Here is a 56834-nt window from a genome sequence, read left to right as displayed (position 1 = left end):
CTGGGCCAGGCGGGCGGCGTCGGCGGCGCTGCCTTCACCGGCCAGGCGCGCGGCCGGATTGCCGGACGCGAACACCAGCGAGAAGCTGATCAGCGAGACGAACACCACCAGCAGCGCGGACACCACCAGGCGGCGAAACAGGAATGCAATCATGGGGCTTACCTATGACGGAGTGCGCCGCAGCGGCCGGCGTTCCCGCCCGCTCGGGCTGGGGAACGCAGCCGCGCCGGCGGGGCCGGTCAGTTCCAGCGGGCCTTGTAGAAACGCGGGAACTCGTCGCCGTCGACCGAGAAATTCAGGTCCTTGGACTGCACGGCGTTGAGCGAGTGGTTCCACAGCGGCACCCAGTAGGCCTGTTCGGCCACGATCTTCTGGGCGGCGGCGTAGTTCTTGGCGCGCAACTCGCGGTCCACGGAGGTGTCGGCGGTTTCCAGGTACTTGATGACTTCCGGATTGCGCGCCTGGTCGTCCGGGCCGCCGCGGAAGAAGTTGCTGGTCGACAGCGCCGCGTCGGCGATGCCGTAGGAACCCCAGTTGGACGACAGCATGGCGATCTTGCCTTCGCGCCAGTTGGTCATGGCGGTGCCGTATTGCTGCTCGACCAGGTTCAGCTTGATGCCGGCCTGCGCCATCTGCGCGGCGGCGGCGTCCAGGATGGCGCGCGGCGGGGCCGAGATCACCAGGTCCAGGGTCACGCCGTTGGGGTAGCCGGCCTGGGCCAGCAGCTGCTTGGCGCGGGCCGGGTCGAACTTGTAGGACTGCACGTCGGCGGCGCAACCGAACTGCGCCGGGTTGCAGGCCGCGTTGATCACCTTGGAGGCGCCGCCCACCAGGGCTTTGCGGATGGCTTCGCGGTCGATGGCGTAATTGATGGCCTGGCGCACTTCCTGCTTGGCCAGCGGCGACTTGCCGTCGTCCGCGCGCGGGTTCAGCGAGATATAGCTGATGCGCATGATGCTGCTGCTCTTGACCGTGACGGCCGGCTGCTTTTCCATGCGCTTGGCCACGTCCGGCGGCACGCGCCAGATCCAGTCCAGGCCGCCGGACAGCATCTCCGCGTATTGGGTATTGGCGTCCGGCAGCACGCGCACCACCAGCTTCTGCACGGCGGGCTTGGGGCCGAAGTAGTCCTCGAAGCGCTCGTACACGTAGCGGCTGCCGGGCTGGCTTTCCACCAGGCGGTAGGGACCGGTGCCGATGGGCTTGGCGCCCATGTCGGACTGGTTGGCCTCGTAGTACTTGCGCGGATAGATCGGCAGGTTCTCCGACAGCATCTCCAGCGCCAGCGGGTAGGGCGTCTTCATCTTGATGCGGACCGTGTCGTCGGAAGCCTTCTCGGCCTTGGCAATCCAGGCGACCTGATTCTGGAAGCGTGCCTTGTAGCCTTCGGAGGACACCAGGTTCAGCGTGTACAGCACGTCGTCGATGGTCAGCAACGAGCCGTCATGGAACTTCACGTCCTTGCGGATCGGCAGTTCGATGGTGGTGTCGTCCACGAACTTGTAGCCGGTGGCGATGGCCGGGCCGAATTCGCCCGTGTCCTGGTTTTTCTGCAGCAGACCCGAGAAGACCATGCGCGCCAGCGCCAGGCCGGGACGGTCCGATTCCTTGTAGGCGTCCAGCGTGGCGGGCGCCGCGTCGAAGGCGATGTTGAGGGAGTTGTCAGCCTTGTTGGCCTGGGCGGCATGGGCGCCAAGCGCCAATAGCGCCGCGCTCAAAAGCTTCACGGTACGGGTCAGCTGCATGTTTTCACCTTGATGTGTTTTAGGTATGGGACTTACGGGTACTGAGGGTGCTGCGGAACTGCTGTTTGCGTATCGGCGGGCAAGCCGCTCCCCTTGCCGCAGGCGGCGCGTTCTGCGCCGGCGGTGCTTGCACGGGTCGGTAGGGAAAGGGGCCTGGGCGTCAGGCCGGGATTCAGGCGTTCATCAAATCATCGGATCCCAGCGCTGCCGAAGTCTTCCCGCAGGCGGGCCAGGATGCCGACCAGATGGTCGTGCATGGCGTGGCGCGCGCGGATGGGATCGCGGTCGGAAATGGCCGCGAGGATGCGTTCGTGTTCCTGCTGGGCTTCGCTCCACACCTTGGTGGTCACGAAGTGCTCTTCAAGACGGTTGAATACCGGGCTGAGCGTGCTCAGGTGCCAGATATGGGAAATTGCCGCCGCCAGCGCCGCGTTGCCGCAGGCGGCGCCGATCGCGCTGTGGAAGGCGCGGTCGTGCACGCTGGGGGATTCGGTCAGGGACATGCCTTCGTGCGCCGCGCGGATCGCCGCGATCTGGGCCGGCGATGCCTTCTGTGCCGCCAGGGCCGCGCACTCGGGTTCCAGCAGCAGGCGGGTTTCCAGCAGGTCGAAGGGGCCGATGTCGGTCGCTTCGACGCCGTTGGCGGCTGCCGGCGCTTGTTGCGGCGACTGGTACTGGCCGTCTTCGCGCGCCTGGTTCACGAATACGCCCGTGCCCACCCGGACCTCCACATAACCTTCGATTTCCAGCGCGATCAGCGCTTCGCGCACCGAGGCGCGGCTGACCTGCAACTGCTCGGCCAGCTCGCGCTCGGCCGGCAGCCGCCCGCCCGCGGGGAAGTCGCCCGCCTTGATGCGCGCGGCGATCTGGTCGGCAATCATGCGGTAGAGGCGGGTGGAGGCGACGGCCTGGAGAGAGGTCATTGTTGCGTTCGGGTGGATGGTCGGGATGTAGAGGGTAATGGGTCTGCCCGGGCTTGTCTTGCATGGCGCCCCCGGGGAATCTCCGGGAGGGTCTGGATATCTGGTGGCCCAGTGGTCAGGCCACTGGACGAAATGTACCGGAGGCGCTCCGGCTTGTGAACCGGGCTTTTCCATTTTTAGGGAAAACCACTAGCGCGGCATTCGCGCCGCGCCAGCGGGCTTGCGGCCGGCGTCCGCGGCGGGACGCCGGCGCGGTGCGCGATCAGGCGGCAGCCAGTCCGCCGAAGAAGCGCGCGGCGTTCGACTCCAGGCCTTCGATGTAGTAGCCGCCTTCCTGCACGATCAGGGTGGGCAGCGCAAGGCCGCCGACTTCCCGGCCCAGGCGTTCAAAGCCGTTTTCGCTGACCGCGACCATGGCCTGCGGGTCCTTCTCGAAGATGTCGAAGCCCAGCGACAGCACCAGGGCGTCGGGCTGGAACAGTTCGATGGCGCGGCGCGCCTGGGCCAGCTTGTCGAAGAACACCGATTCCGGAGACCCATGCGGCATGGGCAGGTTGATGTTGTAGCCGTAGCCCGCGCCGGCGCCGCGCTCGTCTTCGTAGCCGGCGACGACAGGGTAGAAGTTCTCGGGATCGCCGTGGATGGACACGTACAGCACGTCGCTGCGCTCGTAGAAGATCTCCTGGATGCCCTGGCCGTGGTGCATGTCGGTGTCCAGGATCGCCACGCGCGGAAAGCGCGAGGTCAGGCGCTGTGCGGCGATGGCGGCATTGTTCAGGTAGCAGAAGCCGCCGGCCGCGTCGCGCCGGGCATGGTGGCCGGGCGGGCGGCAGATGGCGTAGGCGTGGCGCTCGCCCGCCAACAGCGCATCGGCGCCGGCGATGGCGCATTGCGCCGACCAGTAGGCCGAGTGCCAGGTGTGCTGGCCGACCGGGCAGCTGCCGTCGGCCAGGTAGCGCGCGGCCTGGGCCAGCACGCCGCGCAGGGCGTTGGGTTCGCGCACGAAGACGTTGGAGACGACCTCGTCGCCCCAATCGTCGGGCAGTTGCTTCCAGGCGGCGTGCGCTCCTTGCAGAAAGCGCAGGTAGTCCAGCGTGTGCACCGCCGAAATCGCGCCCGCGCCCTGGTCGGGCGGCGCCTGCACCTCAAAGCCCTGCTTGCGCGCGGCCTCGGCCAACGCGTCCAGGCGCGAGGGCACTTCCTGGGGCGTGCGCATCTTGCCGCGTGAGAAATAGGTCTGCGGATGGTGCAGTTTCTGGTCGTCGTGGAAGTATGCCTTCATGCGGGATGACACCTGGTTGCGGGTTGACGCCACGCCGGCCGGGGCTGTCGTCTCCCGGGCAGGCGGCCAAGACGACGTTATACGTGGCTGCGGCCCGCAGGACAATCGGCAACACCCTGCATTCAGCGCAAGGCGGCGCGCGCGGCGGTCTCCAGGCTGAGCAGATGTTCCTCGAGTTTCTGGCGGTCCTGCGCCGAGGCATACTGTCCCATATGCATGCAGAGGTCGGCCACGGCGGTCTTGCCTATCATGGAAAAGGCGCCCCGGATCGAGTGGCATTGTTCGCGCACGCTTTTGAAGTCCGCGCGCGTCAGCGCTTCGCGGATCGCCGCCAGCGAGGCGCCCAGGCTGGAGTCCAGCGCGGCCAGCACGGCGGGTTCCGGCGGCAGCGTCGCCGGGTCGGTGAAGGCAAGGGATTCGTCGCCTAGCCGGGCCTGCGGAATGTGTTCGCGTATCGTGCGTTGCAGCGCCCGTAGCGACAAGGGCTTGAGCAATATCGCGTCAAAGTCCGCGGCGCTGCTGTGCAGTTCGTCGGGTTCCACGTGCGCCGTCACTGCCACGACAGGGAGTGCGGGGCCGCGCGCTCGCAGGAACTGCGCCAGGGCGTAGCCGTTGATCTCCGGCATGGAGATATCCGTCAGCACCATGTCGTAGCGGCGCATTCTGACCCAGCGCATCGCGGCCGCCGCGCCTTCGGCGGCATCGGCGGCGATGCCCAGAGCGGCAAGCTGGTCCAGGATCAGCTCGCGGTTGGCGGGGTGGTCGTCCACCACCAGCACGCGGATGTCGCGCGCCAGTCCGCAAGACGCGGCCGTGGCGGGCGGGCCGACCGGGCCGGCGGACAGTGGCGCCGCGTCAGCCGTTTGTGGGCAGGCTTGCAGCGGCAATGCCACGCTGAAGACGCTGCCTCTTCCGACTGAGCAGGCGACGGACAGCGTCCCGTCCATCATTTCGACCAGCTTCTTGCTGATCGGCAATCCCAATCCGGTGCCGCCGTAACGGCGGCTGATCGACCCGTCGGTCTGCGCATACAGGGTGAACACGCGGGCCGCCTGCTCGGTCGTCATGCCGATTCCGGTGTCGCGCACGCGCAGCTGCACGCCGGTTCCGCCGGCCAGGCCACGGCCAGGCGTCGCGGTGATTTCCACTTCGCCGGCCTCGGTGAATTTGACGGCATTGCCCACCAGGTTCACCAGGACCTGGCGTATGCGGGTCGGGTCGCCAGCATAGGACTGCGCCAGCCCGCTGTGGGGCTTGAACGACAGCCGCAGCCCCTTGGCGCGGGCGGCGGGTTCGAACATGGCTACGACCTGGGCGGCGATCTGCGCCAGATCGAACGGTATGCGCTCGATCGTCATCTGCCCGGACTCCATCCGCGACACGTCCAGGATGTCATTGATCAGATCGACCAGCGCGCGCGAGGCCTCGCGCACGGTGCGCAGGCGCCCGCCCTGGCCCACGGCGTTCGGATCCCGGTCCAGCAGTTCCAGATGGCCCAGCACCAGGTTCAAGGGCGTGCGGATTTCGTGGCTCATGGTCGCCAGGAACACGGACTTGGCGCGCGCCGCATCGATGGCGGCGATCCTCGCGTCATCGCGCCGCCTCTCGATGTCCTTGCGCGCCGTCGCGTCCGAGAAACTGCACAGCAGCACGTCGTCGCCGTGGTAGCGCGTCTTGACGATATTGACCAGCAGTTCGCACTCGCGGCCGTCGTCCAGCTTCAGGGTGACTTCTCGGTCGCGCTGGACCCAGGCGTCGCGGTCGCCGCGGGCATGACAGTCGCGCAGCAAGCCGTGCAGCGACACGCCGGCCGCGGCCCGGGCGGCGTAGCGCTCCATCATCGCGTTCTGCAGCAGCGCCTCGCCGCTCGCGCACGAGACCAGGCCCACGCCGAACTGCGCCGATGCGATGATGGAGCGATTCATGTGCTCGCTTTCGAACACGTGCTGCGAGCGGCGGTACACAGGGACCAGCGCCTTGCGGTGGAACCACAGCAACAGTGCCCAGAGCGTGCTGAGCAGCAGGATGGTCACGGTCAGGTACAACGCCAGGCTGGGCAGGAGCGCGGCGACGACGGTGCGCCAGGAGTAGGCGTACACCAGGGTCCAGCCGGTGTCCAGCAGCGGGCCGCTGACGTTGAAGACGCCATGCTGGTAGCGCGTCTGCGGCTCCGTTGCAGCGGGCTTCCAGGAGCCGGACGCCAGCGCCGTGCGCACCGGTCCATCCGAGTGAGCGATGGGCCGCCCGTGGTCGGTCTCAAGCAGGATGCGGCCGTCGCCATCCACCAGCGCCACGGCGGTGCCGTCCGGGATCGCGTCCAGGCGCGCGGCCAAGGCGCCGACCGGATAGTCGCTCACGAAGATCATGAACGGCTGCAGGCCGTCGAATGCGGGTTCGACCAGCTTGATCACGTTCTGCCCGGTCAACGGGTTGACCGCCGGCGCTTGCCACAGGATGCGGCGCGTAGAGGCCCATAGCGCGGCCGCGTCCGGATCCTTCAAGACGGCCAGGTCATAGGACAGGCGGCTGATGAGGCCAGCAGTGTCCGAGGCGCCGACGCGCTCCAGCAGTTGCGGAAAATCCAGGCGCGGCGCGGGCATCAAGGCCAGGAAGCGCAGGTCGGGGCTGTATCCATATGCCATCAGCGGCGACTTTCTTTCCTGTTGGCTGGCGGTCGCCGTATAGGCCTGCAGTTCCAGCATGCCGAGGTAACGGGCGTGTTCGTCGGCGGACGATGCCGCGGCGGTGTCGGCCACCGCCAGAATGGGCGTAAGCCCGGCGCTGGCCTGCAAGCGGACCCGGCCATGGCCGGCGCGCAACGCGGCTTCATTTTCAGGCGTGGGGGCGGGCCGCGCCTGCCATAGCAGTTCGGCATTGATGACGCCGCGCCGCATGGCGGTCTGCTTGCCTTCGAGATCCAGGCTCACGAGAGACTGGTGCGCGGCGAGTTCCGTGTGCAGCCTGGCGATGGCGGCATGCGCCGCGTTGTACAGGACCAGACAGGCCGCAAGCACGATCAGAACGGACAGCACCATGCCGCCGCCGAACAGCATCACGGAGTGATAGCGGGCGAGGAGGCTGAGTTCCCGGTCGTGTTGCATCCCCGCGCTGAGCAGGTCTTGCGTATCGCCAAGGCTGGCCATGGCGGTGGAGTTAGGCATATCGGTCTTTCGGTATGGGTCGCGCGCGTGGACGTGTGGCGCGCTTGATGCAGACGCGAAGAATCCCATGAAAACCCGGCTTGCAATCCGTTTTCAGGGCTATATTTGCATTTGTTTTGCAGTATTCAGACTAGCCCTATATCCAAGCCCAATGAACTAGGACTGGGCTTATGAATTCGGCATGGGGCAGGACTGGGGGCAGGCTGCGGACCGCCACGCCCATCCAGCGCCGGCATGCGCGGCCTGGTCCGGGCTCGCGACGGCCGGCGGCCCTTGTCGGGACTGCAAGCAAGAATTTGCGGCGCCCCTGCCGCAATTGTTGAGGAGTTGACATGAGGCATCCTGCGAGGGTTTCTGTTCGTATGGTCATGGCAGGCGTGTTGGCGGCGGGTGTGATACCCATGGCGGCTCATGCCGCATCGGGAACCATCACGTTCACAGGGGGAGTGTCCGCAGCTTCGTTTACGCGCGATCTGCGGCAGGCGCCGGACGGAGCGGCTCTGCAGTTCCAGGGCGCCCGGGTCGAACGCAGCAGCGCGACCGTGAGCCTGCGGAACCTGGATTCGGCGTCGTACGGCTTGGCTTGCCCGGGCGTGCGCATGCAGCCGGACGCGGCCTGTCATCTGCCAGCGGGCGGCGGCGCGCTGGCGCTGACAGCGAGCCGGTCGCATCCTGCCGCGGGGCCGGCCAGGGCCATCGTCACGCTGGCCTACGACTAGCCTCGGCCGCGAAGACTTATCTATCGGGCCGGCCAATGAGCGCCGGCCCGGGACCTTGCGCAAAGGCTCCTTTTCAGAAGAACAGTCCCTAGAGACTCGGGCATGGACGAATTCAAGATCAAGGTGATGCTGGCGGACGACCATCCCGGCATGGTGGCGGGCGTGCAGCACGCGCTGGCCGAGGTGGCTACGATTTCGCTGGTGGGCGCGGCGGCCAATTCCACCGAACTGGTCGCGCTGCTGGATCGCGTTCCTTGCGATGTGGTGGTGTCCGACTACTCCATGCCCGCCGGCGATTTCGGCGATGGGGCTTCGCTGTTCGGCTTGCTGCAGCGGCGTTATCCGCAGCTGAAGCTGGTGGTGCTGACCATGCTGGACAATGCCGCGGTCATGCACACGCTGGTGACGCTGGGCATAGGCGGCATTGTCAGCAAGTCCGACGCGCTGGCGCATCTGATCCCGGCCATCCACGCCGCCCACACCGGCGGGAAGTACTACTCGCCCAGCGCCAACAAGGTGATCCAGGGCATAGACTGGAACCGGCGCGGGCGCAATGCCGAAAGCGTGCTGAGCCAGCGCGAATCAGAGGTCGTGCGGCTGTATGCCTCGGGCCTCACCATCAACGAAATCGCCGAGCGCCTGCACCGCAGCAAGAAGACCATCAGCACCCAGAAAGCCAAGGCCATGGAAAAGCTCGGCATCGAGCGCGAGGTCGACCTGTTCCGGTATGCAATGGAGAACGGCCTGACCGCCACGCTGGCCGAGGAATCCGCGCCGGCGGGGCAACAGCAGGATTCAGGCACGCCGGGCTGAGGCCCGGGCGCGCATGGGCTTACGCCGACGCGGCTTCCTGGGTTGCGCCGGCTGGGCCGGAGGAAGGGCTGGCGCTGATCAGTCCCGATTCGATCCCGTAACGCAGCAGTTCGATGTCGCGCTCCAATCCCAGCTTGAGCATGGCTGTGCCTTTCTGCGTGCTGATGGTCTTCTTGCTGCGGTGCAGGCGCTCGGCGATTTCATTGATCGTCAGGCCGGACACGAACAGGCGCACCACTTCCAGCTCGCGCCGGGTCAGCATGTGGATGCCGTAGTCGCCGCGGTCCAGGGCGTTTGCCAGCTCGGAGATCCGCGGCGAAAGATAGCGGCCGTTGGCGTGGGCGCCATGTATCGCCGGCAATAGATGATTCAGCGAATCGGACTTGCTGAGGACGGCGGGGATGCCGAGGTTCAAAAGCGAATGCACGATGCCCGGGCTTTCCAGCATGGTCAGCACCACGATCTTCAGGGCGGGGTAGCGCTGGCGGATCAAGCCGAACAGCGTGATGCCGTCGCCGAACCGTCCGCCGGGCATGGAGTAGTCGGAGATCAGGACTTCGCACGGATGCCGGCCCAGCATCTCCATCAGTTCTGAGGAGTCGCGGGCCGCGCCGATCACGGATACGGTGCTGCTGGTAGCCAGCGTGTGCTGCACGCCGGCGCGTACGGCGGGATGGTCGTCGGCGACCATGACGCGTAGATTGAGTGGCTTCATCATGGAACAGGGTAGGAGCAAAGCTGGCGTGGCCGCCAGGCGCGTCGAGGCGGCGCAGCACAGACTTTATGGGCGCGCGCGCTGGCGGATAAGCAGCCAGGTCCGATTGCGGGCCCGTTCGGGATAGGACTAAGCCTATTTTTCCGGGTCGCGGGGTTTGCGCCTTGTCAACGCCGCCTCTGCCAGGGGTTCGAAGGCATCCAGGGCGTTGGCCAGGGCTTCGGTGCGCCGGCTGCGAGCCAGCTCTTCCATTTGCGCGCACAGGTCGGCGAGCGCCGTCTCGTGAATCATGGCGCAGGCTCCGCGCAAGGAGTGCAGATGCGCGCCCGCCTCGGTCTCCTGGGAATCATTGCCGGCGCGGATCGCGGCGAGTTCCTTGCGGATGGCCGCGAGCGATTGCCGCAATGACAGGACCAGGGCCTCATGCACGCGTGCGGGCAGCGGGCCTTGCGCGATTTCGTCCCGGGCGCGCGGGCCGGCGGCAGGCGCTGCGCCTGGACGCAGCAGGCGCCGGATCGCCGCGTCCAGCTTGCCCAGCAGCAGCGGCTTGACCAGCACCGCGTCAATGCCCGCATCGCGGCATTGCTGGTGTTCCTGCGCGCCGACGTGGGCGGTGTAGGCGATGATGGGCACCTGCGCGCCCTGCGCGCGCAAGCAGCGAGCCACGGCGTAGCCGTCCATGCCTGGCATGTTCACGTCCGTGATCACCAGGTCGTAGGCTTGCTCCATGTAGCGTCCGAGGGCGGCGCTGCCGTCCGCGGCGAGGTCTGTCTGGTAGCCCAGCGTTTCGAGCTGCATCTTCATCAGTTCCCGATTGGCGGGATTGTCGTCCGCCACCAGGATGCGGGCGGTGATGGGCTGGTCCTGATGCCAGGCCGCGGCGTCATCGGCGGCAGGGGCTTCCTGGACTTCAGCGGGCGCGGCGCGCAGGGGCAGGGTCACGAGGAACGTGCTGCCTTGCTGTGGCGCGCTGGTGACGGCAATGCCGCCGCGCATCAGCGCCGCCAACCGGCCGCACAGCGCCAGGCCTAGCCCGGTGCCGCCATAGCGCCGGGCGATGGAGGAATCCGCCTGGGTGAACGGCCGGAACAGCGTGGCCTGCTGCGCCGGCGTCATGCCGATGCCCGTGTCGCTGACGCCGATCACGATCGGCGTGTCGGGGGCGTTGTCATCCTGGCGGTAGACCTCAAGGAGCACATCGCCGCGGGAGGTGAATTTGATGGCATTGCCGACCAGGTTGAACATGATTTGGCGGATGCGCGTCGGGTCGCCCAGATAGCGCGGCGCCAGGCCGTCGTCGATGCTGCAGTCCAACTCCAGCCCCTTGGCCTGCGCGGCCGGCGTGAAGACGGCGATGACCTGGCGGGCCACCTCGGCCAAGTCGAACGGAATGGACTCCACGCTCATCTGGCCGGACTCGACCTTGGAGAAATCCAGGATGTCGTTGATGATGTCCAGCAAGGTCGCCGAGGACGAGGTGACGGCGCGCAGGCGCTCGCTCTGCGGCGCCGAGAGGCCGGAGCGCTCCAGCAGTTCGAGATTGCCCAGGATGGCGTTGAGCGGCGTGCGGATCTCATGGCTCATGGTGGCCAGGAAGGCGGACTTTGCCTGGTTCGCCGTGTCTGCCGCGACGCGGGCCTCTTCCAGTTTTTGCTCGAGCTGCTTGCGGGCGGTGATGTCGGTGAAGTTGCAGAGCAATACCTCCACGCCCTGATATTTGGTGCGCACCGCGCTTACCAGCAGATCGCTGCGGCTGCCGTCGGCGCGCGGGTAGGCGAGTTCCAGGCCGGCGTGCCAGCCGGCCGCTTCCGAAGCGTCGTGATACTGGGCGAGCAGGCGCGAATGCAGGGGCGGGCCGCCGGGCGCGCCGCTGGCGGCGTAGTCCTGCATGACCTCGTTCTGCAGCAGCACTTCGCCGGTGTTCAGCGACAGCAGGGCGAGCCCCGAGGGCGCGGTGGCGACCATGGTGCGGTTCAGGTTTTCGCTTTCGAAGATGCGTTGGGAGCGGGCATAGCCGGGCTTGAAGACCTTGCGGTCGAGCAACAGCAGCACGCCCCAGACGAACGCCACCATCAGCAGCGTCGCGACCGCATAGCTCGCCAGCCGCGGCCACAGGTCGGCGACGATGGTGCGCCAGGAAAATGCATAGATCAGGTTCCAGCCGGATTCCGAGACCTGTTCGCCCAGGATGAAGAGGCCATCGCGATAGCGCAGATCCGCCGGCGCGGACGGAGCCGACCGCGCCGCGTCCAGGATCCGGGCGGCGAGCTGCGGATCCTGCGCGTCCATGTCCGTCGGCAGGAGCTGGCGTCCGTCCTTGTCGACGATCAGGGCCGCTTCTTCGTAGCGCGTTGTCGTCAGATAGGCGTTCAGGGCATCGGCAGGGTAGATCGCGACGAAAATGGCGAATATCCGGCCCTCGCTGCTGGCTGCCTGGTACAGCCGCAGGGACAGCTTGCGCGTCAGCGGGTCGATGGCCGGCGGCAGCCAGCGAGGTCCGCCCGCCGCCATCAGGCGTTGCCGGACCTCGGGCGAGTCCAGGTCGCCCAGATCCGGGGCGATCGTCCGGATCAGTTCCGGGACGTCTTTCGCGCCCACCAGCGTGAGCGGGTCCACGGTCTCGGACATGGGACCCACGCCGAGGAAGCTGCGATCGGGGCTGTAGAAGAAGCCGCTGACCGAGAGCGCCTTGGCATAGGCCGCGGCCGAATAGCTGATCTCGTCGGTCAGATGCAGGTAGGGTAGATAGGCCGCCGCGGGCCGGCCGGGTTCGATGTCGGCCAAGGCCACCACCGGCGGGAAGTTGGGATTGCGCTGGAACTCCATGCGTCCTTGCTGCCGCGCGAAGGCTTGCACCAGCTCGGGCGCGGCCTCCGACGCGCGCCCGGGCCAGGCGTATTCCTCGTGGGACAGACCGATGCGGAAGGCTCCCTCGCGCACGCCCAGCGCCGTCTGCAGCAGCGCCTTGCGCACCACAAAGCCGGCGTAGCGTTCCGCGACGTAATCCCTGGCCTGCGAGAACACCATGACGCCGGCGACGGCCAGCAGCACCAGGGTGGTCACGGCGCCGCCCACGTACAGCAGGGCGCGCTGGTAGCGGTTCAGGATGCTGATGGCGCTGCGTGATGGCCGGCCGGCGGTGTCGGACTCTCGGACGTCTTGGGGGTGCGCGGCCATGCTGGGTTCGGCTCCGCCGGGATGGGTGACGCCATGATAGAGCCAATCAGGCCAAAAACGGAAAATAGGACTCGGCTGATTTCCGTTCCCGGCCGCGGGTGGAACAATGAATTCGTCGGCAGTTCGCTGCCTGGCCTCCCGCCTGCAGGCGCCTTGCCGCAGCGCCATGGGCCCGCCGTTCATGAGGAACATCATGCTCAAATCCGCCCTGGTTGTCGATCAAGACGAACTCCAACGCTCCGCGCTGACGCGGATGCTGGGCAAGATCGGCGTGCCCGAGGTGGCGGTGGCGCACGACGGCGCGTCGGCCGTGGCGGCGATCCGGCAGCGGCAGTGGGATCTGGTCATCGTCGACCTCGACATGACGGACCGCACCGGGCTGCAGATGATCGACGCGCTGGCCGAGGCCGGCGGCTGCGGCGGCATCGCGATCGCCAGCAGCCATCCGTCCCGGATCCTGCAGGCCGCGGCGGCCTACGCCAGGAATCGCGGCCTGCCCATCATTGCCGCGCTGGGCAAGCCGCTGGAAGCGGCCTGCCTGATTGCAATGATCGAATCCCTGGCCCGGACGGCGCTGGCCGATGGCGCGGCGACGCTGCGCGCCGCGGCGCAGAGCAGCAGCGTGGCGCTGGCCGGGCTGGACGCCGAACGCCTGCGCCGCGCCCTGGCGCAGCGCGAGATCACCGCATACTTCCAGCCGCAGCATTGCGTCTCGACGGGCGAGCTGCGCGGCGCCGAAATGCTGGCCCGCTGGGTCGCCGACGACGGCACGATGATTCCTCCGGCCGCGTTCCTGCCGGCTTTCGAGTCAGCCGGCTTGCTCGGATCGCTGACCGACTACATGCTGGCGCGCGCCTTCGAGGCCCTGCGCGAACTCGGCAACCGGCCCGATTGCGTCATCAGCATCAACGTGCCGGCGACCGTTGCAAGCTCCATCTGCTGGGCGCAGGACGTGGCCGACCGCGCCGAGTTCGCCGGCGTGGATCCGAGCCGCATCGTCATCGAGATCACCGAGGACGGGGGCGCCCGCTCCAATGGGGCGCTGGCGGGGGCCGTCACGCAACTGCGCCTGCGCGGCTTCAGTTGCGCGATCGATGACTTCGGCACCGGCGATTCCTCGCTCGACCGGCTGCTGTGCGCGCCTTTCGACGAACTGAAGATAGATCGCGACCTGATCTCCCGTGCGGGCCGCCATCGACACGCCCAGGACGTCCTGGCCTGCACCGTGGAGATGGCGCGGTCGCTGGACATGACGGTGGTGGCCGAAGGCATCGAAACCCAGGAGGAATACGACATGGTGTGCGCATTGGGGGCGCAGGTCACGCAAGGGTACTTCCATGGCAGGCCGATGCCGCTGGGCGCATTCAGCCAGTACGCGCTCAGCCAGGGCGTGATCGGACATGGAATCCTGCGGATGTACGCACGCGCCTGAAGCCGGCGCGCACCGTACATCGCGGGCTAGTCGCGGATCGCGATCAGGCTCCGGTCAGCACCACCAGTACCGCCAGGCACAGCAGCAGTCCGAACGCCGCCAGCGCATAGGGCAACAGCTGCACATACACGCCGCGCTCTTCGCCGCGCCCATGCGCCAGGCCGGCCGCGATCGACATTCGCACGGGTGAAAAAATTCCCATCGACGTGCCCGACACATGCAGCAGCGCTGCCGCGGCCGGCACGCTCAGGCCCGCATTCAAGGCCAGCGACAGCTGCGCGGGCATGAACAGGCTGTTGGGCGCATTGCCGCTGTTGGCCAGGATGCCGAACACGCCGGCCAGCAGCGGCGTGATCAATAGGGTCCAGTCCTGCAGGCCGGCGAACAGGCCGTCGGCATACGCTTGCGAGATGCCGGCGCCGGCCAGGACTTCGGCCATCATGGCGAACAGGAACACGGAGTAAACCGCGTGCCGTCCCGTGGTCCAGGCCGCGCGCGCCTGTGCCGCGAGCAGGCCGCGCTGGCGGCAGAAGGCGGCCATGAGCACGGCGCCCGCGATCAGCCAGCTGCCGGCATGCAGCAGCGGCATCCAACCGGGCAGGTCCGGGAATGGCTTGAACGCAGCCAGTCCGGCCAGGCCGCCGTTCAGCCCTGGCAGCAAGCGCGTGGCCACCAGCCACGCAATCATCAGGATATAGGGCAGCGCCTTGCGCGCCGCTGCCATCATCCGGGGCCGGTCCGGCCGGCGGTCCAGCAGGAAGCGCAGCACGATGAGCGGGCCGTAGGCCGACAGCAGCGCGGTTTCCGGCCCCAGCAGCGCCGTCGCGGCGCTCAGGGCGCCCAGGCTCGCGATCATCCAGACGGCTTCGCGCACATGCTCCGCGGGTTCGGCCCGCAAGCCCGCGCGCCTGGCGGTGCGCCAATACAGCAGCATCCACAATACCGTCAGCAAGGCGACCGGCACCATGCCGTACAGCGCCAGTTGCGACGCCGGGACGCGCGCGTAGGCCGAAGCCAGCAGCGTGCCGCTGCCCATGGCGCCCCAGGGGATCAGGGTCTGGCTCAGCAGCGCGAACACCATGGTTTCGCGTGGCTTCAAATCCAAAGGCCGGATCAGCAGCACCGTACCCAGCATGCCCACGCCGAAGCCGGTGGCCGATTCGGCGAAAGGGCCGACCAGGAAACAGGCAAAGAACAGCAGCCGGCGGCGCGCCAGGGGATGGGCCAATGCGGCTTTGGCGCCGTCCGCCGCCGCGTGCGGCGCGCGTCCTTGCGCCGCCATGTTCCAGAACAGCAGCCCGCCCAGAATGTACGGCGTGATGATCCAGCCTATCCAGAGGCCGCGTTCCAGCGCCAGCCCGAGCTGCCCGGCGCCGAAGGATGCTGGCGCCGCATACAGGGCGATGGGCACGGCAGCCAGCAGGCCTAGCACGGCGGCGGCGGTGGTGGTCAGGCGTCCGCTGGCGATGGCGCCGATGACGGCCAGGGCGGGTAACGACCACAGTAGGTACATCATGGATTGAGCGTCGGCATGGCGGGGTCCGGGACTGGCATGGCGCGTAGCAGTGTATGCCGAGAGGCCGGCGGCGGCGGGTCATGCCTGCCCGATCGCAGGGTCTTTTGGAAGTTGCGGCGACCGTACGCTGCGTCCTGCGTTCGGAACTCAAGACGATGACAAAATGCCGCAACCTGCGGCGGCAGGTTCAGCAGTCCAGTCTGGCGTGGGGCCAGCGCTGCTGCGCCACCAGTTCGCGCGTCAACGAGGGCAACGCCGCCTTCGTGACCGGGGATGTCGCGCCGGAGGGCGTGCCGGGCGCGAATTCGAAGGGCTTCCAGGTCGGGATCAGCCATTCGTTCTGAGCGCGTTGCGGTGCGGCCCCGCGCTCAGGGCGGGGCCGTTTCCTTTATCGGACCGCCTTGGCCGGCGGCGCCGGCAACACCCCGGCGTCATGCACCGGCTTGCCGCCCAGCAGCGTGAGCACCGAATTGATGGCGTGGATCTGGTCCGCCGGCATCGTCAGGTAGGGCTGGTCCAGCACTGCCAGGTCGGCCAGCTTGCCAGCGTTCAGTTGACCGCGGTCGTCTTCGTCGAACGCCAGCCAGGCGGCCTGGCGGGTGTAGAGCGCCAGCGCTTCCTCCCGCGTGAGCAAGGCGCCGGGCTCGCGCAGCACCGTGGCGCCGATGGCGCGCCCCTGCACGTGGTACTCCACCGCCTGCCAGACCCCGGCCACGCCGATGCGGGTGGAATCGGTGCCGCCCGCGACCGGCAGGCCCAGGTCCAGCGCCGTGCGCACTGGCGGCGAATGCTGCTCCGTTCCCTTGGGATTGGCCGCGCGTATCGCCTCGCCCTCGAAGTACGGACCCATCTGCACCGTGTAGGCCAGCCCCAGGCGCGCCATGCGTTCCAGCGTGCGGCGCGAGCCGGTGTTCAGGTGCGCGATCGACCAGCGCAGCGGACGCAGGTCGTGGTCGCGGCCGACTTCCTCGAACACATCGAGAATCGCGCTGGCGGCATCGTCGGTGTAGGCGTGGATCTCCAGCGGGATGCGGCGTTCGGCCGCGTAGCGGGCGATGCGGGCGAGTTCCTGGCGCGCTTCGGCCGGCGGCTTGAATCCCGGTCCCATGCGCACGCCGTCGTTCATGGCGGACACCAAGTTTTCGCCCAATCCCAGGAACGCGAGCTTGCCGTCGTCATGGCGCGGCGGGCGGAAGGCCATGATGTCGCGGAACCATTGCGCCTCGCCGCCTGCGCGCAGGGCCGAGATCCGGTAGCCCGCACGCACGGTGAGTTCGCCGCGGTCGCGCAGCGCGTAGAGCGGTTCGTAGGCTTCAGCGGCGCCGGCCGATGGATCGATGAAGCCGGTCAACCCGCGCGCGTTCATGGCGCGCAGAAAGGCTTGCAGTCCGGCGGGACGGTCGGCGGTATGGCTGAGGCGGGCGAACAGCGCGTTGAACGGGCCGATGCCGCCCAGCAGCCTGCCGGTGGCGCGGCCTTGCGCGTCGCGCTCGACCGTGATGCCGTGCAGTTCCGGCGGCTGCGGGGCGTCCAGGCCCAGGGCTTCGATGCCGCGGCTGTTGAGCAGGGCGTAGTCGTACAGGTATTGGACATAGGCGGGATGCCCGGGAACCGCCTGGTCCAGGTCGGCGCGCGTGGGCGCGCGGCGCTCGAGGAATTGCCGCGGATGCCAGGATCCGACCACCGCGACCCAATGGTCGCGCGGGCGTTGCGCGGCGTCGCGCGCCAGCCGGCCCAGCGCGTCCGCCAGGCTGGGCGCGTCATACCAGTAGGTTTCGAACGCATAGGTCTGGCCGCCGCGGATGGCGTGGATATGGGTGTCGATGAGGCCGGGTATCACCGTGCGGCCTTGCAGATCCAATTGGCGCGTGGCCGGTCCGACGTGTTGCTCGACATCGCCATCCCCGCCCACCGCGACGATGCGTTCGCCCTGGATCGCGAGTGCCGTGGCGCGCGGCGCGGCGGGGTTCATGGTGATGATCTGGCCGTTGCGCAGCACCAGGTCGGCGTCGCGGCTGTGGGCGGCGCAGGGCAGCGCGGCTGCCAACGCGAGGACGAGCGCCGTGGTTCTTTTCATGTGTAGTCTCCGGTCGTCAAGGATGTTCAGTAGCGCCATAGCGCTTCCAGGCCAAAGAAATGGACGGTTTCGGCGCGGCCGGTATCGCGGATGAAGCTTCCAGGCCGGAACACCGAGTAGGCCGCTTCGAAACTCAGGTGGCGCGACACTTCCCAGCCCAGCACCACGTCGGCCTGCGTGCCGATGTAGCGCGAGCGGCTGGCGCCGGCCGGGCGCAGCAGATTGCCGGACACGCCGTACACGCCGTCCTGCAGGCTCTGACGCCAATAGAAGACCGCCGCGGTGCCCAGCGTCCAGCCGGAGCCCAGGTCCAGCGTGAGCGAGGGATGCAGATTGATGAGGTTGGAAGGGCCGATCAGGCCCGCTTCGCCGAAGTACTTGCCCTTGGGGAAGAAGACGGCAAAGGTCTGGAGCTTGGGATCGTCGGGATTGCGGTCGCCGCTGATGATGTTGGCCTTCAGCCCCAGGCGCGGCTGCAGCGGCGCGCCGCGGAAGGTGTAGCTCACATCGCTGGCGAGCGACCAGGCCCGCGCCGGCGCGCCGGCGAAGCTGCCGTATTGGTAGACCGCTTCCAGGTCCCAGCGCCAGGAGGCGCGCTTGCCGAAGTAGCGTGCGCCCAGCGCATTGCGGGTTTCAGGACCGCTGCCCTGGTTGTAGCTGGCCGAGTCGCTGGACAAGGACAGCAGGTAGGCATCCAGGCCGGTGTCGGCCAGGCCGCCGGGCGCGGACCAGGTGCCGTAAAGGCCGCCGAGCCTGCGCTGCGGGTCGGCGCGGTCGCTGAAATCGTCGGGATCGTTGCGCACCGGGCGCACCAGGAAGCCGTCCACGCGCAGCCCCTGGCCTGCCCAGCTGAGCGCGCCGCCGTCGAACGAGCGCAACACGTTGGGGCCGTAGCGCGCGGAGATCAGCCGTTCGCTGCCGTAGGCCATGACCTGGCGGCCCGCGCGCGCAGTCCAGGTTCCGGCATCGCCGGCAAGGGAGATGTCGACGAAAGCCTGCAGCACGTCGCTGCCGGTGTCGTCGGGCGGCCCGATGGAGCCGGCGTCGCGCTCGGCATGGGTCAGGTTCAACTGGCCGAAGGCGCGCACCTGCCGGCCCAGCCGCAGGTCGGCATAGGGCAGGAAACGGTAGAGCTGGTAGCCCTCGTCGGGCACGGTCGCGTCGCCGAATTCGTTGTTGCGGTAGCGTTCATAGCGGGCGCGCAGCTCGGCGCCCAGGGTCAGCGCGGAGGAGTCGCCCAGCCGGATCCACTTGCCGGTTTCGCCCCAGGCGCCGGTGCGTTGGGCGGGGTCGGCCAGGTAGCTGTAGTCCTCGGTATAACGCCAGGGATCGATGGGCGGCAGCGCGGGTTCGGCGGCCTGCGCGGCGCCGAATGCCAGCGCGGCCAGCGGAAGGATTGCGAATCGGTGGAAGTTCAAGTTGCCTGGGCCGCAGCCGGCGCATGCGGGCGTCGACAGCGGTAAAAGAAACCAGGCGGCAAGATAAAGTAAGGACAATGGCGTCGGTAGTCGCCATTTTTCGTCCTGGCTGTCCTGAAAACGGAACGCTGGGGCTTAGTCCTCCTGCAACTTCCCGAAGCGCTCCGCCAGATAATCCACCAAGGCCCTGACCGACGACAGCAGGCCGCGCCGGGATGGGAACACCGCGTGTATCAGCTCGCGGCGCGGCGCCCAATCCGGCAGCAGCCGGACCAGCTGTCCCGCCTGCAACTGTTCCCGCACCATCATGGTCGGCAGCTGCACCACGCCCACGCCGGCCACCGCCGCGTTGCGCAGCGCGATCATGTCGGTGGTGATCATCCTGGGGGCGAGCGAGACCGTGGCCTGCTGGCCGTCCTGCTTGTATAGCTCCAGACGATAGGTCTGGTTGGGCGAGCCCAGCGCCAGGCTGGGCCATGCGCCCAAGTCGTCCGGAGTCGTGGGTTGGCCGCATTCGGCCGTCAGGGCCGGGCTGGCCACCAGGCTCTGGCCGCGGTCGGACAGCACGCGCATGACCAGCTCGCTGTCTTCCAGCGGAGGCGGGCGCACGCGGATCGCCACGTCCACGGCTTCACCCAGCACATCGACCCGGCGGTTGGTGGCTTCGAGTTGTATGACCACGCGCGGGTACTTGATCATGAAATCGGCGAGCATGCCGCCCACATGGGTATGCAGCAGGGCGATCGGGCAGGTCAGCTTGACCACGCCGCGCGGTTCGACCTGGGCCGCGTCTATCACTTCCTGCGCGGCTTCCGCTTCGGCCAGCATGGCCTTGCAGCGCTCGTAGTAGGTCTGGCCGATGTCCGTGACCATGAAGTGCCGGGTGGAGCGCTGGATCAGCCGCACGCCCAGGCGCTCTTCCAGCAGGGCCAGCCTGCGGCTGAGGCGGGACTTGGGCATGCCGAGCGCGCGTCCGGCGGGTGCAAAGCCCTGGTGCTCGACGGTCTGCACGAAATAGAAGAGGTCGTTGAGATCCTGCATGGCATCCCTTTTGGTTCAAAAAATAGAACGCTGAAAGCAAAAAATGGGTCTTCCGCTAATTTTGTTCCATTTTTAATATTTGTGCAGCCATAAGGCTTCTGATTCGGCCACAAGCCGTCGACCTTCCAAATTAGGAGTACACCATGTCCGCACCCGCCAACTTCAACGGCCAACGTCCTGTCATCGACGCCGACGACGCCGTCATGCTGCTGATCGACCACCAGAGCGGCCTGTTCCAGACCGTGGGCGACATGCCCATGCCGGAACTGCGCGCCCGCGCAGGCGCCTTGGCGTCGATGGCCACGCTGGCCAAGATGCCCGTCATCACCACGGCTTCCGTGCCGCAAGGCCCGAACGGTCCGCTGATTCCGGAGATCCACGCCAACGCCCCGCATGCGCAATACATTGCGCGCAAGGGCGAGATCAACGCCTGGGATAATCCCGAGTTCGTTGCCGCCGTGAAGGCCACCGGCCGCAAGACGCTCATCATTGCCGGCACCATCACCAGCGTGTGCATGGCGTTCCCCGCCATCAGCGCGGTCGCCGACGGCTACAAGGTGTTTGCGGTGATCGACGCCTCCGGCACGTACACCAAGATGGCCCAGGAAATCACGCTGGCGCGCGTGGTGCAGGCCGGCGTGGTGCCGATGGACACCGCGGCCGTGGCCTCGGAGCTGCAGAAGACCTGGAACCGCGAAGACGCCATCCAGTGGGCCGAGGTCTATACCAAGGTGTTCCCGGCCTACCAGTTGCTGATCGAAAGCTACTCCAAGGCGCAGGAAGTGGTGAAGAACAACGAAGTGCTGGATTCGCAGCGCTGATGCGTTTGCGCCTCGGCGGCCTGATCCGGCCGCAAGCCGCCCGGATCAGGCCGCCACGCCATGCCGCTCTGCGATGCGCAGCAGCAAGGCTTCCAGTTCCTGAAGGATGGGCCGGTGGTCGTCCACCCGCCTGACCAGGGCCGAGGGCATGGCGGGCAGGTCTATCTCCACGAAGGCGATCTCTGGCGTCGCGTAGTAACTGGCGGCGCGCTTGGTCAGCATCAGCAGGCCCACACGCGTGTTCACCGCCGCAATGCCTTCGCGGATCGTGCGCACCACCGGGCCGTCGCCGATGGGCTTGCCCTTGGGCGTATGGCGCGGAAAGTGATAGTCCTGCCATTCCTGGTTGACCGATCCCGGCACCATGCGCACCAGCCGTTCCTCGGCCAGCAGCTCGGGGTCCAGCAGGGTCGCCGCGGCAAACGGATGATCCAGCGGGACGCACAGCATGCGCTGGTCCCGCAGCACGATGGGCCCATGGCACAGGCCGTCCGCGCCCAGCGGCAAACGGCAGAACGCGATGTCGACCGAGCCGTCCGCGACCGCCGCGTAGTGGGTGACATAGGTCAGTTCCACGAACTCCAGTTCCACGTTGGGATGCGCCGCCTTGAACTCCGAGACCAGCGGACGGTATAGCTCGTAGAAGCCGCCGCCCAGGAAACCGATGCGCAGATGGCGCGGCTTGCCCGCGGCCTGGCGCTTGCAGTCGTCCAGCGCGGCTTTCAGCATGACCACGGCGGGTCCCGCGCCCAGTTGCAGGGTTACGCCCAGCGGCGTCAGCGCCACCCGGCGGCTGCTGCGCTCGAACAAGGGGGCGCCCAGCGTCTTTTCCAGCGCCTTGACCGCTTCCGATACGGAGGACTGGCTCATGTGCAGCGCTTCCGCCGCGCGGCCGAAATGCAGCTTGTCGGCGACGGCCAGAAAACAATCGAATTGGCGTAGATCCATGGCTTCGGGGCGCATTGCGCGCGCGTAGTGGTCATTCTTATATCAATCGGAATTAACGATTGATGGCGTGAATAATAGCGCTTGTTCGCTCCAGGCCCGATGGGCAGAATTCGACCTGTTCACACAAGTTTAGCCCATTGATGGGCGATAAGGAGACAGGCATGAGTTCATCTGTGCCAGAACGAACAGGCCTAAAAGGATCGGCAGAGCCGATTGAATTCCTGGTCGAAGGAGATCTGGTCCGCGGCACCTTCTACCGGCCCGAGCAGGCCAGCGGCCCGGTGGGCGCGGTTGCGCTCGCGCACGGCTGGTCCATGGTCGCGGGGGGCGACCTGGAAGAGTACGCGGCCGCGGTGGTGGCCCGCGGCCTGGCCGCGCTGACCTTCGACTTCCGCAATCTCGGCCGCAGCGAGGGCATGCCCCGCCAGGAGATCGATCCGCAGCGGCAGATCCAGGACTTCCGCTCGGCGATTTCCTATCTGCGCCGGCGCCCGGAAGTGGACCGCGAGCGTATCGGCATCTGGGGCAGCAGCTACAGCGGCGGCCATGCGCTGACGGTTGCCGCCATCGACCGGCGCGTCAAGTGCGTGGTCAGCCAGGTTCCCACCACCAGCGGGTTCTCGGCGGCGCAACGGCGCGTGCGCTACGACAAGGCGCAGGCGCTGCAGGCCGCGTTCGAAGCCGACCGCGAGGCCCGCGACGCGGGCCAGCCGCCGGCGACGCTGCGCATGGTCGATGCCGATCCCGACGCGCCGGTCGCGTATCCGGGCCCGGACTCCTACAACTACATGACGGGCGAAGCGCGCCGCTGCCCGAGCTGGGTCAATGAAGTCACGCTGCGGTCACTGGAACTGGCCCGCGCCTATGAGCCCGGCATGTATGTGCGCCGCATCGCGCCCACGCCGCTCCTGATGATCGTCGCCGCCGGCGACGGCCTGACGCCTGCCGATCTGCAGCAGGACGCTTTCAACGCGGCCCATCAGCCCAAGGAATTGCTGCTGCTGCCCGGCGGCCATTACTCGGTCTACACGGAACATTTCGAACGCACCAGCAGCGCCGCGGCCAACTGGTTCGCGCGGCACCTCGGCCAAGACCAGCACGGATAAGAACATGACGACGACAATAATGATGGAGACACAGGACCGCCAACGCCGCCAGGCTTCGCTACGCGCGGCGGCGGTGGGCAATGCCCTGGAATGGTTCGACTGGACCCTGTACGGCACGTTCTCGGCCTATCTGGCCATGAACCTGTTCGACCCGTCCGACCGCGGCTCGGCGCTGCTGGCCACGCTGGCCGTGTTCGCGGGGGGATTCCTGGCGCGGCCGATCGGCGGCTGGCTGTTCGGCCGCATCGGCGACCGCTACGGCCGCAAGTTCACGCTGGTCCTGACCATGTGCCTGCTGGCCTTGACCAGCCTGGCGATCGCGCTGCTGCCCACCTATGAGCAGGCCGGGGTGCTGGCTTCGGTATTGCTCTTCATTTGCCGCCTGATGCAGGGATTGGCGCATGGCGGCGAGTCCGGCGTGGCCTATACCTACGTTGCCGAAATCGCGCCGCCGGCGCGGCGCGGGCTGTGGTCGAGTTCGGTGTTCGTCAGCGTGACCATCGGCGTCATGGCCGCGACCGCGCTGGCCGCCTTGCTGACGTCCTGGCTGGGCAAGCCCGCGATGGAAGCCTGGGGCTGGCGCGTGGGCTTTGGCGTGGGGGCGCTGTTGGGCGTCTACGCGCTGTTCCTGCGCCGCAGCGCGAGCGAAAGCGAGGTCTTCGAACACAGCGCGGAGCAGGGCGGCGCGCAGAAGGTGTCGGCGCGCCAGGCCTTGAAGATTGCGCGCAACATCGTGATGATCGCCGCGGCGTCCAACGCCACTTACTACACCTGGGTCACCTTCGCGCCGGCCACGGCCATCGCGACCAAGGGCATGGATCCGGCGGGTGCCTACACGGCCAGCCTGATCGCGCAGCTGGTGTGCCTGTTGTGGCTGCCCGTCTGCGGCTGGATGGCGGACCGCTACGGCCGCAAGCCCATCGTGATGGCCTTTGGCCTGGGCGTGGCGCTGGCGGTGTTTCCGGTGTCGCACATCGTGACCGACCAGCCCTGGACGCTGTTCGTGGGCCAACTGATAGGGCTGCTGGTCTGGGCGCTGCTGGCGGCGATCTTCCCGGCCGTGGTGGCCGAGCAGGTGCCTACCGGCGCGCGCGCCATGGGGGTGGGCTTCATCTCTTCGCTGTCGGTCGCGATCTTCGGCGGCACCGCGCCCTATATCAATGCCTGGCTGGGCGCCCAGGGGCTGGAATGGGTCTACACGGCCTATGTGGGGGCGTTGGGGCTGATGGCCTTTGCCGGCGCCTTCCTCATCAAGGAAACCGCGGGCATGGACCTCAACGACATCCGGTTGCCGGGAGATGAATCCGGCAATGCCGCCAACAAGGCCGCCAAGCGCGCGGCGTTCAACTGAACTTCAATCTTTCCATCATCACATGAGCAAAATGAACTATCCGGATCTGGCAGGGAAAATCGCGGTCGTCACGGGCGCCGGGGGCGGTATCGGTCGCGCCATGGCGGCGGCGTTCCGCCAGCAGGGCGCGACCGTGGTCGCCACCGACCTGGACCTTGAGGCGCTGTCGGGCGTGGACGCGGATTGCCGCCAGCTGGACGTCACGCAAGCGCAGGCGGTGCGCGAGCTGGCCGACGCGGTGGCCGCGCGGTACGGCGCGCTGGACGTGTGGGTCAACAATGCCGGCTTCATGGCGCGCATGCCCGCCCTGGACCTGGACGAAGCCGCCTGGCAACGCACCATGGACATCAACCTGAAAGGCACGTTCTTCGGCGCCCAGGCGGCTGCGCGACACATGATTGCGCAAGGCAGCGGCGCCATCATCAACCTGTCCAGCTATGCCGGCGTCAAGCCGCGCCCGAATTGCGCCGACTACGCGGCGGCCAAGGCCGGCGTGGCCCATCTGACCCAATGCCTGGCGCTGGAGTGGAGCCCCAAGGGGCTGCGCGTCAACGCCATCGCGCCCGGTTTCATTGAAACGCCGATGAGCAGCTGGATGCACGCCGACGCCGCCACCTATGCCGAATACGTCGAGCGGCTGCCGGCGCGGCGCGTGGGCCAGCCGTCCGAGATCGCCGACGCGGCGCTGTACCTGGCCTCGCAGGCATCTGCCTATGTCACCGGCCACGTGCTGATGGTCGACGGCGGAGTCTCCAAGACATGAGCGGCGGCAAGGATCTGGCGTCGTGGTGGAACGGCAAGGCGGCCGTGGTGACGGGCGCGGCCAGAGGGCAGGGCGCGGCCGAGGCGTTGCGCTTGTTGCAGGCCGGCGCGACCGTCTACGCGCTGGACGTCTTGCCCGAAGGCGACGCGACCTGGACGGAATTGCGCGCGGCGGCGGGCGCGGATGCCGAACGGCTGCGCATCCGGGTGGCGGACGTGGCCCGCGAGTCCGATTGGCTGGCGTTGGCTGACGAGATTTCGCAGGCGGGCGTGCCGCTTTACGGCCTGGTCAACAACGCCGGCGTGACCCTGCGCAAGACCGTGACCGAGACCACGCACGCGGAATGGCGGCGGCTGCTGGACATCAATCTGGACGGGCCGTTCCTTGCCATCCGCAACCTGGCCGCGCTGATGCCGCAGGGCGCGGCCATCGTCAACACGTCCTCGACGGCCGGACTCACCGGCTACTTCAGCGCGGCCTACACCGCCAGCAAGTGGGCCTTGCGCGGCCTGACGCGGGCGGCGTCGCTGGAGCTGGCCGGGCGCGGCATACGCGTCAACACGGTATGTCCGGGTTTGGTGGAAACGCCCATGATCATGCAGCCCAATGCCGTGCATGACGCAGGCCGGGCGCGCCTGTTCTATGAAGGCAACCGCGACGCCACGCCGCTGTCGCGCGGCGCGGATGCCGACGAGATCGCGGCGGCGGTGATGTTCCTGTTGGGACCGGAGGCTTCGTTCATCACCGGCGCGGATCTGCCGGTCGACGGCGGCATGACGGGAGGGGGCGTGTACTGGCGGATCGGCAAGTCCACCGGCAATCTGTAGCGACAGTCCCGGGCCGCGGCCCGGGACTGTCCATTGCGCAAGGGCGCAGGCTTAGTGCTTGTCGCCGTAGATGTTGCCGGCGATGCCGCCGGCGGCGGCGCCGATGGCGGCTCCGGTCCAGCCGCTGCCGCCCGCGATGGCGGCAATGCCCGCGCCGGCGGCCGCGCCGATGGCCGCGCCCGACAGCGTGCCTTGCTGCTTGGAACTCATGTTGGTGCAGGCAACCAGCGACCCCATCATGAGGCCTATGGCAATCGATCGGATGACTTTCATGGCTGACTCCTAGCGGGCGCGCTTGGCGGGAGCGGCGGGGGTGGCCGGCGCCGCGGGCGCGACGATTTCGAACCAGAGCGTTTCGACCACGGGGCGGTCCATCCGGGTCGGATTGGCGGCGTACCAGCTATCCAGTCGTTCGCGCACCGAATCGAGCGTATGGCTCTGCAAACCCCTGGCAAAGCGCGGGATCAGCGTCTGGTTGTCGGCCGGCGCGCGGCGCTGCTGATAGGCTTGCTCCACTTGGATGAGGTTCGCCATGCCCAGCAGGTAGGCCTTCTTCAGATTTGTGTCGGACTCCGTCCATTGCTTCCCGGTGACGATGGGCGCTGGATCGGAAGGCGCCGCCGTCACCGGCGCGGCGACCAGCAACGACAGCGCTAGCGCTACAGGACCTAACAGGTGTTTCACTTTCATCGCATCGCTCCTTGGAGGAACAAAAGACAGAAAAACAACCCAGTGACGCCATACGCGCCGCGCGCTTGCAAGGGCCGGGCGGCGGGCGACAACAATCAATGTAGGCTCGAAAGCAGGCCGGCGCAAGAGGCGCGGCGGACCGGTTCAGATTCCCAGATAGGCTTGCCGAACCTTGGGATCGGACAGCAGCGATTGCGCTGGACCGGAAAGCGCGATGCGGCCGGTTTCCATGACATAGCCGCGGTCGGCGCCCGTCAGCGCCAGGTGGATGTCCTGCTCCACCAGCAGCACCGTGACGCCTTCCTGGCGGATGCCGGCCAACACCTCCATCAACTGCTCGACCACCACCGGCGCCAGGCCCAGGCTCATTTCGTCGATCATCATCAGCGCGGGCGCGGCCATCAGCGCGCGCGCCATGGCGCACATCTGCTGTTCGCCGCCGGACATGCTGCCGGCGAGCTGGCGGCGGCGCTCGGACAGCCGCGGAAAGTAGCCGTAGACGCGGTCCAGGTCGCGCGCGACGGCCGCCTTGCCGCGGCGGCGGTAGGCGCCCATGAGCAGGTTGTCCTGCACGGTCATGCGGTCGAACAGCTGGCGTCCCTCGGGCACCTGCACCATGCCGCTGGCGAAGGCCTCGTCCGGCGTGGCGCGCGACAGCTGGCGGCCGTCCATCACGATGCTGCCGGTGCAGGGCAGCACCCGCGACAGCGCCCGCAGCAGGGTGGTCTTGCCCGCGCCATTGCTGCCCACCAGCGCCACGATCTCGGCGCGGCGGACCTCGAGCGCAATATCCTGCAGCACCGGCAGCTCGCCATAGCCGGCGCTCAGCCCTTCCACCTTCAGCAGCGGGGCGGCGGCGTCGTTCATGCGCGCCTCTTGCCCAGATAGGCCTGCACCACCTCGGGGTCGGCCAGCACCTCGTCGGGCGCGCCGTCCGCGATCTTTTCGCCGTGATGCAGCACCAGCAGCCGGTCCGACAGGCTCTTGATCGCCTTGATGACGTGTTCGATCACCAGCACGCTGATGCCGCTGGCGCGGACCTTGCGGATGACCTCGATGACCTCGTCGATCTCCACCAGGTTGAGCCCGGCCATGACTTCATCGCACAGCAGCACCTTGGGCTGCATGGCCAGCGCCTTGGCCAGTTCCAGCCGCTTGCGGCCCGGCCCGCCCAGCTCGTCGGCGCGCTGTCCGGCCGCGCGGCCCAGGCCGACGAAATCCAGGCAGGCACGCGCCTGCTCGCGCGCCAGCGCCAGCTTGGGCTGGCCGCCGCCATGCCCGAACAAGGCGCCCACCGCCACATTGTCCAGCACCGACAGGCCGGGGAAGGGCCGCATGATCTGGAAGGTGCGGCCTATGCCCAGGCGGGCGCGCCTGTACGCCGGCAATGCGTCTATCGGCTTGTCCTGGAACAGGATCTCGCCCGCGGTCGGCGCAAGCGTGCCGCTGATCAGGCTGACCAACGTGGTCTTGCCGGCGCCGTTGGGACCGATCAGGCCGAGGATCTCGCCCTCGGCCAGCGTGAAGCTGACCTGGTTCACGGCCACCAGCCCGGCAAAGCTTCGGGTCACGTTGCGCACGTCCAGGATCGGGTTCATAGCCGGTGCGCCCGTATGTTGTCGGCGAAATAGCGCCAGCCCGACTTGCGCGCGCGCCGCAGCAGGTCGGCCAGACCGCGCGGCATCAGCACTACCGCCGCGACGATTACCGCGCCGTAGAACAGCCCCGCCACGCTGGTTATCTCGCTGGACAGCAGTTCCGATATGGCCGACAGCGAGAACGCGCCCACCACCGGGCCGAGCACGGTGCCCGCGCCGCCGAACACGGCCATGATGATCATCTTCACGTTCAGGCTGATGTCGAAGGCGCTTTCAGGATCGAGGAAGGTGATCCAGTAGGCATGGATGCCGCCGGCCAGGGCGCTGAACACCCCCGAGATGGCAAACGCCGTCACCTTGTACAGCGTCGTGTTCACGCCCATGACGGCCGCGCCTTCCTCGTTTTCGCGAATCGCGATCAGGCCGAAGCCGAAGCGGCTGCGCGTGAGCCAGGCGACGGTAAGCGTGGCCAGCGTCAGCAGGCCCAGGGCCAGTTCGTAGAACAGCGGGTCGTTGTTCAGCGGCGGCAGCACCAGTCCGATGTTCTGCCCGGCCAGCCCGATGTTGGAGACGATGGCCGTCATGACCTGCGCCAGCGCCAGGGTGGCGATGGCGAAGTAATGGCCGCGCAGCCTCAGCACCGGCATGCCCAGCAGTACCGCGAAGACCAGGGCCAGCACGACGCCCAGCGCCAGCCCCGCGGCGAATGGCAGTTCCCACTGCGCCATGGCGATGGCCACGCCGTAGCTGCCCAATCCATAGAAGACGGAATTGCCGAAGGACGCATAGCCGGCGTATCCGCCGATGATGTTCCAGCCCTGGGCCAGCACCGCCAGCAACAGCGTGTTGATGCCGAACTGCACCAGCACGTCGGAGCCATACCAGGGCACGCCTGCCAGCACGGCCAGCGCCAGCAATGCCAGCAGTACGCGCGGCGTCTTCATGCCGCTCTGCCCAACAGGCCGCTGGGCTTGACCAGCAGCACCAGCACCAGGATGCCGAAGCTGGCCACATCGGCGTAGGTCGGTCCCACGTACAGCGTGGTCAGCGATTCGACGATGCCCAGGAACAGGCCGCCCACCATCACGCCCAGCGGATTGTCCAGTCCGCCGATGATGGAAATGGCGAAGCACTTCGCGGTCAGCGTGGCGCCGATGTAGGGATTGATCTGCGAGACCGTGCCGTACAGGCCGCCGGCCGCGCCTGCCAACGCCAGGCCCAGGCCGAACGTCACCGCGTACAGGTGGCGCGGCTCCACGCCATAGAGCCTGGCGGCGACCAGATTCTGCGCGGTGGCGCGGATCGCGCGGCCCAGGCGGCTGTGCAGCAGGAACAGCCACATGCCCAGCGTGATGGCCAGCGCCACGCCAAAGGCGGCCAGCCGCGCCATGGGCAGCGTGACGGGACCCAGCGCATAGCTGTCGCCGGCATAAGGCGGGTTGATGGTGCGGAAGTCGGCCGAGAACGCCAGCTGCGCCAGATAGGTCAGCACGACCTCCAGGCCGAAGGTGATGAGCAGGGTGTTGAACATGGGCGCGCGCACCACCAGATTGAGCAACCCGCGCTGCAAGGCGTAGCCCAGCAGGAACATCGCCGCCGCCGTCAAGGGCAGGCCCAGGAAGGGATCGACGCCCGCGTCGTTGTACAGATACCAGGACGCGTACGCGCCCAGCATGATGAACGCGCCGTGCGCCAGGTTGACGATGTTCAGCACCCCCCAGACCAGCGCCAGGCCTTGCGCCATCACGGCATACAGCCCGCCGAGCAGTATGCCGTTGACGAGGATTTGCGCGAGCAGATCCATCGTGTCCTCCCGCCGGTCCTAGCGCGCGTTCCAGGCTGGCATCGGATACTTGGGCTGCGTGATGAAGCCCTTGGCGCCGTAGATCTCGGCCAAGCGGCCATCCTGCACCTGGATCACCACCTGAGGCAGGTCGATCTGCCCCTGGGCGTTGAAGGCGACTGGGCCGTACAGGCTGTCGAACCTGATCTTGGCCAAGGCGTCGCGCACCTTCTGCGGATTGGCGCTGCCGGCGCTTTCCATGGCGTAGACCAGCGCTTCGACGTCGGCCACGCCGGACGCCGCGTGATAGTCCGGGTCATAGCCGAACTTGGCCTTGTAGGCGCGGGCGAACTGCTCCGCGTCGCCGAACCAGCGGTCCTTCAAGGCCGCCGAAGGCAGCCATGCCGTCATGCCAAAGGCGTAATCCGCGTCGCGGCCCAGCGCCTTGCGGAAATCCTCCGACGGCACGCCCACGGTGAAGGAATACATCTTGGGCGCGACGGCCAGGCTCTTGGCCTGGCGCACGAAATTCAGGATCTCGGTTTCGTGTCCGGCCACCAGCACCGCATCCACGTTCTTGCTCTTGATCTGCGACAGCAGCGAGTTGAAGTCGGTGGCGTTGGTGCTGTAGCGCTCGTCCATGGCGATGGGCAGGCCCGCGGATTTCAGCAACGGGCGGGTGCCCTCGGCCACCGAGACGTCGAAGGCGTCATCCGCATACAGCAAGGCCACGCTGGCCGGCGCTGGCTTGAGCATCTTCAGCATTTCCACGGTGCTGCCGAAGTAGTTGCTGGCCGGAGCCAGCGTGCCGAAGATGTACTTGAATTTGCGCGAGAAAATCTGATCCGAGGCGCCGCCGCCCTGGACCATGGGCACCTTGTACTTTTCCGACACCGCCGAGTCGGCCAGCGCGAAATTACTGGCGAAGGGACCCAGCAACAGATTGGCCTTGTCCTGCGTGACGAGTTGCGTGTACTGCCGCACGCTCAGATTGACGTCCGACTGGTTGTCGTAGATCTTGAGCGCCAGCTTGCGCGTTTCGCCGCCGATCTTCACGCCGCCCGCGGCGTTGATCTGGTCCACCGCCATCTGGTAGGCATCGCGGTAGTAGCGGCCGGTGTTGGCGACGGGGCCGGTCAGTTGCACGGACGCGCCCAGCAGGACATCGGGCGCCGGCGCCGCTGCCGCGGCGGCGCTGTACAAGGCCAGCGCCAGGACGGGCAGGGCGAGCAATAGTCTCCGAGACATGATGATGTCTCCTGCAAGTTCCTATGCGGTCCATTTTCTGCCCATGCGTTTACGTCTACCTGAACCTCGGCAGGGGTCGGCGCTGGTTACATATTCTGACTAAGCTGATCAAATGAAACAGCGTTCCACCGCAAGCCGATTTGGTTGTACATATGGCAAGGGCCTGGAGCGGCCCTGACTGTCGCATTGGGCGGCATGACCCTCGATGCCCGACAGGCAGATAGAAGACAAATAAACCCGAGGAGGAGTCAATGCGTATGTTCAATCGCAGGGCCGCGGCATTCCTGGCGAGCGGGCTCATGGCAGTGCTGGCAGGCTGCGCGTCGCCCGGAGGCAAAAAAGAAACCGTCGATATGAAGGGGCTGTCCCAGCCCGTGGAGATCGTGCGCGACCGCCACGGGGTGTCCCACATCTACGCGCAGAACCAGGACGACCTGTTCTTCGCCCAAGGCTTCAACGCGGCGCGCGACCGCCTCTGGCAGCTCGACCTCTGGCGCCGCCAGGGCGAGGGCAAGATGGCCGAACAGTTCGGCCCGCGCTTTGTCGAGCAGGACCGCGCCGCGCGCCTGTTCCTGTACCGCGGCGATATGCAGGCCGAATTCGCCAGCTACCATCCGCAGGGCAAGGCGATCCTCACGTCCTTCGCGGCGGGCATCAATGCCTATATTGATTGGGTCAAGGCCAATCCCGAACAGATGCCGCCGGAATTCAAGCTGACCGGCACCGAACCCGGCTATTGGAGCCCCGAGACCTCGCTCATCCGCATCTACGGCCTGACCCGCAACCTCAGCGAAGAGGTGCGGATGGCGCAACGCGTCGCGGCGCTGGGCCTGAACGCCGTGCAGGGACTCAGCACCTTCGAGCCGCCTCTGGCGCTGCAGGTGCCAGCTGGACTGGACGTGCGCGACGTCGACAGCAAGGTCCTGGGGGACTACAACCTGGCGCGCAACGGCCAGAAATTCGTCGCCGCCGACTTCCCGCGCAGCCCGCTCGCGGCCGCGGAGCGCGAAAAGCTCGCGCAGGAATTGTCCGCCAACCTGCTGGCGTCGCTGGATCCTGCGTTCGACCCCATGGCGACCCGCTACGAGAGCAACAACTGGACCATAGCCGGGCAGCATACGGCCAGCGGCAAGCCCATCCTCGCGGGCGATCCGCACCGGTCCATCACCATGCCATCGCTGCGCTACATGGTGCACCTGAACGCGCCGGGCTGGAACGTGATCGGCGCCGGTGAACCGGCGCTGCCGGGCGTGTCCATGGGCCACAACGACCGCATCGCTTTCGGACTGACGATCTTCGCCTTCGGCGACGAGGAAGACCTGTACGTCTACGACACCAACCCCGCCAAACCGGATGAGTATCGCTACAACGGCCGCTGGGAAAAGATGCGGCAGGTGGACGAGTCGATCCCCGTGCGCGGGCAGTCCGCCGCGGTGCGCCAGCTGAAGTTCACCCGCCACGGCCCGGTGATTTACGTGGATCCGGTGAAGCGCAAGGCCTATGCCTTGCGCGCGGCCTACCTGGAATTCCCCGGAACCGCGGCCTATCTTGCCAGCCTGCGGCTGAACCAGGCGCAGAACTGGAACGAGTTCGTCGCCGGCATGGAGAAGCACTACACCCCCAGCGAGAACATGGTGTACGCCGACGTGGACGGCAACATCGGCTGGTTTGGCGGCAGCATCGCGCCGATACGCCCGCGCGCGGATTGGTCCGGGATGCTGCCGGTGCCGGGCAATGGCGAGTTCGAATGGCGCGGCGTGCTGCCCGGCAGCGCGCTGCCCCGCGCCTACAATCCGCCCGAAGGCTATATCGCCACCGCCAACGAATACAACCTGCCGGCCGATTACCGCTATAAGGACATGTCGGCGCGAACCTGGGCCGAACCCTACCGCGTGCAGCGCATACGCGAGGTGCTGGCCGACAGCAAGGGGCAGACGGTGCAGAGTTCGCAGTCGCTGCAGTACGACAACCTGTCCATTCCGGCGCGCACGCTGACGGGCTACGCGAAGTCGTTGAATTCGGCCGATCCCGCGACGTCGCAGGCCTTGAGCATGCTGAAGGACTGGGATGCCCGCGTGGGAACGGAATCGCGCGCGGCGACCGTCTACGAGTTCTGGCTGCCCGAGGTCGTCAAGCGCGTGACTGAACTCTACGTGCCGGCCAACGGCCGCGCCGCCTTCGGCAATCTGTCCACCGCGAAAACGCTGGAGAAGCTGGCCACGCCGGACAGCGCCTTCGGCGCGCAGCCGCAGCAGGGCCGCGACGCGCTGCTGTTGCAGGCGCTGAACGACGGCCTGCAGAAACTGCGCGCCAAGCTGGGACCGGATTCCTCGCAATGGCAGTGGGGCAAGCTGCACCACATCCAGTTCGAGCACAGCCTGGCCGGCCTGTTGCCCGAGGCCACTGCCAATGCCTACGGCACGCCGCGCTATCCGGTCAGCGGCGACAACGACACCGTGCACCGCGCCACGTTCCGCGCCAGCGACTTCCGCCAGACCAGCGGCGCGTCGTACCGCCAGGTGATCGACGTGGCCGACTGGGACAACTCGCGCATGCAGAACGTGCCGGGACAATCCGCCGACCCGCGCAGCCCGTACTACCAGAACCTGCTCAAGGACTGGGCTACCGGCGAGTACTTCCCCATGGCGTTCAGCCGCGCCAAGGTGGATAGCGAGAAGGCCGGCACCCTGAATCTGCGGCCGGCTCAGCGCTGATTCAGGCCAGGCCTCCCGTGGAGCGCCGTTCGATCAGCGTGGCCTGTGGGTGATCGAACGGCGCGCAAACGCAGGCAGGCGGGAGTTATGCAACCTGAACTTTCCGCCTGCGGTCGCGCATGGGCGCGGCAGGCATGCCTTGCGCGGCTGAATTGACAAGGGTGCTTACCGACGGTTGCGGGCGCGGCGGGCCTTGCGCAGTTAAGGTTTCGGGGTCGTACGGAATTCCCGATCCAGGAGACTGAGGCCTCATGCATTCCACGCAATCCTACAAGACCGTTGTTCCGCGCCAGCCTGCGAGCCGCTCGCCGATGGGCTGGTTGCAGGAGCGCACGCAGTTCGTCCGGGCGCTGCTGTCCAATCCCGCGGCCATAGGCGCGGTGGCGCCATCCGGCCCGGCGTTGGCCGCGGCCATTACCGCTTGCATTCCGCCCGGCGCGGGCAAAGTCCTGGAACTGGGCTGCGGCACGGGCGTCTTCACCCGCGAAATGCTGCGCCGGGGCGTGGACCCGGCCAATCTGGTGCTGGTCGAACAGGACATGGCCATGAGCAGCAGCTTGCAGGCGCAGTTTCCGGAGGCGGCGGTGCTACGGGTGCCGGCGCAGGATCTCTGCCGCAAGCGCCATCCCGAAATGGATGGGATCGGCGCCGCCATCTGCGGCCTGCCGTTGCGCAATATGAGCCAGGCGCATCACCAGCAACTGCTGGCCGCCGTATTCGACGCGCTGCCGGCAGAGGGCTCGATGGCCCTTTTCACCTATGGGGTGCGCTGTCCGATATCCGCCAGCGTGCTGGAGGCCTGCGGCTTGATGGCCAGCAAGGTCAGGTTTGTGCCGCTGAACCTGCCGCCGGCTTCGGTCTACCGCCTGGTCCGGCAGGCGTAGGCGGCTGGCCTATCCAAACGGGCTAGGGCAGGGTATTGCAAATAACTAATTGACACGAAAAGATCGCTCAACCAACATCGCAGTCATAACTATTGGCGGCCTGGGACACGTGCGTGCGGGGTAAACAGCCACGTCGTAGCAGGCCGGCAGGGTTCTGGAACACCAACGATTCCGGACCCCAACGAGGAGACTGCAATGCGTTCATCCCTGATCGAGAGCGCGGCGCGACGGCGCCTGTTGGCTGGCGGCGCCAGCGCCCTGGCCGCAGCAGGCCTGGGACGCGCGGCATTGGCCGCCGAGCAGAAAGCCGCGCCAGCCGCGGCTGCCGCACCGGCGCCGGCATCTGCCGCCAAGCCGCTGCCGGTTTATGCGGCCTGGAAGCAACCCGATGCGATGATCGTGCACAGCGCCAACACCATAGAGACGCGGCGCGAGGCCTTCGGCAACGGGGTGGTCACGCCGCTGCGCCAACTCTACGTGCGCAACAATCTGCCGCCGCCTGACGAGTCCATCGTCGCCGACCGGGACGCATGGGTCGTCGAAATCGCCGGAGTGGCCAAACCGATGTCGTTGAGCGTGGGGCAATTGAAGACCATGGGCTTGCAGACTTTGGCCATGGTCTTGCAGTGTTCCGGCAACGGCCGCGGCTATTTCCCGAACAAGCCCAGCGGCACGCCCTGGCAGGTCGGCGCGGCCGGTTGCGTGATCTGGAGCGGCTTGCCGGTCAGCGTGCTGGTCGAGCACTGCGGCGGCATGGAGGCGGCGGCCGTGTTCATGACCGGAACCGGCGGCGAGAAGCTGCCTGACGGCCTGGATCCGAACATGGTCATGGTTGAACGTTCCGTGCCCAAGGAAGCGATGCGGGATGCGCTCTTGGCGTGGGAGCTGAACGGCGAGCCGATCCCGCTGGCCCATGGCGGTCCCTTGCGCCTGATCGTGCCGGGCTACACGGGCGTGAACAGCGTCAAATACATCAAGCGACTGGCCTTCACCGAAAAGGAAAGCGCGGCCGCGATCCAGCAGACCGGCTATCGCCTGGCGCCGCCGGGCCAAAAGGGAGACCCCAGCCAGCCCTCGGTCTGGGCCATGGGCGTGAAGTCGTGGATCAATACGCCCAATCCGGCCGCCTCCACCTTGAAGGCCGGGCGCGTCGTGGTGCAAGGCGTGGCTTTTGGCGGCACCAACGGCATCAAGCTGGTCGAGGTTTCGATCGACGGCGGCAAAAACTGGCAGAAAGCGGAACTGGTCGGCCCGGATCTGGGGCGTTATGCGTGGCGCCAGTTCGCATTGCCGGTGGAACTGACGGCCGGCGAACATGTGCTCGTCAGCCGCGCGACCGATACCGAAGGCCGGGTGCAGGAAGAAGAACGTCCGCAGAATTCCGGCGGATACATCAATAGCAGTTGGCGCGATCATGCCGTGGCCGTGGTGGCCAAGGCATGAGGGAAACCGCGCTGGCGTTACCCAGGAAGCGCGCATTTGGCGCCGGCTTATTGATCGCCTGCCTGCATGCCGGCGTGTTGGCAGCCGACCCCGACATGGAGGCGGGCCGCGCCTTGTTCGTCGGCGCGACGCCAGCCTGTGCGATATGCCATACCCTGAACGACGCCCAGTCCAGCGGCGCCATCGGCCCCAAGCTCGATGAGCTCAAGCCCGATGCGGCGCGCGTGGAGACGGCCATCCGCAACGGCATCGGCCAGATGCCGGCTTATACGAGCTTGTCGGATAAGGAAATCGAGGTGTTGGCGGCGTATGTGGCCAAGGCTACCGGCGCGCAGCAGTGAGCGCGGCGCCGTGCGCCAGTATCCAGAGCGCTGCGCACGCGTCTGGCGCGGAGCGATACTGGAACCGGCAGGCTGAGATGCCTGCGGCCATGAGCGGGGGCCGCGCCGCAGCCGGCGGCTCGGCCTGCTCATGGTTTAGAAATCGATGGATGCCGACAGCAGCACCGACCTGGGCGAGCCCAGGCGCAGATACCCCTCGGATGCCGACGACCAGTAATCCTTGCCGAATACGTTGTTGACCGTGGCGCGCAGCGTGACGGGGTGATCGAAGGCGCGGGTGGCGTAGCGCATGCCCAGGTCCCAGCGGGTCCAGCCCGGGATGCGGCGGCTGTTTTCCAGGTTCTGGTACTGCCAACTGGTCGACAGGGCGCGTGCGCTCAAGGTAAGCCCGGGCGCGAACGAGGGATCCCATTCCATGCCGATATTGGCCATCCAACGCGGCACGCCCACGGCGCTGTTGCCATCGGTTTGAGGCTTGGCGGTGCGGATCATCGTCGGCTGGATGTAGGTGACGCCGCCCAACAGGCGCACGCCGCGCGCCAGTTCGCCATAGGCGTTGAATTCCACGCCGCGGTTGCGCTGTTCGCCGCTCATGTCGTAGCGGGTCACGCCGTTATCGACAGTCGTCAGGCCGGAGGGCTGCTTGATCTGGAACAGGCCCAGCGTGGTCGTGAGCGTACCGAAATCGACCTTTACCCCAGCTTCGATCTGCTTGGTCTTGATGGGCGCGAAGATCTCGCCTGCGTTCGAGGCGCCAGCCGGCGCGATGGGGCCCGCTGTCAGGCCTTCTATGTAGTTGGCGTACAGCGAGACATCGGTCCATGGCTTGACCACCAGGCCGAAGGCCGGCGTGACGGCCGATTCGTCGTAGCTGGAAGTCTCCCGGCCGGTGGTGTAGCTGTAGTTCGTCGCCTTCACTGTCTGGTAGCGCAGGCCAGCTGTGAATTGAACGCGGTCATCGGCAAAGGAGAGGGTGTCGGCCAGCGCGACAGTCGGCAGCTTCAGCAGGGAAGTGCGCGGCGGCGAGCTGGATAGGCCGTCGATCGACGGTTTGGGGATGTCGGCAGGATCGTACAGATTGGATGGCGACAGGCCGAAAATGTAGTAGTCGTAATAGCCGGCGCGCTGCTCGAACGTGGAGTAGCTGAGACTGGCTTCGTGCTTCACGGGGCCGGTGCTGAAATTGCCGCGCGCGCCCCACACGGTGGAAACGTTCTGCTCGTAGCTGGGCCAATAGTACGGGCGCATCAGCAGTTCGCCGGTTGAGCCGACCACTATCGGGTCGGCGTACAGGTAGCGATTGTTGCTGCGCCGGTAGCCTACGCCGCCGAATACGGTCAAATGCGGGGCCAGGTCGTACTCGGCGTGCAACACGCCATAGTTGTCGCGCGACTTGGCATAGCCCCAGTCAGGGGAGTAGCCCTTGGAAGCATCGGGCGGGCGCGGCACGGGCAGGCTGTCGCCGAAGATCAGCACGCCCGAATCGCCCGGCGCGTCGATGTTGTTGGTCTGGTGGCCGGCGTCCAGCGATACGCGCAGCCGTTCGCCGCGGTAATCCAGGCCGACCACCGCCACGCCGAGCTGGTTGGATTGGTTCTGCACCGCCGTATCGCCGTCGCGATATGACCCGTTGAAACGGAAGCCGAATTCCTGGTTCTCGCCGAAGCGCCGTCCGATGTCGACCATGCCGCCAAATCGGGAATCGGACTGATAAGTTGTTGTCAGCCGGGTCAATGGGTCGTCGCCGGCGCGCTTGGGGACGACGTTGATGCCGCCGCCCACGCTGCCGCGGGGGCTCATGCCGTTCAGCAGGGCGGTCGGACCCTTGAGCACTTCCACGCGCTCGACGCCATCCAGCGCGATGGTGCGCAGCGGCAGCATGCCGTACAAGCCGTTGAACGATACATCCTGGTTGCGCACCGGAAAACCGCGGATCTGGAATTCGTCGCCGGTTCCGGCGACCGAGCCTTGCCCGTCGTTGACCGTGCGCACCGACGCGTCGTTCGCCAGCACGTCGGCGATGGAGTTGGCCTGCTGATTCTGGATCAGTTCAGCGGTGTAGCTGGCGATATTGAACGGCGTGTCCATCGCATCGCGTTCGCCCAGCAGGCCGACCCGGCCGCCGCGCGCGACCTGGCCGCCGGCGTAGGGTTCGGGCAGTTGGGAGCTTCCCATTACCTGCACCGGCGCCAATGTAGTCACCGCCGGAGTCTGCGCGGCGCCGGTCACCGCGTACCCGCCGCCAGGCGTGGACGCGGCGGACAGGCCGGATCCCTGCAACAGCCGGGACAACGCTTCCCGGACCGTCATGCGGCCGGCCACTGCCGGCGCCTGTTGCGCGGCAATCTGGGCGCCGCCGGCCATGATGGGGGTGCCGGTCTGGCGTGAAAGCATGGTGAGCGCCGTGTTCAGCGACTGCGCAGGCACATCGATGGCATGGAGCTGTTCCGGCGCCGTCTGGGCCTGGTTTACGGCGGGTACGGCGGCCAGCGCCATGGCCATGCCGCCCGACAGCGCCAGGCCCAGCGCGGAACGGCCCAGGAATGGCCGGCAAATACCGGATTGGTGCATTTCAACTCCGTCTATCGAGAAATCCGCCGCCCCGATGGCGGCCTTATCGATACAGAAGACGGATGAGGCGCGAAAATGGAGACACCCAGCCGGGAAAAATCAGCGCAGCCGCAGTACGACATCGCCGTTCGGACGGGATTCCGCGCGTAGCGGGAGTATCGCTTCAAGCAGATTCGCCGCGTTGTCGGCGTCGGCGCTGCGAAAGCGCCCGGTCAGGCGCAGCGCGTTGACCTTCGGATCGGCAGTCCTGAGCGGGCGCTCGCGGAAGGCGTTGATGGCAGGCAGGGCCTCGTCCAGGCGTAGGTTGTCGAACCATAGCCAGCCATTGCGCCAGGCGGCGATGCTGTCAGGATCGATGCGCCGGACGGCATCCACTTTGCCGCTACGCCAGTTGACGGCGGTGTCGGCGTGCAGATCCAGGGCAGGGCCACTGCGCGCCAGGCTGTACCAACGGACATCGGGCAGAGCAGGGCGGAAGCGCACATGGCCTTCTTCCACGGCCACGGAGACTGCACCGCCACGGTCGCTGACGCTGAACACCGTGCCCACGACCTCGACCTCGCCGCCGCGGGTGCGGACGCGGAATGGGCGGCTGGCGTCGGCGGCGACCGTGAACAGCGCTTCGCCCTGGGTCAGTTCCACCAGGCGTTCGTGCCGGTAGAGACTGACCGCGAGGCGCGTGCCCGGACTCAGGTCGATGCGGGTGGCCGGGCCGCCGTCATCGCGTTGATCGGGTACCTGCGCCTGCGATAGTTGGCGAGATCCAGTTTCGTGGGATGCCTGGTACAGCGGCTGCCGCCAGTACCAGCCCGCGCCGAACAAGGCGGTACAGGCGCCCGCGGCTGTCCAGCCCAGCAGCGCACGGCGAGGCAACCGGCGATCCGAGGCAAGGATGAGGTCCTCCTGGTCGAACTGCGTGCGCATTTCCGGCGCCATGGCGGCAAGCAGTTGCCAGCGCCGGAAGGCTTCGAGGTACGCGGCCTCGTGCTGCGGCGTACGTGCGCGCCAAGCGGTCAGCCGGGAAGCCGCCTGGCGCGCGGCGCGTTCGGTTGCGACTTCAGCAGTAGCGATCAGGCTCAGGGCCTGGTCGATGAGCGCCTCGTCGAGGATCTGCGGCATGATGTCAGTCGCTCGCGCCCGTGACGTGAGCGCTCCCGCGTTCCCGGCCGCCGCGGACTTCAGATTCCAGGTACAGGTTGCGCAACGCGTGCGAACAATCCAGGGTCGCGCGCACCAGATGCTTGGCGACTGCCGCTTCCGTGATACCCAGCTTTGCCGAGATTTCGGCGCGGCTGTAGCCGTAGGCGCGGAACAGCAGAAAGACCTGCATCCGCCGCGCGGGCAGAGACGCCAGCACCGCGGCTACGCGCTCGACCATCTGGCGCTGCGACACGACTTGCTCGGCGGACGGCGCCATCGCTTCGGCTTCCAGCGGTCCATGCAGGGCCAGCCAGTTCTGCGAGACCTTGCGGCGGCGCGCCTCATCGATGCAGAGATTGTGCGCGACGCGGAACAGCAGGCCGCGCAAGGATTCGATCGCGGGGCCGTTCTTTCGTGCCTGGTCCAGGCCGTTGGCGTAAACGCGCTCGAAGCTTGCCTGGGCAATGTCGGCGGCGTCGTCCGGGTTCCGCAATTGGTAGTTGAGATGCCGTTGCAGGTCACGGTAATGGCAGAGCAACTCGTCGGCGAATCTGCGTACTGCCGTGGTAGCGGCGGGCCGTTGGATGGAACGAATTGGGGAGGATGCGGACATCGGGGCTGGAGAGAGAAAACGGGCTTTGGTCAGGACAGCGCGGTCATGGGCATGTTCAATAATGATTCCCATTATTGTTGCTTGGATCCTGGGCGGCAAGCAATCGTTTACGCGAAGGCTCAATACGCATAATGTGTATTATGTAAAGTAAGAGATATGAGCTTCGCGCTCTATCCGCGGCGGTTCTCCATTGGCTAATAATTCAACAATCGTTGTATGATTGAATCATGAACGAAGATCAAGCCATCTCAGCGCTCGGCGCTCTTGCCCATCCCCAACGACTGCGGACTTTCCGCGCGCTCGTGGTGGCCGGGTTGCCAGGACTCATGCCTAGCGTCCTGGCGGACCAGCTCGGAGTCGCGCGCAACACGCTTTCCTTTCACCTGAAGGAGCTGGCGCATGCGGGCCTGGTCAGCGTCGAGCAACAGGGGCGCAATCTGATCTACCGCGCCGATTTCTCGAAGATGAATGGCTTGCTCGGTTATCTCACCGAGCATTGCTGCCAGGGAGCGCCCTGCGAGGCTTCCGGTCCCGCGGCCTGCACGACCTGCTAATCAGGAGTTCTCCATGAAGCGCTTCCACGTCCATCTACACGTCGATGACCTGGCCAGGAACATTGGTTTCTATTCCCGGCTTTTCGCCCTTGAGCCAGCCCGCGTCGAATCCGACTACGCGAAGTGGATGCTGGATGATCCTCCTGTGAACTTCGCCATATCGACCCGTGGCGCCGGCCTGGGCGTTGATCATTTCGGGATTCAGGCCGACAGCGCCGAGGAACTGGATGCATTGAAATCCCGGGCGCAGGCTGCGAGCCTGGTTCTGGATGACCAGGGAGAAACGTCCTGCTGCTACGCCCGCAGCGAGAAATACTGGGTCACCGATCCACAAGGATTGGCTTGGGAGCACTTCCACACGCTGGGCTCCATCCCCGTCTATGGCGAGGCGCACAGCGCTCATGTCGATCAGGTGGCGGCGCCCGACTGCGGTTCGCCGTCGATCAAAGCTGCGGCGCCCACCGGTTGCTGCACCCCAAAAGCAAACTCCACTACCCGTTGCTGCTAGGAAATCTCATGTCGCACTCCCCTTTCAATGTGCTCTTTCTATGCACAGGCAATTCCGCGCGTTCAATCCTGGCCGAAGGGCTGCTTAAGGGTTTGGGCGCTGGCCGGTTTCAGGCGTACTCGGCTGGTAGCACTCCCAAGGGCGAGGTCCACCCTCTAGCTCTCGCCACCCTCAAATCCTATTCGTTGCCCGCGGATGGGTACCGGAGCAAGAGTTGGGACGAGTTCGCCACCCCGGATGCCCCCAGGATGGACTTCATCATCACGGTGTGCGACAACGCTGCGGGTGAAGTCTGCCCGGTATGGCCGGGCCATCCGATGACTGCGCACTGGGGCGTGGCGGATCCCGCGGCGCATGAGGGCAGCGAGGAAGAACGCCTCAAGGCCTTCCACGAAGCTGCGCGAATGCTCAAGCGCCGTATCGAACTGTTCTTGTCCTTGCCGCTTGACCGCCTGGACGCCATGTCGCTGCAGACCGAGCTGCGCGGCATTGGCCAGTCCCGGGAGTAAACCGATGTCGTCCAGTACGCAGGCGGCGCCGGCCCCGCGCGAGCGCCCCGGGATGAGTGTTTTCGAGCGCTACCTCACGTTGTGGGTCTTCCTCTGCATCGTCCTGGGGGTGACGCTTGGGCAGCTCATGCCGGCGTTGTTCCAGGCGATTGGCCGCCTGGAGGTCGCCCAGGTCAACCTGCCGGTTGGGGTCCTGATCTGGGTGATGATCATTCCGATGCTGCTCAAGGTGGACTTCGGCGCACTGGGCCAGGTCAAGCAGCATTGGCGCGGCATCGGCGTGACGCTGTTCATCAATTGGGCCGTCAAGCCCTTTTCGATGGCCTTTCTGGGGTGGCTATTCATCCGCCAGATCTTTTCCCCGTGGTTGCCCGCCGACCAATTGGATAGCTACATCGCCGGCCTGATCCTCCTGGCCGCGGCGCCGTGTACCGCCATGGTCTTCGTCTGGAGCCGGTTGACCGGCGGCGATCCGGTTTTCACGCTGTCCCAGGTGGCGCTGAACGACACCATCATGGTGTTCGCGTTCGCGCCCGTGGTTGGACTGCTGTTGGGTCTATCGGCCATCACCGTGCCTTGGGACACGCTCTTGGTGTCCGTCGGGCTGTACATCGTGATTCCGGTCATTCTTGCCCAGCTCTGGCGCCGGGCGCTGCTTCGCCGCGGCCAGGCGGCGTTTGAAGCGGCGCTGGAGCGAATCGGGCCATTCTCGATGGCCGCCCTGCTGCTGACGCTGGTACTGCTCTTCGCGTTCCAGGGCGAGGCCATCATCGGGCAGCCGCTGGTTATCGCCATGCTGGCCGTACCCATTCTTATCCAGGTGTTCTTCAACTCCGGCCTGGCGTACTGGCTCAATCGCCGGGTCGGCGAGAAGCACAGCATTGCGTGCCCGTCGGCGCTAATCGGCGCATCCAATTTCTTTGAACTGGCCGTTGCCGCCGCGATCAGCCTGTTTGGTTTCCAGTCCGGTGCCGCGTTGGCGACTGTCGTTGGCGTGCTCATCGAGGTGCCCGTGATGTTGCTCGTCGTGCGGATCGTCAATCGGAGCAAAGGCTGGTATGACGCTGGCGCCATGCGGAATTGATTTATGGCCAGCGCCCCTGTCCGCGTTGTCGGCGCCCTGGGAACGGCCCAAACCCTGGCCTGGGCGTCTTCCTACTACTTGCCGGCAATGCTGGCCGATCCAATGGCTCGCGATCTGGAGCTCTCCGCGCCAACGGTATACGCGGCCTTTTCGATAGCCATGGTCGCATCGGCACTGGTCGGCCCGTGGGCAGGACAAGCAATCGATCGTCGCGGTGGCCGCATCGTGCTGGTCGGCACGAGTTTGCTGTTCGCCTTGGGGCTGGGGATGCTAGGCAGCGCTCAGGGGCTCTGGACGATGGTGGCCGCCTGGCTCGTCATGGGAGTGGCGATGGGATCCGGACTATACGAGGCGGCGTTTTCCAGCCTGGTGCGCCTCTATGGTCATCGTGCCCGTGGCGCCATTACGGGGATCACGCTGATCGCAGGGTTCGCCAGTACCGTGGGATGGCCGCTTTCCGCCTGGATGGAAGCGCAGTTTGGCTGGCGCGGCGCATGCCTGGGCTGGGCAGGCTTGCATCTATTGGTCGGCCTGCCGCTGAACGCCTGGCTCCCCAAGGCGGCGGCTGTTCCGAAGGCGGAAGCCCCGAATGTCACCGGCAGCGTGGATGCCGGGCCGCGCGCCGTGCCCGAGTCGAAACCGCAGAGGTATGCCACTGCCCTCCTCGCCTTCGTGTTTGCAGCGACCTGGTTCATCAGTACCGCGATGGCCACGCACTTGCCGCGCATGCTGGAAGCTGCTGGCGCGACCCTCGCCGCTGCTGTGGCCGTGGGCGCGCTGATCGGTCCCGCGCAGGTGGCTGGACGCCTACTCGAGTTTGGGCTTCTACGCCAGGTTCATCCCTTGTTGTCGGCACGCCTGGCGGCTCTTGCGCATCCGGCCGGCGTTGCGGTGCTGTTGACCGGCGGACCGGTAATGGCGCCGGTGTTCGCCATTCTGCACGGAGCGGGCAACGGCATTCTGACCATCGCCAAGGGCACGTTGCCGTTGGCGCTGTTTGGCCCGCAGGGCTATGGCGCCCGCCAGGGATGGTTGATGATGCCGGCGCGTGTCGCGCAAGCGGCCGCCCCGTTTCTCTTCGGCCTGGCGCTGGACGCGTGGGGCGCCAACGCTCTGTGGCTATCCGGGGCCATAGGCTTGGCGGCCTGCGCAGCCTTGCTGGTACTGCGAGCGCGGCCTGCGGTCGATTGAAGTTTGAATTCCGTATCAATAGAGGTGTTTCATGAGTTCCATCACGATTTATCACAATCCGGCCTGCCGCACGTCGCGCGATGCGGAGGGCAACCGTGTCTGAGTTCCTCGCCGATTCGCCGAATATCGATCCCTCGCTGTTTGAAAAACCAAGCCTGGCCGAGCTGTTCTCGCCCGAACGGGCCACGCACGCGCCGCGCTTCCTGCTGTTGTATGGGTCGTTGCGTGAGCGTTCTTACAGCCGTTTGGTTGCCGAGGAAGCGGCGCGCGTGCTCGAGGCGCTGGGCGGCGAAACCCGGTTGTTCAACCCTTCCGGCCTGCCGCTGGTCGATGACGCCACGGAGGACCATCCCAAGGTTCGTGAGCTTCACGAATTGGTCCAATGGGCCGACGGCATGGTCTGGAGTTCGCCCGAGCGTCACGGCGCGATGACGGGATTGATGAAGACGCAGATTGACTGGATCCCGCTGTCGGTGGGCGCCGTGCGACCGACTCAGGGCAAGACGCTGGCGGTGATGCAGGTGTCGGGCGGCTCGCAGTCGTTCAACGCCGTGAACCAGATGCGGGTGCTGGGGCGCTGGATGCGCATGTTGACTATCCCGAATCAATCGTCGGTAGCCAAGGCTTACCAAGAGTTCGACGATACGGGACGTATGAAGCCCTCCCCTTACTACGATCGAATCGTGGACGTTGTCGAGGAGTTGATGAAGTTCACGTTGCTCACTCGGGATGCAACACCCTACTTGGTGGATCGCTACAGCGAACGCAAGGAAACCGCCGCTGCGCTGTCGAGCCGAATGAAGCAAAGCTCAATCTAGCTGTGGCGGAGGGCAACTTGCGGCTGAGCTGCGTGTTCCAGACGCTGAAATCACTGGGGTCAACAAGAATCCGGGTGGTCAGAACGGCACCATCACCTTCAACGTGCCGCGATGGCTTTGTATGTGGGACGAAAAGTCGCCGTCGTACTGCAGCCGGAAGTCCAGGCCGCCGGCGTTCGACACCTGCAGGCCTGCGCCGATGCGGCTGATGACGTCGTCCATGGGCACCGAGGTGTCGAAGGCGCCGGAGCCTGCCGGTGCGCCCTGCAAGCGCGACTTGACCGTGTACTCGTTCTTGGACAGGAACGACACGCCGCCATACATGTAGGGGCGCATGGTCGCGCCGTTCTTCAGCGCCACCTTGCCGCCCAGCTCCAGCGTCGGCGACAGGGCCATGACGAACTGGTTGCTGCTTTCCACGTCCAGATGCAGGGCGTCGCGGGATTCGCTGTAGCCGGGCATATGGGTGTAGGACGCGTCCAGATCCACATAGGGTTTCAGGTAGACGTGTTCCGCGGCGTAGGTGCGGGCGATGCGCAGGCGCAAGGCCGCGCCATAGACGTCCAGGTCCGAGTCGGCCGTGCTCTGCATGCCGGGGATGCGGATGCTGCGGTTGATATCGTATTGGCCATAGCCGCCGCCCAGGGCCGCAGACAGGGTCCAGGGCCCGGTTTCGCGCTTGACCACCACGCCGGCATAGCCGCTGTCGCCCTTGCCGCTGACCCGTCCATCGTCGCCGCTCAGATGGCTGATCTGGTAGGCGACGGAGCCGCCCAGGAACCAGCCCGGGCTGACCTGGCGCTGGCCGCCGAACTGGTAGGTGACGCCATCGAACGAAAAACCGGAGACGCCGCCGTCGCCGTCCTGGTTGGTATTGATGCCGGACACCTGGCCCCACAGGCAATCCTGCTCGCCGGTCAGCGCGTCGCCGCCCTGGAATGCCGGGCACGACATCATGGCGCCGGTAAAGCGCGCCATGCTGGCCTGCATCTGCGCGGCGGGCGCCACGGTGACGCCGGCCGACAGGTCGGACAGCCGGTTCGAATAGGTGTCGGCGCTTTCGCGGGAGGCCATGTCCAGCGCCGCGAACAAGGACGCCATGGCGGCATTGCCGCCCAGGTTCCAGGCGCCTTGCAGATGACTCGCGACCGAGCGCTGGTTGGCGGCCAATTGCATGGACGGCGCGGCGAAGTCGGCCTGCGCGGCGCGCACGCGCACGTTCTTGCCGTCCAGCCTGGCGTCGTAGTCGATCACCGGGCTGTCCTTGGCAACGGGACTGCCTTGCACATCGCCTTGCAGCGTCGCCACGGTGACTTCGTGATCGGGCAGCAAGGTGATGGGCTGGACATTGACCTGGCCGTCCAGGCGGGTATCGCCCTGCACCACCATGCTCGGCGATTTGAGGTTGGCGAAGTCCACGTCAGCCTGCAGCAGGCCGCCGGCCCGCAGGTTGAAATTCCCCGCGACCGTGAGCGTGTCGAAGGCACCGGTCCTGCCTATGGCCACGACACCCGCGTTGTCGATGTTGGCCTGATAGAGCGTGGCGTCGCTCAGGGTGCCGCTGGCGGCGTTCCAGACATTGCAGGCGATGCCGCCCGCGCCGCCGCCGCATTCGATGTTGCCGAGGACGTTCCCCGCATTGTTGATGGACAGGCTGGCGCTGGGGGCGCTGGCCAGGAAGCTCACGGTCTTGGCCTGCTGCAGGGTGGCGCCGTCGTAGCGCACCGCGCTGCCGCCGGCGCCGGCCGCGATCATGCCCGCCGAGCCCACGGTCAGCGTGTTCTGCTGGTCGCCCACGATCCAGACGCCGTAGGCGCCCGCGCCGGTGCCGCCGCTGACCGAACCGTCGACGGTGACGGCCACCTGGCCCGACCCTTGCGGACCGGCGCTTTGCGCAAGGATGCCGGTGGCGCCGGCGCCGGTCGCGGCGATGCTGCCGCTTTGCGTCAGCGTGACGTTCCCGCCTGATCCCGTGCTACCGGCGCCTGCCGTGCTGCCGGCGAAGCCGCCAGCGGCATTGCCGCCCAGCCCGCCCCCGCCGCCGATGGATTGGGCGATTACGCCGAAGGCGTAGGCGCCGTGGGTTTCGATATTGCTGGCGACATTGAGAGCGACCGTTCCGCCGCTGCCGCTGCCGCCCGTCTGCCCGCCGCTTGGGGTCCAACCGCCCGAACCCAATTGCAGCCCCTTGCTGGTGTCGCCCGCGATGCCTCCGCCGCCGCCGATGGACTGGGCGATCAGGCCATGCGAGCCCGCGCCGCTGGTGCTGATGTGGCCGCCGGCATTCAAGGTCAAGGTCACGGTTCCGCCATCGCCGGCCGCGCCGCCGCGCCCGCCCAGCGACACGCTGGCCAGATTGCTGGCGTCGCCCGCGCCGCCCAGGCCGCCGCCGCCGCCGATCGATTGCGCAAGCACGCCGTAGGCGCGCGCCCCTTGCGTGGTGGCGGCGATGCCGGTAGCGACATCGATGTTGCCGCCCGAGCCGGACAAGCCGCCGTTGCCGCCCACCGCGACGCTCATGGAATGGCTGTCCTGCTGCAGCTTGGAGCTGCTGTTGCCCGCGCCGGCCGTGCCGCCGCCGCCGCCGATCGACTGCATCGCCAGCGCCGGAGAGTCGTCGCCCGTGGTCTGGACGTTCAGCCAACTGCCGCCGCCAGAGGTCAGGATGCCGCCGCCGTCGCCGGCCACGCCGCCGGTTCCGCCGAAGGAGGCGCCGACGGTGATGGTGCCCTGGGCCTGATCGGAACCGTCGCCGCCCTGCCCGCCGCCCCCGCCGATCGATTGCAGCAGCACGCCGTAGGCGTTGTAGCCGGTTGTGACGATGCTGTTGCCATGGTCGTCGTCGAAGTAGAAGCTCAGGGCGCCGCCGTTGCCGCCCACGCCGCCGCTGCCGCCCACGCCGATGATCGCGTTGGCCTTGATCTTGCTGCCCGAGGCGCTGGACGATCCGCCCACGCCGCCGCCCCCGCCTATGGATTGGGCGACCAGGCCGTCGGCCCAGTCGCCGGCGGTGGCGATCTTGCCGGCGTAGTTCACGGTGACGTTGCCGCCATGGCCGCCCGTGCCCCCGGTGCCGCCCACGTCCACGCCGAATTGATAAGTGCTGTTTTCGTCGTCGAGCCGTTCCTTGTTGTCGCTGTGATTGCCGATGCGGTCCAGGATGGGATAGGACGAGGCGTCGGCGCCCAGCGATCCGCCCAGCCCGCCGCCGCCGCCGATCGATTGCAGCAGCACGCCGTCGGCATCGCCGCCTTCGGTGCGGATGGCGCCGAGCAAGACCGCGGCGATGCTGCCGCCGGTGGCGCCGGAACCGCCCGTGGCGCCCAGGCCCACCTGCAGGCGGGCGGACGGCCGTTCCTCGGCGCTGCCGGCCACGTTCAGCGTGCCACCCTGCGAGGCCCCGCCGCCGCCGCCGATGGACTGCGCCACGATGCCGCGCGAGCCCGAGCCCAGCGTGCGGATGGCGAAGTTGGGGTTCAGCGTCACGTCCACATTGCCGCCGGTGCCGCCCGAGCCGCCGGTGCCGCCCAGGGCCAGGGTCAGCTTGACGTTGGTGGGCCCGCCGTGGGTGTAGGCATTGCTGCTGCCGACCCCGCCGTTGCCGCCGCCTCCGCCTATGGATTGCGCCAACACGCCGTTGGCGTAGTCGCCATAGGTCACGATGGTGGACGCCGGCGGCACGCGCACGCCGGGCGGGGTCAGCAACGACGGCGGCATGGCGACATAGGCGCCGTTGGCATCGCCCAGGCTCACGCCCACCGCGCCGCCGTCGCCGCCTGCCGAGCCGGAACCGCCCAGTGTCATGCCCGCGGACAGCGAGATCGTGGTCGCATCGCCCAGCACGGTGGACAGCACGGACGAATCGCCGCCATTGCCGCCGCCTCCGCCTATGGATTGCGCCATCACGGCGTGGGAGCCGTCGCCCAGGGTGGCGACCGTGGAGCCGTTGCTGAGGTTGATCTGGGTGACGCACGCCGCGTCTCCCGGCGGGCAGGCGCTGCCGCCCGCCCCGCCGCTGCCGCCCACCGCGGCTTCGAAGTTGAACGCCAGGGATGCGCCCTCGCCGGTGGGCACCGCCACCACCAGATCGCTGGCGCTGGAACTGCCGCCATTGCCGCCGCCTCCGCCTATGGTCTGCGCCAGGATGCCGAACGAATCGTTGGGCGCATAAGTGGCGGGATCGATGTTCGGGCTGGCGTAGTCCATGCCCGTGGCGACGTGCGAACCGCTCAGGTTCACGATGGAGGACTGGCCGGCGCCGCCCGAGCCGCCGCTGCCGCCCAGCACCACCGCCGCGTTGAAACCGACCGTCACGTCGTAATAGCTGGCGTCGCCGCCGTTGCCGCCGCCTCCGCCGATGGACTGGGCCAGGATGCCGGCCGAGTGCGAGCCGCCGGTGCTGATGTTGAGGTTGCTGTAACCCACCTTGACCTCGGCGGCATTGCCGCCGGCGCCGCCGCTGCCGCCCAGTTGCAAGGCCGCGAAGGACGCCACGCTGGCGTTCTTGACGCTGCCGCCCGTGCCGCCGCCCCCGCCGACGCTTTGCGCGATGATGCCGGGCGCGTAGTTGCCATGGGTGGCGATGTTCGAGGTGGAGTACGTCAGCGTGCCGTCGCAGCCGCCCTGGTTGCTCATGCAGACCGTGCCGCCGTTGCCGCCGCCGCTGGCGCTGCCGCCGATCGCCACCGATACGCCCACCGATGCGGTGAAGGTATCGCCGCCGTTGCCGCCCCCGCCGCCCACGGATTGGGCCAGCACGCCCGCGCCGAACTGGCCGGCGGTCTGGATCGAGCCCAGGTCCTGGATGATGACGTTGCCGCCCGCGCCGCCCCCGGCGCCGGCGCCGCCCACGCCCAGCACGCCGATACTGTCGCCGCCGCTGCCCCCGCCGCCGCCGATGGACTGGGCCACCATGCCGATGGCGGCGTTGCCGGCCGTCGAGATGGAGCCGGTATTGCCCATGACCACCGTGCTGCCGGAGGATCCGGTGGCCCCGGCCGAACTGCCGCCCACGCTCAGCAGGCCGGTCGCGCTGCCGGAAGCGCCGCCGCCGCCGCCGATGGACTGGCCGATCATGCCGTGCGAGCTGTAGCCCGAGGTGGCGATGGACCCGCTGTTGCTCATGGTGACCTGGCTGGCCGCGCCGCCGCCTGCGCCGTCCCCGCCCAGGGAAACCAGTTCGGCCGTGTCCGCGCCGCCCGCGCCGCCGCTGCCGGCGATGGACTGGGCCAGCACGCCGTAGGCGTGGTCGCCGCCGGTGGTGACCGTGCCGGCGGTCGCGACATTGACCGCGCCGGCGTTGCCGCCATTGCCGCCGTTGCCTCCCTGGCCGCCCAGCACCGACACGAAGTCGCTGCCCGTGCCGCCGCCGCCGCCGACCGATTGCGCCACGATGCCGGTGGAAAAATTGCCCGTGGTGCTGATGGCGCTGCCGCTGGCGGTGGAGACGGTGACGGCGCTGGCGTTGCCGCCGAATCCGCCGCCCCCGCCCTGCCCGGCCAGCTTGGTGCTGTCGGTGCCGTCGCCGCCCTGCCCGCCCAGGCTCTGCGCCGCCAGGCCGGGCAGGTTGTCGCCGCGGGTCGCGACGCTGCCGCCCTGATAGAGATTGATCGCCACGGCGCCACCCGCGCCGCCATTGCCGCCGGAATGGTCCTTGTCCGGGCCTTTGCCGCCCTTGCCGCCGATGGCGCGGGCGGCAACGCCGGCGCCCTGCACGGTCGCGCCGGCCGCCGAACCGGCCACGTCCAGCAGCACCGAGCCGTTCACGTCCACGGTCACCTTCTGGGTCCAGCTGTCCGAGGTGCCGCCGCCGTTGCCGCCGTTGTCGCTGTTGTCGGTCGACGCGGTTCCGTCGCCGCCGATGCTGTGCGCATAAATGCCAAAGACCGTGCCGCTGTCGAAAACCTGCCAGTAGCTGTTGGCCTGGCCCTGGTGCGTTACCTGCACGGTGCCGCCCGTGCCAGCATTGCCGTTGTTGTAGCCGCCCATGCCGCCCACGGAGTTCGCGTAGATGGCCGCGCCGGTTGCGTAGGTGCGCAGCCTTGTGGCGCTGCTGCCCAGGTTGATGGCGCCGGTGTTGCTGACCGTGACCGTGCTGGCGTTGCCGCCATTGCCGCCGATTTGGTCGCCGTATTCCAGCGTCGGATCGTTCTGGTCGCCGCCCGCCCCGCCCACGGCCCGCGCGTTGATGCCGTACAAGCCTTGGCGCGGGGTGGGCAATGAACCCGACAACGTCAGGTTGCCGGAATTGGTCACGGTCACGTTCTGGCCCAGTCCGCCATGTCCGCCGTTCGAATCGTTGTTGTCGTTGGCGGGGTCGCCGATGCCGCCGGACGAGACCGCCATGATCAGGCTGTTGAAGTTGCTGAGCGCCGTGCCGTTGAGCGCGATGTCGCCGCTGCTGGACACGGTGATGTGGCCGCCATCGCCTGCCGTGCCTTCATCCACGCCATCGCCGCCGCGCGATATGGCCGTGACCACGCCCACTGGGTTCAGCCGGGTCTGGTTCTCGTTGGCGTTGTAGTTGCCCGAGGACGTGACCGACACGTCCGGTCCGTTCTGGCCGTTCTTTTCGTTGTCATGGTCTACGCCGCTGTCGCCCTCGCAGATGGCCTGGGCGCTTGGGTAGTTGCCGGACGGCACGTTCAAGGTGGGGCCGCCTGCGCATGCGTAGCCGGCCTGCGCGCTGCCCGCCGCGCCCCAGGCGCAGGCGCCCAGCGCGGACGCGATGGCCAGCCGCAAGGTGTTCTGCCGCAGCAGAGGGAAAGGCAGGCCGTGGCCGCGCGTGGGGCGAGAGAGGGGCTTCATGGATGATCGGATTCTTGTGGCCTGAGCGCGGAACCCGTCCGGGAGCCGGACGCGTCGCTCAGTAGTAACTGGCAAAGTTTCGCCACTAGAATCCGCAGGCCGTGCGGTCGGTGCAACGCTTTTTCGACGAATCAGCGCTTTTTTTCGACGAAATCGGCAAAAAAAGCCACATCGTTACATCGAGCCGGGAGCGGATGTAAGCAAAGGTTGGCGCGAGGCAGCCGGCCCTTCGTATCAGGGGCGTGCACGGGCGCCGGCCGACGCCAGCAGGGTCCGGCCTTTTGGCGTCAGGATGACGACCGGTTCGGCGCGCGCATCGTCCCGGTCCCGGGACATGTCCACGAGTCCGTTGGCGGTCGCGTCTTCCCAGGCGGACAGGCGCGGACAGGAACTGCGCCAGGCGTCCATGGTCTGCGCATAGGTGCGCGGCCGTTCGGCGATCCAGGCCAGGAATTGCAGCAGGTTGCCGAGCTGGGAGGCGCCTGCCTCCAGCTCCGGGGTTGCGTCGTTTCTCTTCATCGCCATGCGCTCCCGACCAGGATGTAAAAGGCGTTCTGGTCCTTGCCGCGGGCGATGTCCATCCCCACGGCCTATCCCGGCTTGGCTGCGAGCCGATACCGGAAGCCTGTGTCGATGATGACACGGCGGCGGATCTTGCGCACGGCTTCCGCCCCCGTAGGCTAGACCGCGAGCCTGCGCATCGTCAGCGCGACGACCGCCGTGGCGACAAGCTGCATGCCGGCCACGACGTACAGGCCGGCGGCCACGCCGCCCGTCCATTCCTTGAGCCAGCCCATCATGAAGGGCGTGGCGAAGCCGGCCAGGTTGCCGACCGAATTGATGAAGGCGATGCCGCCCGCGGCCGCGGTGCCTGTCAGGAATGCCGCCGGAATGGCCCAGAAGACGGGGAACGCGCCAAGCACGCCGATGGCGGCGATGCTCAAGGCGCCCATCGCCAGCACGGGGCTGCCGATGTAGGCGCCGGTCAGGGACAGGCCCAGCGCGCCGACAAGTGTGGCGCCCGCGCAATGCAGCCGGCGTTCACGGGTGGAGTCGGAATGCGCGCCGTTGATCACCATCGCGGCCGTGCCCAGGATGAACGGGATGGCCGACAACAGGCCTATGTTCAGGGCGCCTTGCACACCGAGCTCGCGCACGATGGAAGGCATCCAGAACGCCAGCGTCGCATTGCCGCCGACGATGCAGAAGTACGCCGCGGTGCACAGCCACAAGGCCGGCAGGCGCAGGGCCTGGGCGAAGCTGGCATGTTTGCCGGGATCCAGGCGTTCGCTGTCCAGCTCAGCCGTCAGCGCGGCCTTCTCCGCCGCGCTGAGCCAGCGCGCCTGTTGGGGGCGGTCCGGCAGGTAGGCCAGCACCACCAGTCCGGCGATCACCGATGGAATGCCTTCCAGCACGAACAGCCATTGCCAGTTGCGCAGCGGCGCCACGCCGTCCATGCCGCTCATGATGAGCCCGGCTATCGGCCCGCCGACGATGCCGGCGATCCCGAATGACGTCATGAACCAGCCATTGATGCGCCCTCGCCTGCCTGCCGGTATCCAGTACGTCAGATAGAGCATGACGCCGGGGAAGAAGCCCGCTTCGAAGGCGCCGAGCAGAAAGCGCAGGACATAGAAGGAAGTCGGCGTGGTCACGAATGCCATCGCCATCGAGGTCAAACCCCACAGGATGGTGATGCGGGCCAGGGTCTTGCGCGCGCCGATGCGCTGCAGCAGCAGGTTGCTGGGCACTTCGAAGATGAAGTAGCCGATGAAGAAGATGCCCGCCCCCAGACCGTACACGGCTTCGCTGAAGCGCAGGTCCTGCAGCATCTGCAGTTTGGCGAAACCGACGTTGACGCGGTCGATCCACGCCAGCAGGAACAGGAAAATCAGGAAAGGAATGAGGCGCCAGGCGACCTTGCGGTGCATCTGGCCTGAATCGGCGGTGGGCGCTGGGCCGTGCGCCGGCGCGGTGAGGGGTTGCGGTGAAACAGCATCCATAGCGGGTTCCTCGGTGGAGCGGATCAGGGGAGCGCCCTAGCCCGCCGACACCGGGGCAAGGTCACGCGAGCAGATGTTTTTGTCTGCTATAAATATATTTTGCCATTTTGAAAAAATACAATAATCAGGATTAACCCGCGGTGAGCACCGCCGGCGACGCCCCGCTGGCGCGTCTTCAGGCCAGCAGGTTCTTGGGTAGCGCGGCGATAAAGGACGCGAAGCTGGTGGCCCCCTGCCCGGGGCTCATGTGCTGGGTCATGACCGCGGCCGCGCGCGCCGGGTCCTGCGCCTGGATCGCTTCGAGCAGCTGGCCATGCTGTTCCCACGACGAGGCCAGGCGGCCGAAAGCCGAAAAGGCGTGCAGCCGGTAGGCGCCGGTGCGCGACCGCATGCGCAGGATCTCCTGGCGCAGATAGGGATTGCGGGCCCCTTGGTACAGGGCATCGTGGAAGCGCCGGTTGTGTTCCTGCCAGGCGTCGGTGTCCTCGCGCCTTACCACGGCCGCGGCGCGTTCATGGATGGCCGCCAGCTCGTCGCGTTCGGCCGGCGTCATGCGTTCGCAAGCCAGGCGCGCGCCTATGCCTTCCAGCTCCGCCAGCAGTTCCCACATCGCCAGCAACTGGGCCACGTCCATCTTCGCCACCACCATGCCGCCGCGCGGCAGGCTGGCCACCAGGCCTTGCGCTTGCAGTTGCAGCAGCGCCTCGCGCACCGGCGTACGGGAGACCTCGTAGGTCTGCATCAGCATTTGTTCATCGACCGGATCTCCCGGCAGCAGGCTGCCATCGCGGATGGACTCTTCGACGGACAGGCGGATGCGCTCAGCGGCTTTCATGGCGGACTCCGGTCAAGGGGGGAAGAAAATTCACGCTAGGCATAGTATTTTCTTGACTTCTATAAATATATTTATGAGACTAGACTTTTATTTTAACGAGCAAAACGCGGCAGGAGGTAATGAGCATGGAAGACTCGCCCAAGCAGGAATGGCAGGCCTGGGTCGCCCTGGCCTGCAAGACGCATGGCCTGGAGGTACCCGTGGAGACGCAAGCGGCGGTCGCTCGCACGCTTTTGCGTCTTGCTGCCGTGGAGGCCGAGATCGCGGGTTGCGGGGATGGCGATGCCTGATCCTCTGCTGCATCTCTCCGTGGCCGACATGCGCCAAAACTACGCCCAGGCCGCGCCCGGCGCACGCGCCGCCTTGGTCGCGGCCCAGGCTGCGGCGTTCCAGCGGCGCGCGGCCGACTTGCACTGCGCCACGCGCACCTATCAGCCCTCCCCGCCAACCGTGCGTTCCGGCGGCCTGCTTGAAGGGGTGGCGCTGGCGCACAAGGATGCGTTCCAGACCGGCATGCACGCGCCGGGGCGCGGACGGCCATTGCGCGACGAAGCCGCGGGTCCGATGGCCACGGCGCTGCGCCGCTTGCAGGACCACGGCGCGCTGAACCTGGGCGCGCTGGCGATGGCCGAGCACGCCTGCGGCGCGACAGCCGAAAACCCGCACGGCGCACCGCTGGCCAATCCGCTGGACGCCGCCGCCGCGGTGGGCGGATCGTCCAGCGGCTGCGCCGTTGCGGTGGCGGCGGGCCTGGTGCCCGCAACGCTGGGCACCGATACTGCCGGCTCGGTGCGCATGCCGGCCGCGACCTGCGGCCTGGTCGGACTCAAGCCGACGCCAGGGGCGATCCCGGCGGACGGCGTGGCGGCCTTGGCGCCTACCTTGGACACGGTGGGCGTGATGGGCCGCAGCGCGCTGGATGCGGCCTGCGTCTACGCCGCGTTGCTGCCAGCGCCGACAACGGCGTCCGCCTTGCCTGCGGACGCCGCGCAGATCGAACAGGAACTATCCAGGCCGCGGCGTTGGCGGCTGGCGTCGACGCTGGCGACCGCCGGGGCGCGCGCCGACGTGGCGGCGGTGATGGCGCGATTCGAACACGGCCTGCCCGATCCACATCGCATCGGCTTGCGCCCCGCGCCCGACCTGGACCGCTTGAACCGCCTGGCCCAGATCGTGCTGCATGCCGAAGCCGCGGTCACGCTCGCGGACAGCGCGCGCCATGAATTGGCCTCGCTGGCGCCCGCCACCCGGGCCATCGCGCTGCCGGGCTGGGCCATGCCGGCGGTCTGGTATCGCCATGCCTTGTCGCAGATCGCGCCATTGCGCGCCGCCTTCCTCGCCACCTGTCTGGCCGACGCGGACCTGCTGCTCATGCCCTGCCTGCCGCAAGGCGTGCCGGACCGCGCCGCGGTGACCACCAGCAGCCCCGGCTTCGATCCGCGCGCCCTGGCCGCGCTGCACCGTCACCACGCCTACCTCAACTATCTGGGCCTGCCGGCGCTGGTCTTGCCCGTCGGCATCGATGCGCAAGGCCGCCCCGTCTGCGTGCAAGCGGTCGGCGCGCCCGGCAGCGAAGCGCTGCTGCTGGCCTTCGCGCATCAGTTCGCCCTGCCCTTTTCCGCCATCCTGCAACGCTAATCCACGGACTCATCATGGCCAGAATCA

General features: G+C 67.3%; 48 protein-coding genes (2 of these 48 only partly in view). 22 read left to right on the top strand and 26 right to left on the bottom strand.

The features are described from left to right. The 5 genes from NGK62_RS21125 to NGK62_RS21105 form a co-directional block, all read right to left on the bottom strand. On the bottom strand, nt 1–153 hold the 5' portion of the coding sequence (locus tag NGK62_RS21125) for an ABC transporter permease (protein WP_059379751.1). The gene continues 765 nt to the left of window position 1, outside the view; only the first 153 of its 918 coding nucleotides appear in the window; its start codon is at nt 151–153; its stop codon lies off the left edge, out of view. A gap of 86 nt (nt 154–239) precedes the next feature. Continuing rightward, entirely contained in the window at nt 240–1745 is a 1506-nt protein-coding gene (locus NGK62_RS21120) for an ABC transporter substrate-binding protein (protein WP_054454475.1), read from the bottom strand. A 188-nt stretch (nt 1746–1933) separates the two neighbouring features. Beyond that, a complete protein-coding gene (locus tag NGK62_RS21115; protein ID WP_059379752.1) occupies nt 1934–2668 on the bottom strand; it encodes a FadR/GntR family transcriptional regulator in 735 nt (244 codons plus the stop codon). A gap of 262 nt (nt 2669–2930) precedes the next feature. Then, nucleotides 2931–3950, bottom strand: coding sequence for a histone deacetylase family protein (locus NGK62_RS21110; RefSeq protein ID WP_251880196.1), 1020 nt, complete (start codon nt 3948–3950; stop codon nt 2931–2933). Between the two features lie 122 nt (nt 3951–4072). Continuing rightward, nucleotides 4073–7111, bottom strand: coding sequence for a sensor histidine kinase (locus tag NGK62_RS21105; RefSeq protein ID WP_251880194.1), 3039 nt, complete (start codon nt 7109–7111; stop codon nt 4073–4075). 446 nt (nt 7112–7557) lie between these two features. On the opposite strand from NGK62_RS21105, the gene NGK62_RS21100 reads away from it, so the two are divergent. Both NGK62_RS21100 and NGK62_RS21095 read left to right on the top strand, forming a co-directional pair. Next, the gene (locus tag NGK62_RS21100) at nt 7558–7830 is read left to right on the top strand and encodes a hypothetical protein (protein ID WP_251880192.1); all 273 of its coding nucleotides are present in this window, start codon (nt 7558–7560) and stop codon (nt 7828–7830) included. 102 nt (nt 7831–7932) lie between these two features. Then, nucleotides 7933–8643: a response regulator gene (locus NGK62_RS21095; protein ID WP_059379756.1), complete on the top strand. Its 711-nt coding sequence runs from the start codon at nt 7933–7935 to the stop codon at nt 8641–8643. Nucleotides 8644–8662: 19 nt separating this feature from the next. Here the strand turns inward: NGK62_RS21095 and NGK62_RS21090 are convergent, their stop codons facing one another. Together NGK62_RS21090 and NGK62_RS21085 are read right to left on the bottom strand one after the other, a co-directional pair. Further along, on the bottom strand, nt 8663–9361 hold the full coding sequence (locus NGK62_RS21090; RefSeq protein ID WP_059379757.1) for a response regulator: 699 nt from the start codon (nt 9359–9361) through the stop codon (nt 8663–8665). A 132-nt stretch (nt 9362–9493) separates the two neighbouring features. Continuing rightward, nucleotides 9494–12535, bottom strand: a complete 3042-nt coding sequence (locus NGK62_RS21085; protein ID WP_251880190.1) for a hybrid sensor histidine kinase/response regulator — start codon at nt 12533–12535, stop codon at nt 9494–9496. Between the two features lie 193 nt (nt 12536–12728). Between NGK62_RS21085 and NGK62_RS21080 the strand changes: the two genes are divergently transcribed. Next, entirely contained in the window at nt 12729–13967 is a 1239-nt protein-coding gene (locus tag NGK62_RS21080) for an EAL domain-containing response regulator (RefSeq protein ID WP_251880188.1), read from the top strand. 43 nt (nt 13968–14010) lie between these two features. Here NGK62_RS21080 and NGK62_RS21075 read toward each other — a convergent pair whose 3' ends face one another. Further along, nucleotides 14011–15483: a hypothetical protein gene (locus NGK62_RS21075; RefSeq protein WP_118932008.1), complete on the bottom strand. Its 1473-nt coding sequence runs from the start codon at nt 15481–15483 to the stop codon at nt 14011–14013. An 80-nt stretch (nt 15484–15563) separates the two neighbouring features. On the opposite strand from NGK62_RS21075, the gene NGK62_RS21070 reads away from it, so the two are divergent. Then, a complete protein-coding gene (locus NGK62_RS21070; protein WP_251880186.1) occupies nt 15564–15827 on the top strand; it encodes a hypothetical protein in 264 nt (87 codons plus the stop codon). A 44-nt stretch (nt 15828–15871) separates the two neighbouring features. On the opposite strand, the gene NGK62_RS21065 is transcribed toward NGK62_RS21070, so the two are convergent. The 3 genes from NGK62_RS21065 to NGK62_RS21055 form a co-directional block, all read right to left on the bottom strand. Continuing rightward, on the bottom strand, nt 15872–17560 hold the full coding sequence (locus NGK62_RS21065) for an amidohydrolase (protein WP_251880184.1): 1689 nt from the start codon (nt 17558–17560) through the stop codon (nt 15872–15874). Between the two features lie 26 nt (nt 17561–17586). Then, nucleotides 17587–18978, bottom strand: coding sequence for an alginate export family protein (locus NGK62_RS21060; RefSeq protein ID WP_251880182.1), 1392 nt, complete (start codon nt 18976–18978; stop codon nt 17587–17589). Nucleotides 18979–19113: 135 nt separating this feature from the next. Continuing rightward, nucleotides 19114–20019, bottom strand: a complete 906-nt coding sequence (locus NGK62_RS21055; protein ID WP_118932011.1) for a LysR family transcriptional regulator — start codon at nt 20017–20019, stop codon at nt 19114–19116. A gap of 143 nt (nt 20020–20162) precedes the next feature. Here NGK62_RS21055 and NGK62_RS21050 point away from each other — a divergent pair, with 143 nt between their 5' ends. Then, nucleotides 20163–20840, top strand: coding sequence for a hydrolase (locus tag NGK62_RS21050; protein WP_118932012.1), 678 nt, complete (start codon nt 20163–20165; stop codon nt 20838–20840). Between the two features lie 45 nt (nt 20841–20885). Here NGK62_RS21050 and NGK62_RS21045 read toward each other — a convergent pair whose 3' ends face one another. Continuing rightward, entirely contained in the window at nt 20886–21788 is a 903-nt protein-coding gene (locus tag NGK62_RS21045) for a LysR family transcriptional regulator (protein ID WP_251880180.1), read from the bottom strand. A 161-nt stretch (nt 21789–21949) separates the two neighbouring features. Here NGK62_RS21045 and NGK62_RS21040 point away from each other — a divergent pair, with 161 nt between their 5' ends. The 4 genes from NGK62_RS21040 to NGK62_RS21025 are packed head-to-tail and all read left to right on the top strand — an operon-like array spanning nt 21950 to nt 25835. Beyond that, on the top strand, nt 21950–22894 hold the full coding sequence (locus tag NGK62_RS21040) for an alpha/beta hydrolase (RefSeq protein ID WP_251880178.1): 945 nt from the start codon (nt 21950–21952) through the stop codon (nt 22892–22894). A gap of 22 nt (nt 22895–22916) precedes the next feature. Next, nucleotides 22917–24245: an MFS transporter gene (locus tag NGK62_RS21035; RefSeq protein ID WP_059379807.1), complete on the top strand. Its 1329-nt coding sequence runs from the start codon at nt 22917–22919 to the stop codon at nt 24243–24245. A gap of 22 nt (nt 24246–24267) precedes the next feature. Next, nucleotides 24268–25008 carry an SDR family NAD(P)-dependent oxidoreductase gene (locus NGK62_RS21030; RefSeq protein ID WP_223283325.1) on the top strand — a complete coding sequence of 247 codons (741 nt, stop codon included), beginning with the start codon at nt 24268–24270 and terminating at the stop codon, nt 25006–25008. Next, a complete protein-coding gene (locus NGK62_RS21025; protein ID WP_059379765.1) occupies nt 25005–25835 on the top strand; it encodes an SDR family NAD(P)-dependent oxidoreductase in 831 nt (276 codons plus the stop codon). Before NGK62_RS21030 ends, NGK62_RS21025 begins: the two co-directional genes overlap by 4 nt. A gap of 51 nt (nt 25836–25886) precedes the next feature. Here NGK62_RS21025 and NGK62_RS21020 read toward each other — a convergent pair whose 3' ends face one another. From NGK62_RS21020 to NGK62_RS20990, 7 genes are all read right to left on the bottom strand, one after another. Then, nucleotides 25887–26108, bottom strand: coding sequence for a YMGG-like glycine zipper-containing protein (locus tag NGK62_RS21020; RefSeq protein WP_013393765.1), 222 nt, complete (start codon nt 26106–26108; stop codon nt 25887–25889). Between the two features lie 9 nt (nt 26109–26117). After that, on the bottom strand, nt 26118–26525 hold the full coding sequence (locus NGK62_RS21015) for a hypothetical protein (protein ID WP_251880176.1): 408 nt from the start codon (nt 26523–26525) through the stop codon (nt 26118–26120). Nucleotides 26526–26669: 144 nt separating this feature from the next. Further along, nucleotides 26670–27392, bottom strand: a complete 723-nt coding sequence (locus NGK62_RS21010) for an ABC transporter ATP-binding protein (protein ID WP_059379766.1) — start codon at nt 27390–27392, stop codon at nt 26670–26672. Next, nucleotides 27389–28123, bottom strand: a complete 735-nt coding sequence (locus NGK62_RS21005; RefSeq protein ID WP_118933093.1) for an ABC transporter ATP-binding protein — start codon at nt 28121–28123, stop codon at nt 27389–27391. Before NGK62_RS21005 ends, NGK62_RS21010 begins: the two co-directional genes overlap by 4 nt. Then, nucleotides 28120–29067, bottom strand: a complete 948-nt coding sequence (locus NGK62_RS21000; protein ID WP_059379768.1) for a branched-chain amino acid ABC transporter permease — start codon at nt 29065–29067, stop codon at nt 28120–28122. The genes NGK62_RS21005 and NGK62_RS21000 overlap by 4 nt, the downstream gene beginning before the upstream one ends. After that, nucleotides 29064–29927, bottom strand: coding sequence for a branched-chain amino acid ABC transporter permease (locus NGK62_RS20995; protein WP_118933091.1), 864 nt, complete (start codon nt 29925–29927; stop codon nt 29064–29066). Before NGK62_RS20995 ends, NGK62_RS21000 begins: the two co-directional genes overlap by 4 nt. 18 nt (nt 29928–29945) lie before the next feature. Beyond that, nucleotides 29946–31154, bottom strand: coding sequence for an amino acid ABC transporter substrate-binding protein (locus NGK62_RS20990; RefSeq protein ID WP_251880174.1), 1209 nt, complete (start codon nt 31152–31154; stop codon nt 29946–29948). 299 nt (nt 31155–31453) lie between these two features. On the opposite strand from NGK62_RS20990, the gene NGK62_RS20985 reads away from it, so the two are divergent. The 4 genes from NGK62_RS20985 (at nt 31454) to sorU (ending at nt 36536) form a co-directional block, all read left to right on the top strand. After that, nucleotides 31454–33868, top strand: a complete 2415-nt coding sequence (locus tag NGK62_RS20985; RefSeq protein WP_251880923.1) for a penicillin acylase family protein — start codon at nt 31454–31456, stop codon at nt 33866–33868. A gap of 251 nt (nt 33869–34119) precedes the next feature. Beyond that, nucleotides 34120–34752, top strand: a complete 633-nt coding sequence (locus tag NGK62_RS20980; RefSeq protein WP_059379772.1) for a class I SAM-dependent methyltransferase — start codon at nt 34120–34122, stop codon at nt 34750–34752. Between the two features lie 195 nt (nt 34753–34947). Then, nucleotides 34948–36195: a SorT family sulfite dehydrogenase catalytic subunit gene (gene sorT, locus NGK62_RS20975; protein WP_251880172.1), complete on the top strand. Its 1248-nt coding sequence runs from the start codon at nt 34948–34950 to the stop codon at nt 36193–36195. Next, entirely contained in the window at nt 36192–36536 is a 345-nt protein-coding gene (gene sorU / locus NGK62_RS20970; RefSeq protein WP_059379774.1) for a SorU family sulfite dehydrogenase c-type cytochrome subunit, read from the top strand. Before sorT ends, sorU begins: the two co-directional genes overlap by 4 nt. A gap of 135 nt (nt 36537–36671) precedes the next feature. On the opposite strand, the gene NGK62_RS20965 is transcribed toward sorU, so the two are convergent. The 3 genes from NGK62_RS20965 to NGK62_RS20955 all read right to left on the bottom strand — a co-directional run bounded on the left by NGK62_RS20965 (nt 36672) and on the right by NGK62_RS20955 (nt 40860). Beyond that, a complete protein-coding gene (locus tag NGK62_RS20965) occupies nt 36672–39107 on the bottom strand; it encodes a TonB-dependent receptor (protein WP_251880170.1) in 2436 nt (811 codons plus the stop codon). A 99-nt stretch (nt 39108–39206) separates the two neighbouring features. Beyond that, complete coding sequence (locus tag NGK62_RS20960) at nt 39207–40226, bottom strand: FecR family protein (RefSeq protein ID WP_251880168.1); 1020 nt, start codon at nt 40224–40226, stop codon at nt 39207–39209. Nucleotides 40227–40230: 4 nt separating this feature from the next. Continuing rightward, on the bottom strand, nt 40231–40860 hold the full coding sequence (locus tag NGK62_RS20955) for an RNA polymerase sigma factor (RefSeq protein WP_251880166.1): 630 nt from the start codon (nt 40858–40860) through the stop codon (nt 40231–40233). A gap of 227 nt (nt 40861–41087) precedes the next feature. On the opposite strand from NGK62_RS20955, the gene NGK62_RS20950 reads away from it, so the two are divergent. From NGK62_RS20950 to arsH, 6 genes are all read left to right on the top strand, one after another. Beyond that, complete coding sequence (locus NGK62_RS20950; protein WP_059379779.1) at nt 41088–41414, top strand: ArsR/SmtB family transcription factor; 327 nt, start codon at nt 41088–41090, stop codon at nt 41412–41414. 13 nt (nt 41415–41427) lie between these two features. Beyond that, complete coding sequence (locus tag NGK62_RS20945) at nt 41428–41922, top strand: ArsI/CadI family heavy metal resistance metalloenzyme (RefSeq protein WP_059379780.1); 495 nt, start codon at nt 41428–41430, stop codon at nt 41920–41922. Nucleotides 41923–41930: 8 nt separating this feature from the next. Beyond that, entirely contained in the window at nt 41931–42431 is a 501-nt protein-coding gene (locus NGK62_RS20940) for an arsenate reductase ArsC (protein WP_059379781.1), read from the top strand. Between the two features lie 4 nt (nt 42432–42435). Continuing rightward, a complete protein-coding gene (arsB, locus tag NGK62_RS20935) occupies nt 42436–43515 on the top strand; it encodes an ACR3 family arsenite efflux transporter (protein ID WP_251880164.1) in 1080 nt (359 codons plus the stop codon). A 3-nt stretch (nt 43516–43518) separates the two neighbouring features. Continuing rightward, complete coding sequence (locus tag NGK62_RS20930) at nt 43519–44706, top strand: MFS transporter (RefSeq protein WP_251880162.1); 1188 nt, start codon at nt 43519–43521, stop codon at nt 44704–44706. Nucleotides 44707–44801: 95 nt separating this feature from the next. Then, nucleotides 44802–45524 carry an arsenical resistance protein ArsH gene (gene arsH / locus NGK62_RS20925; protein ID WP_251880160.1) on the top strand — a complete coding sequence of 241 codons (723 nt, stop codon included), beginning with the start codon at nt 44802–44804 and terminating at the stop codon, nt 45522–45524. 78 nt (nt 45525–45602) lie between these two features. Here the strand turns inward: arsH and NGK62_RS20920 are convergent, their stop codons facing one another. The 4 genes from NGK62_RS20920 to NGK62_RS20905 form a co-directional block, all read right to left on the bottom strand. Beyond that, nucleotides 45603–52331 carry an autotransporter outer membrane beta-barrel domain-containing protein gene (locus NGK62_RS20920; RefSeq protein ID WP_251880158.1) on the bottom strand — a complete coding sequence of 2243 codons (6729 nt, stop codon included), beginning with the start codon at nt 52329–52331 and terminating at the stop codon, nt 45603–45605. A 234-nt stretch (nt 52332–52565) separates the two neighbouring features. After that, on the bottom strand, nt 52566–52850 hold the full coding sequence (locus NGK62_RS20915; protein ID WP_059376157.1) for a hypothetical protein: 285 nt from the start codon (nt 52848–52850) through the stop codon (nt 52566–52568). A gap of 161 nt (nt 52851–53011) precedes the next feature. Next, nucleotides 53012–54334 (bottom strand): MFS transporter, encoded by a 1323-nt coding sequence (locus NGK62_RS20910; protein WP_059376154.1) that lies wholly within the window; start codon nt 54332–54334, stop codon nt 53012–53014. A gap of 175 nt (nt 54335–54509) precedes the next feature. After that, nucleotides 54510–55169, bottom strand: a complete 660-nt coding sequence (locus NGK62_RS20905; RefSeq protein ID WP_059376151.1) for a GntR family transcriptional regulator — start codon at nt 55167–55169, stop codon at nt 54510–54512. Between the two features lie 119 nt (nt 55170–55288). Between NGK62_RS20905 and NGK62_RS20900 the strand changes: the two genes are divergently transcribed. The 3 genes in view from NGK62_RS20900 to NGK62_RS20890 are tightly spaced (at most 14 nt apart) and all read left to right on the top strand, a layout consistent with a single transcriptional unit that may run on beyond the window. Continuing rightward, entirely contained in the window at nt 55289–55459 is a 171-nt protein-coding gene (locus NGK62_RS20900; RefSeq protein ID WP_165867867.1) for a hypothetical protein, read from the top strand. After that, entirely contained in the window at nt 55452–56807 is a 1356-nt protein-coding gene (locus NGK62_RS20895; protein ID WP_251880156.1) for an amidase, read from the top strand. The genes NGK62_RS20900 and NGK62_RS20895 overlap by 8 nt, the downstream gene beginning before the upstream one ends. Before the next feature lie 14 nt (nt 56808–56821). Further along, a protein-coding gene (locus tag NGK62_RS20890; RefSeq protein ID WP_251880154.1) for a CaiB/BaiF CoA transferase family protein crosses the window boundary here: on the top strand, nt 56822–56834 show its 5' end (the start). Its footprint extends 1184 nt past the window's final position; 13 of the gene's 1197 nt are visible here — the first part of the coding sequence; its start codon is at nt 56822–56824; the stop codon falls past the right edge of the window.

The sequence above is a fragment of the Achromobacter sp. Marseille-Q4954 genome (genome assembly GCF_943737025.1).
Classification (GTDB): domain Bacteria; phylum Pseudomonadota; class Gammaproteobacteria; order Burkholderiales; family Burkholderiaceae_B; genus Achromobacter; species Achromobacter bronchisepticus_A.
The sequence above is the reverse complement of the archived record's forward strand: the minus strand, read 5'-3'. Positions and strand labels throughout refer to the sequence as shown.

Coding starts and splice junctions, on each gene's coding strand:
- NGK62_RS21120 (WP_054454475.1), bottom strand. CDS start 1,745: ATGCAGCTGACCCGTACCGTGAAGCTTTTGAGCGCGGCGCTATTGGCG.
- NGK62_RS21115 (WP_059379752.1), bottom strand. CDS start 2,668: ATGACCTCTCTCCAGGCCGTCGCCTCCACCCGCCTCTACCGCATGATT.
- NGK62_RS21110 (WP_251880196.1), bottom strand. CDS start 3,950: ATGAAGGCATACTTCCACGACGACCAGAAACTGCACCATCCGCAGACC.
- NGK62_RS21105 (WP_251880194.1), bottom strand. CDS start 7,111: ATGCCTAACTCCACCGCCATGGCCAGCCTTGGCGATACGCAAGACCTG.
- NGK62_RS21095 (WP_059379756.1), top strand. CDS start 7,933: ATGGACGAATTCAAGATCAAGGTGATGCTGGCGGACGACCATCCCGGC.
- NGK62_RS21090 (WP_059379757.1), bottom strand. CDS start 9,361: ATGATGAAGCCACTCAATCTACGCGTCATGGTCGCCGACGACCATCCC.
- NGK62_RS21085 (WP_251880190.1), bottom strand. CDS start 12,535: ATGGCCGCGCACCCCCAAGACGTCCGAGAGTCCGACACCGCCGGCCGG.
- NGK62_RS21080 (WP_251880188.1), top strand. CDS start 12,729: ATGCTCAAATCCGCCCTGGTTGTCGATCAAGACGAACTCCAACGCTCC.
- NGK62_RS21075 (WP_118932008.1), bottom strand. CDS start 15,483: ATGATGTACCTACTGTGGTCGTTACCCGCCCTGGCCGTCATCGGCGCC.
- NGK62_RS21070 (WP_251880186.1), top strand. CDS start 15,564: ATGCCTGCCCGATCGCAGGGTCTTTTGGAAGTTGCGGCGACCGTACGC.
- NGK62_RS21065 (WP_251880184.1), bottom strand. CDS start 17,560: ATGAAAAGAACCACGGCGCTCGTCCTCGCGTTGGCAGCCGCGCTGCCC.
- NGK62_RS21055 (WP_118932011.1), bottom strand. CDS start 20,019: ATGCAGGATCTCAACGACCTCTTCTATTTCGTGCAGACCGTCGAGCAC.
- NGK62_RS21050 (WP_118932012.1), top strand. CDS start 20,163: ATGTCCGCACCCGCCAACTTCAACGGCCAACGTCCTGTCATCGACGCC.
- NGK62_RS21045 (WP_251880180.1), bottom strand. CDS start 21,788: ATGGATCTACGCCAATTCGATTGTTTTCTGGCCGTCGCCGACAAGCTG.
- NGK62_RS21040 (WP_251880178.1), top strand. CDS start 21,950: ATGAGTTCATCTGTGCCAGAACGAACAGGCCTAAAAGGATCGGCAGAG.
- NGK62_RS21035 (WP_059379807.1), top strand. CDS start 22,917: ATGGAGACACAGGACCGCCAACGCCGCCAGGCTTCGCTACGCGCGGCG.
- NGK62_RS21030 (WP_223283325.1), top strand. CDS start 24,268: ATGAGCAAAATGAACTATCCGGATCTGGCAGGGAAAATCGCGGTCGTC.
- NGK62_RS21025 (WP_059379765.1), top strand. CDS start 25,005: ATGAGCGGCGGCAAGGATCTGGCGTCGTGGTGGAACGGCAAGGCGGCC.
- NGK62_RS21020 (WP_013393765.1), bottom strand. CDS start 26,108: ATGAAAGTCATCCGATCGATTGCCATAGGCCTCATGATGGGGTCGCTG.
- NGK62_RS21015 (WP_251880176.1), bottom strand. CDS start 26,525: ATGAAAGTGAAACACCTGTTAGGTCCTGTAGCGCTAGCGCTGTCGTTG.
- NGK62_RS21010 (WP_059379766.1), bottom strand. CDS start 27,392: ATGAACGACGCCGCCGCCCCGCTGCTGAAGGTGGAAGGGCTGAGCGCC.
- NGK62_RS21005 (WP_118933093.1), bottom strand. CDS start 28,123: ATGAACCCGATCCTGGACGTGCGCAACGTGACCCGAAGCTTTGCCGGG.
- NGK62_RS21000 (WP_059379768.1), bottom strand. CDS start 29,067: ATGAAGACGCCGCGCGTACTGCTGGCATTGCTGGCGCTGGCCGTGCTG.
- NGK62_RS20995 (WP_118933091.1), bottom strand. CDS start 29,927: ATGGATCTGCTCGCGCAAATCCTCGTCAACGGCATACTGCTCGGCGGG.
- NGK62_RS20990 (WP_251880174.1), bottom strand. CDS start 31,154: ATGTCTCGGAGACTATTGCTCGCCCTGCCCGTCCTGGCGCTGGCCTTG.
- NGK62_RS20985 (WP_251880923.1), top strand. CDS start 31,454: ATGGCAGTGCTGGCAGGCTGCGCGTCGCCCGGAGGCAAAAAAGAAACC.
- NGK62_RS20980 (WP_059379772.1), top strand. CDS start 34,120: ATGCATTCCACGCAATCCTACAAGACCGTTGTTCCGCGCCAGCCTGCG.
- sorT (WP_251880172.1), top strand. CDS start 34,948: ATGCGTTCATCCCTGATCGAGAGCGCGGCGCGACGGCGCCTGTTGGCT.
- sorU (WP_059379774.1), top strand. CDS start 36,192: ATGAGGGAAACCGCGCTGGCGTTACCCAGGAAGCGCGCATTTGGCGCC.
- NGK62_RS20965 (WP_251880170.1), bottom strand. CDS start 39,107: ATGCACCAATCCGGTATTTGCCGGCCATTCCTGGGCCGTTCCGCGCTG.
- NGK62_RS20960 (WP_251880168.1), bottom strand. CDS start 40,226: ATGCCGCAGATCCTCGACGAGGCGCTCATCGACCAGGCCCTGAGCCTG.
- NGK62_RS20955 (WP_251880166.1), bottom strand. CDS start 40,860: ATGTCCGCATCCTCCCCAATTCGTTCCATCCAACGGCCCGCCGCTACC.
- NGK62_RS20950 (WP_059379779.1), top strand. CDS start 41,088: ATGAACGAAGATCAAGCCATCTCAGCGCTCGGCGCTCTTGCCCATCCC.
- NGK62_RS20945 (WP_059379780.1), top strand. CDS start 41,428: ATGAAGCGCTTCCACGTCCATCTACACGTCGATGACCTGGCCAGGAAC.
- NGK62_RS20940 (WP_059379781.1), top strand. CDS start 41,931: ATGTCGCACTCCCCTTTCAATGTGCTCTTTCTATGCACAGGCAATTCC.
- arsB (WP_251880164.1), top strand. CDS start 42,436: ATGTCGTCCAGTACGCAGGCGGCGCCGGCCCCGCGCGAGCGCCCCGGG.
- NGK62_RS20930 (WP_251880162.1), top strand. CDS start 43,519: ATGGCCAGCGCCCCTGTCCGCGTTGTCGGCGCCCTGGGAACGGCCCAA.
- NGK62_RS20920 (WP_251880158.1), bottom strand. CDS start 52,331: ATGAAGCCCCTCTCTCGCCCCACGCGCGGCCACGGCCTGCCTTTCCCT.
- NGK62_RS20915 (WP_059376157.1), bottom strand. CDS start 52,850: ATGAAGAGAAACGACGCAACCCCGGAGCTGGAGGCAGGCGCCTCCCAG.
- NGK62_RS20910 (WP_059376154.1), bottom strand. CDS start 54,334: ATGGATGCTGTTTCACCGCAACCCCTCACCGCGCCGGCGCACGGCCCA.
- NGK62_RS20905 (WP_059376151.1), bottom strand. CDS start 55,169: ATGAAAGCCGCTGAGCGCATCCGCCTGTCCGTCGAAGAGTCCATCCGC.
- NGK62_RS20900 (WP_165867867.1), top strand. CDS start 55,289: ATGAGCATGGAAGACTCGCCCAAGCAGGAATGGCAGGCCTGGGTCGCC.
- NGK62_RS20895 (WP_251880156.1), top strand. CDS start 55,452: ATGCCTGATCCTCTGCTGCATCTCTCCGTGGCCGACATGCGCCAAAAC.